Raw genomic sequence first — 57,436 nt, forward strand, 5'->3', positions numbered from 1 at the left:
CGTTGTTTTGAGCAGGACCTGGATGATCCTTATGTCCGTGCCGGCTTCCAAAAGGTGGGTGGCGAAGCTGTGGCGAAGGGTGTGCACCGTCACCCGCTTCTCAACGCCCAGGAACTCGCAGGCTGCTCGACAGGCGATCCCCAAGGTCTGTGGATGGATCGGGCCGCGGCCATCGCGCCGGGGAAACAGCCATCGTCCCGGCTTGGTCACCCAATAGACGCGCAAAATCTCCAGCAGCTGCGGCGACAGCATCACATAGCGGTCCTTGCCGCCCTTGCCTTGCTCGATGCGAATGATCATCCGGCTGCTATCGATGTCCGTCACCTGCAGACGCGCCGCCTCCGCGGCGCGTAAGCCCACCGCATAGGTGGTCATCAGAGCGACCCGGTTCCTCGTCCCCTTCACGGCCTGCAGAAAGCCGACCACCTCATCGGCGCTCAGCACGACCGGCAACTTGCGCGGCGTCCGGGCGTAAGCGATCCGCTCAGGCAGATCAGATCGACCCAGCGTCACGCCGTAGAAGAAACGCAAGGCGCAAACGGTCTGGTTCAACGCGCCCCACGAGACCCTTCGGCCCACTAAGTGGGCCTGATAGGCGCGCACCTCTTCGTATCCCAGTTGATCGGGTGATCGTCCAAAAAATCGACTGAACTTCGCCACGTGATGCACGTAGGATCGCTGGGTCTCCGGTGACAAATTGCGGATCGTCAGATCTTCAATCATCCGCTGACGCAGAGGGCTTATCTGGGCCATCTGGGGTTCTCCTGTCTGGAAGGTTGGCTCGACACCAAATCTTCTCAGACAGGGGCCTCCTCAGGCCAGACCCCGCATCAGCTACCGCGGCAGCGGTTTAGTTCAATCATGATTGCCTAGGCGATCATCTCGGTGATTGGCAGCGACACTATGCCACTGGGGAACGGGTCACCCGCGGAGGCAGCGTCGAGATCGGCGATGCGTCACTCGGCCCGGCGCGAGAAGTTTGTAGCCGCAGCCTTGCCTCGTCGTATCGGTCGCTTCCCCGATTGCGGTTCGGATGCCTCCGTGCGATCCGGTGCCGAGACGTTTCCGACGAGCGATGCGAGCTCGGCCTCACTGAGCGTCTCGATTTCGAGCAGTTTGCGCGCCGTCTTTTCCAGCAGATCCCGTCGCTCAGTGAGGAGCCCGACGGTTCGCGCGAAAGCCGAATCGACGATGCTGCGAACCTCCTCGTCGATAGCCTCGGCGGTGGCCTCGCCGTAATCGTGCTCGCGCGGACCGCCGGCGAGTGGGTTGGGGCTCAGGAAGGAGCGCAGGTCCTTTTCCAGCGCCACATGGCCGAGCTTTTCTGACATGCCGTAACGCGTCACCATGGCGCGGGCGATATCGGTCACTTTGGCCAGGTCATCGGCGGCCCCCGTGGACAGATGCCCGAACACGACTTGCTCGGCCGCCCTGCCGCCGAGCAGCACCGCCATCTTGTTCTCCAGTTCCTCGCGCGTCATGAGGAATCGGTCCTCGGTCGGCCGCTGGATCGTGTAGCCCAACGCGCCGACGCCGCGCGGGATGATCGATACTTTGTGCACGGGATCCACTCCGGGCAGCGCCATGGCTACCAGCGCATGGCCCATTTCGTGATAGGCGACGACCTCGCGTTCCCTCGGGTTCAACAGCCGGTTGCGTTTCTCAAGCCCGGCCACTATGCGCTCGACCGCATTGTTGAAATCGTCCATCGTGACGACATCCGCCCTCCGGCGCGTGGCAAGCAGGGTCGCCTCATTGACCAGGTTGGCGAGGTCGGCGCCGGTAAAACCCGGCGTCAGCGCGGCGACTTTTTCGGCATCGACATCCGCCGCCAGCTTGGCCTTCTTCATGTGGACCTGGAGTATCTGGACGCGACCTTGCTTGTCCGGCCGATCGACCAGCACCTGCCGATCGAAACGGCCTGCGCGAAGAAGTGCCGGGTCAAGGATTTCGGGGCGGTTCGTCGCGGCGAGCAGCACGACGCCGATTTTCGGATCGAAACCATCGAGCTCGACCAGGAGTTGATTGAGCGTCTGCTCCTTCTCGTCGTGGCCGCCCATCATCGGGCCCGCACCGCGGGCGCGGCCCAGCGCGTCGAGTTCGTCGATGAAGATGATCGCCGGGGCTTTGGCGCGTGCCTGCTCAAACAGGTCGCGCACCCGGGCGGCGCCGACGCCCACGAACATCTCGACGAATTCTGAGCCCGAGATCGAGAAGAACGGAACTTTTGCCTCGCCTGCAACGGCTTTCGCGAGCAGTGTCTTGCCGGTGCCGGGCGGTCCGACCAGCAGCACGCCCTTGGGCATGCGCCCGCCAAGACGGCCGTATTCCTGCGGGCTTTTCAAGAAATCCACGATCTCCTGCAACTCGGCCTTGGCCTCATCGACACCCGCCACGTCCTCGAATTTGACGCCGGTATTGGCCTCGACATAGACCCTGGCCTTGCTCCTGCCGATTTGCATCAAACCGCCCATGCCACCACCCATTCGTCTCATCAGCAGCATCCACAAGCCAAAGAAGACGACGATCGGGACGATCCAGGAGAGCAGGTCGCTCAGGAAAGTGCTTTCGATCTGGCCAGTGACGGTGACGCCGTGCTCCTGCAGCTGCCGCGCCAGATTCGGCTCGACGCGCGTGGTAATGAATAGCGGCTTCCCGTCCTGCGGCTCCTTGAAGCGGCCCTGGATGAAGCGATCGGAAACCTGCACGTCGGCGATCTTGCCGTCGCGTAGCAGGGTCTCAAACTGACTATAGGGAATCTGCGCGACGTGCTGCGTGGCGGTGTAGACATATTGGAAAATCATCAGCACCGCGAAGGCGGCGATCCAGTACCAGATATTGAACTGCGTCTTCCTGTTGCTCATGTCCATGGCGTGTCCTCCAGCGTCATATCGATGTAGGTCGCCGAACCGCCACGGCATCCGGGTCAATGAGGCCGAAGCACAAAAAAGCCGGTCCGGGGACATCCGACGGGCCAGTTGAGATCGGATCGCCCGGCCTGCCGTTCCCGGAGACGGGTCATTCTCGCATGCCGGGTTGTAGATCAGTAAATCCGTCTAGTGCTCCGCCGGATACACGCCCTTTAGCACATCGTTGAAATGGTGGCTGACGGCGGCGTTGCACTCGCAAGCCAGCGATCGCAGCCTATCCACTTTGCGAATGGAAATCTGGCCGCGCCGCGCAGACCTATAGAGGGCCGGGCCGACCGCCGTACAATTCCTAATCGATGCGTGGTCGCTGCTTGCCACGGCGGGCCAGAAGATTGGCGACGACGAGCAGCACGATCGACAGTGCCATCATCAACGTCGCGGCGGCGGTGATTGCCGGGCTCAGCTTCTCGCGTAGGCCAATGAACATTTCGAGCGGCATGGTGCGCTGATTGGCGCTGGCCAGGAACTGCGCCACTACGACCTCGTCGAACGACGTAACGAAGGCGAAGGCGGCCCCTGACAGCACGCCGGGCAAGATCAGCGGCAGCATCACCCTGAAGAATGATGTAATGGGCCTTGCTCCGGAGATGGCGGCGGCGCGCATCAGATTGCGGTCGAAGCCGGTGAGGCTCGCTCCCACCGTGACAACGACAAACGGACTGGCGAGCGCGGTATGCGCCAGGATGATGCCGGCATAGCTGCTGGCGAGGCCGACACGGGCGTAGAACAGATACGAGCCGACGGCGGTGATCACCACCGGCACGATCAGTGGCGATAGCAGCAGCGGCATGACAATGCGGCGGCCGGGAAACTTTTCGTCGGAAAGCGCAATAGCCGTCAATGTGCCGAGTATCGTTGCGATCAGCGTCGTCCCGAACGCAACGATCAGGCTGTTGCCGATTGCTGCTTGCCAGCGCTGGGTTCCAAGCACGACCTCGTACCAGCGCGTCGAAATTCCCTCCAGCGGAAAGATGAAGAAGGCGCCGCTGTTGAACGACAAGGGAACGGGAATGAGGATCGGCACGAGGAGGAACAGGATCACCAACCCGCACCACAGCCAGAGCAGGGTGATGCGGATTCTTTCGCCTGTCGTCGGATAGGGAGACAGCAACATGGCTACACCAGCTTGAGGCGGTCGAGGCCGAGGATGCGGGCGAAGATGCCGAACAGCGCCAGGGTGAAGACGAGCAGGATGAAGCTGAGCGCCGCCGCCATCTCCCAGTTGAGTTCTACATTGACATAGCTGGCGATGAAATTGCTGATCAGCTGGTCGCTGGCGCCGCCGATCAGCGCCGGCGTGATGTAATAGCCGAGGCAGAGGATGAAGGTGAGCAGACAGCCGGCCATCACGCCCGGAAAGACCTGTGGAAGGTAGACGCGGCGGAACGCGGTAAAAGGTTTTGCGCCGAGCGAATAGGCTGCCTTCATCTGCGAAGGCTGGATGGTGCGCATGACGCTGTAAATCGGCAGCAGCGTGAACGGCAGCTGGATGTGGGTCATCGCGATGATCAGTCCGATGCGGCTGTACATCAGGTCGAGTCGGTCGTCGGCGGCGCCGAGCCACAGCAGCAGGTCGTTGACCAGGCCGAATTTCTGCAGGAGCACCGTCCAGGCCGCAGTTCGCACTAGGATCGACGTCCAGAACGGCAACAGCACCGCGACGATGAGGACGGCGGCGAGGCCCTTGGGCACGGAGGCGATGAGATAAGCGAGGGGGAAGCCCAGTACCAGCGTGGCCAGCATCACCGCTGCGGCGACGAAGAATGTGCGCATGAACACCTGTACGAAGATCGCCTGTTCGGGTGGCACCCTTTCGATGCCGCCATCGGCATTCCAGCGCAGATCAAGCGCGCTCAGCAGGTAGAACGACGTCACGCTATGGGTGCCGCTCTCGATGACCGGCCATGTGCCCGGCGCCGACCAGAACGGCACCGCTTTCATCACCTCTAGCGGTGGCCTGTCGGCGGCCTCCAGTTGGCGCACCGTCTTGAGCATTTGGCTGCGTGCACCGGGCAGGCGGGCGTTCAGGCTCTTGGCGAGTTCGTAGGCGGTGCCCTTGGCCTGATTGCTCCGGAGGTCGGCGGCAAGGGCCAGGAACGCAGCATCGTCGGGCAGTCCCGTGCCGTTCCAGCCGCGCAATGCCTGGCTGGTCTGCGGTAAGGCGTTGGCAATCGTCGGATCATAGACGGCGCGCGACAGAAGCAGGACGATCGGGATGCCGAAGCTCAGCGCCAGGAGCACAAGCAAAGGTGCCGCCAGCGCCAGCGATCGCAGGCGGTCGCCGAGATCGGCGCGGCGAAGCGCTGCCGCGACCGACTTTGCTGTGCCGGTGTCGGCGGCCGACCAGTCGCGGCTTGGCCGCGGCTGGTCCAGTTTCGTGGGCTCAAGCGCCGACATTTTCCCTACTGCGCGAGCCAGGCGTTGAAACGCTTGACCAGATCCTCGCCATAGTCGCCCCAGAATTCGGTGTCAGCGACCAGATAAGCGGTCAGGTGGTCAGGTGCGTTCGGCAATTTCGGCAGGGCGTCCGGCGCGACGAAGGAAGCCGCATCGATGCGCACCGGCCCGTAGGTGATGTAGCTGGCGAGCCTGGCGTTGATTTCCGGCTGGCTGATATAGGCAAGGTACTTGTAGGCCAAATCCGGGCTCTTGGCGCCCTTCGGAATGGCGATCATGTCATATTCGAGGATCTGGTTGTTCCAGACGATCTTGAACGGCGCCCCGTCCTTGTCGATGGCGTTCTGGATACGGCCGTTCCAGGCGGTGGTCATCACCACTTCCTTGGATGCGAGGAGCTGCGGCGGCTGTGCGCCGGCATCCCACCAGACGATATCTTTCTTGATCGTGTCGAGCTTCTTGAAAGCGCGGTCGACGCCTTCGGGTGTTGCCAGCACCTCGTAAACATCGGCCGGCGCGACACCATCGGCCATCAGCGCCCATTCCAAATTCTGCGCCGGGAACTTGCGCATCGCGCGCTTGCCCGGAAACTTGGTCGTGTCGAAGATGTCGAGCACCGAGGTTGGCGCCCCCTTCAGCACGTTGGGATCATAGGCAAGGATGTCGCCATAGGCGTCGAGGCCGACGCCACAGTCGAGTGCCGAGCCTTCGATGAATTTTTCGCGAGGGGCGATCTTGGAATAGTCGAGCCGCTCGAGAATGCCCGCGTCGCAACCCTGCAGCACGGTCGCGGTCTCGACCGTCACCAGATCGATCGGCACGTTGCCGGTGTCGACCATCGCTTTGACCTTGCCGAGATCGCCAAGATATTCCTGCTCAACGATCTTGATCCCGGTCTCCTTGCTGAACGGCTCGAACCATGCCTTGCGCTGGGCATCCTGCCAGGCGCCGCCGCTGGCCATGATCGAAAGTTCGTCGGCGAAGGCGGCATTTCCCATGGTGATGAATGCTGTGGCTGCCGCGAAAGCGAACAGCCGGGCTTTTGTGATTTTCATTGTTCTTATTCCCCTGTTTTCGAGATGGAACCGCCCGTTCCGGCATCGGCCGGAAAGGCACGGCAGTCGTTGGGCGCGCAGGAAACCGTGACCGCTTCCCCATTGCCCATAGTCGCTTCGGGGCCGACCTTGACGGTCAGCACTTGTCCGTTTTCAAGCTTGGTCAGAAGACGCTGGTGGTCGCCGAGGTAGATGCGGCCGTCGACCGTGGCGGGTAGCGCATTTGCTCCGTTCGAAGCGGGCGCAAGCTTCAGCCGCTCCGGGCGGATGGCAACATGGCAGGCCGCGCCCTCCGTGACCCCGACAGCCAGCGCGGTTACCGAACCGCCGCCGTCCAGCGCGACGCGGCACTCCTTGCCGGAGATGCGCTCGACCTTGCCTTCCAGCGTGTTGTTCTCACCGATGAAGCTTGCGACGAACGAGCTCTCCGGCATGTTGTAGAGATCATCAGGCGAACCGAGCTGGGCAATCCCGCCATTGTTGAACACGGCAACGCGGTCCGACATGGTCAGCGCCTCGCTCTGGTCGTGCGTCACATAGACGATGGTGACGCCGAGCATCGTGTGCAGCTGCTTGATCTCGATCTGCATATGCTCGCGCAGCTTCTTGTCGAGCGCGCCGAGCGGCTCGTCCATCAGCACCAGGCTCGGCTCGAACACCAGCGCGCGGGCAAGCGCGACACGCTGCTGCTGGCCGCCGGAAAGCTGTGCCGGCCGCCGGTCGCCGAACTGCCGCAGCCGCACCATGTCGAGCGCGCGGCCGACGCGGGATGCAACGTCCACCTTGGTGATCTTGCGGACCGAGAGCGGGAAGGCGACGTTCTCCTCGACGCTCATGTGCGGAAACAGCGCGTAGTTCTGGAACACCATGCCGATGTTGCGTTCGTAGGGCGGCAGCCTGTCGACCGACCGGCCTTCAAGCGTAATGACGCCGCTGGTCGGCCGTTCGAACCCGGCAAGCATGTTGAGCGTCGTCGTCTTGCCCGAGCCGGAAGGCCCGAGAAGCGTCAGGAACTCGCCGCGCGCGACATCGAGGTTCAGCCGTGTCACCGCGAACGTGCGGCCGTCATAGGATTTCTCGACATCGACGAACTCGACAAACCCTTGGCCGCCGGCATCGGCGCCCGGTGTTGGAGTGGCACTGCCGGCCGACAGGGCTGCCGCTTCGGCGATCACCGGCGGGAATCCGTCGAGCGGTCGCGGAGGCCGCTTGTAGAAACGAGGGGGTGCTTGCCGTTCATGTGTCGGTCCGCATGACGCTGGCCGCGCAAGGGCGGCAAACCAAACTTGTATGCTCACACAATCAGTCGCTAAAGAACCATAGATGCAGACAAGTTTGCCCGTCAAGCGGCTTTCTTCGGGATTGTGTGAGATTTTTAGCCGGATTTTGAAAACATGTCCCGGACAAGTGCTATTGTCCGGAGCATTGTCTTATGCTAGATGCGCCGGTAGCCAGAGCGTCAACACCGAAACCGCCAATCCGCATGCTTCAGGACCTGCAACTCGCCTCGGATGAAGGCCCGGTCTACCGGCGCCTTGCTGACGCTATTGCCGAACGGATTACGGCCGGCACGCTTGCAGTTGGAGACCGGCTGCCGCCGCAGCGCGAGATTGCCCGCGCACTTGGCATCAATGTCACCACGGTGACGCGCGCGCTGTCGACGCTGCAGCAGCGCGGACTGCTCGAAGCGCGGCCTGGACGCGGCACCACGGTCGCTGCCCGCGACGCCGGCGACAGGCCGGGTTTCGTGTCGGCGCCGAGCGACGACACCGGCGTCATCGACCTTTCCGTCAACCGGCCCGCAACCTCGGCCTATCTCGATGCCCTGGCGCTGCTGTTGCCGCGCCTGGCCAAGGACCGGCACTACACCGCGCTTCAGGACTATCACCCACCCGAGGGGCCGCTGTGGGCGAGAGAAGCAATCGCCGAATGGATGCGGCCGGTGGCCGGCGATGGCGATCCCGGCCGGGTGGTGCTGGCGGCCGGCGCCCAGCATGGGCTGGATTGTGTGCTTGGCGCGGTGACCAGACAGGGCGAGGTCATGCTCGCCGACGAAGTGACCTATCAGGGCATCAATGCACTGTGCCGGGTGCATGGGTTAGATCTCAGAGGCGTGGCAATGGACCGTGGCGGCATGCGGGCCGACGCGTTCGAGGCGGCCTGCGCGCAGCTCCGCCCGCGCGCGGTCTTCCTGGTGCCGACCCTGCACAACCCGACCACCATCACACTGGGCGAGGAGCGCCGGCACGAGCTGGTGACTGTCGCCCGTCGCCACAACGTCCTCATCATCGAGGACGACGTCTACCGGCCGCTGGCGGACAATCCGCCGCCGTCGCTTGCTAGCCTCGAGCCCGAATTGACGGTTCACATCGGCGCCCTGTCGAAATGCCTTGCCCCAGGACTGCGCCTCGGTTTTGTGATCGCGCCACGCGCCATAGCCGGCCAGGTCGCCGCGGCTTTGCGCATCAACTGCTGGAGCATCAGTCCTTTGACGGCGCTGATCGGCGCGCGGCTGATAGAGGAGGGCGCGGCGGCGCGTATCATCGAAGCCCAGAAGCAGGAGCTGCGCCAGCGCCAGGCGGTGCTGAGCGAGATCCTCGGCCGCTACGATGTCCAGAGCCATGCCACCTCGACCCATGCCTGGCTGCGCCTTCCCGAGCCGTGGCGGGGCGCGGGTTTCGCCCGCACCTGCCTGGAACGTGGCGTTGCCGTCCTCCCCGGCGATGCCTTCGCGGTTGGGCGCGAGCCGGTGCAGCACGGCGTGCGCATCAATGTCGGCGCCGCGCGCTCGCTCGACGATCTGCGCACGGCCCTGAACACAATGGCTGAACTGCTCGCGGCCGGGCATCTGCAATTGCCTGGCTTTGTCTAGACCGTGATCTCGAAAAGTGGGAACCAGTTTTCGGAAAAGATCATGGTCAAACAAGAAGATACGGCGGTGGCAATATCTGAAACGACCGAAATCGCCATAGTCGGCGCTGGCATTGTCGGTTTGGCAACGGCACTCCGGCTTGCGGCCGAGGGGCGCGAGGTGCTGCTCATCGACCCCAACGAGCCCGGCTCCGGCGCCTCGTTCGGCAACGCCGGAACGCTCGCCGAATATGCCTGCATGCCGGTTGGCAATCCGGCCCTGCTGCGCCAGCTGCCAAAACTGCTTTTCGATCCTGCCAGCCCTTTCGCCTTGCGCTGGACAGCGTTTTTCCAGCTTGCGCCCTGGCTGGTCCGCTTCGTGCGGCAATCGCTTCCGGCGGCCACCCGTGCCAATGCGCTGGCGCTCGCCGGCCTTCTGGCCGAGGCCCTGCCGGCCTGGGAGGAGATGGTGAAGGAGGCCGATGTGGCCGACCTGCTGCGCCGCAACGGCTGTCTCTACCTGTATCGTCGCGAAAGCGATTTTGCCAAGGCCGCTGGGGGCAGGGCGCTGCGCGCGGGATTTGGCGTCCATCAAGACGTTCTGACGCCGGAAGAGGTGGCAGCGCTGGAGACCGCCTTGCCTCCGATCGGGGCCAGCGGTTTGTATTTCCCGGACTCCATGAATGTCACCGATCCCAAGACACTGATGCGGCGGCTGCTCGATGCCGCGACCGCTCGCGGCGTGTCGGTGGCGCAGGCTGCTGTAACCAGGCTGCGGGTCGAGGCGGACGGTGTCAGGCTCAGCGGTTCCGGCCTTCGCGTCAAGGCAAACACGGTGGTGATCGCCGCGGGCGCGCAATCGCGGGTGTTGGCCATGCAGGCCGGCGACAGGATCCCGCTCGAAACCGAGCGCGGTTATCATCTCGAATTCCCGACCGAAACGCCTTTGCTCAGTCGTCCGGTCTGCCCTGTCGATCTCGGATTCTATATGACGCCGATGACCGGCCGGCTGCGTGTCGCAGGAACAGTCGAGCTCGGCGGGCTTGCAGCGCCGGCAAATCCGCGCCGGCTGGCGCTGCTTGATCGCGGCGTCAGGCAGTTCTTTCCCCAACTCGGTCGGCCTTCATCCGAATGGCTCGGGTTCCGGCCGTCGCTGCCCGATTCTCGGCCGGTCATCGGTCGATCGCGTGGCAGCCATAGGGTGATCCATGCCTTCGGTCATGGGCATCTCGGCCTCACTCTGGCGCCGATCACGGCCCGCATGGTCGCCGACCTGATTGCCGGACGCGGCGATCCTGACTGCCTCGCGCCCTTTGCGGCGGACCGCTTCAGTGCTTGACGGTACGTCGGCTCCGCCGCGGTGATGCATGTTCGCGCAAAAGTGTGCAGCGGTTTTGCGATAACGACGACATGCATAAACAACACCTAAAGCGCGTCGCATGAGGCCGGTCAAACGCGACGCGCTTTAGCGCAGCGCGTGAGTATTGGATAGGCATTCGGCACCATTCAAGCAAAAACCCGCCCCGGTCTCCGGAGCGGGTCTGTTGCCTGAGGCGGAACTCAACACATGTCCGCAGCCGCAAGGTCGCCTCGAGGTGCTGAAGATCTGGTTAACCGGTCATATTTGATTCAAATCCAGCTGTGGATGTTCGCCTTTGGGTAAATCGAATTGGGCCATGCTTGTCGAACGGCGGGCAGAAGGAGAATCCATGACTAGCGACTTTGCCGCAGCCCACCTCCATCTTGAACGAGCCTGCCACTATTTGCGCGGCGATGACGAGACGAGCAGCGCGGCTCGCGCCGCCCTGGACATCCTGATCGATGCAATTGTCGCAGCCCAGTACAAGCGTCCGCCCGCGGACGTGGTGGAATTTCCCAGAACGGCAAGACAGCGACAGTGAGCGAACTCCTAAAGCGCGGCGCCATGCAGTCGCGGGCGAAACAAATGGAGGGGGAATGGCCAGTTCAATTTAAACGCATTCCGCGCCGGGTCCGCCGTACCCTCTCCCAATGGCTGATGCTCGGTAGGCGGAGCTACCGACAACGCCGGATTGACTCCTATCTGCGCCCGTGCTGATGTTGCAGTGCAACATAGAGCAGCGGTTCCGAAGGCGGCAAGCCGTCCCCAGTTGGACGCCAAAAGAACCTGCAGGGGAACTTGAGGGGGCTTAACTGGTGTTTATTGGGCAGCCGCAGTACTCAAGCGCGACGCCGTTATGGAACGTTGGTCGCGGCAAAATCACGAAAGTCAGCGGTCGGGACGATACATTTGACGGGTTGACCGCATTTACCCCTTTCTGGGCAATGGCGGCGATCTTCAGTATCGCCGGTGACATCTACGCGATGCTTGGCTACAAAGGGCCGCTTTTTGCCGCTCTGAGCTGGTCGGTCGTCCTGTTCAGCCTGCTACTTCTGCTGTACCCGAGGCGAACCGAGTTTTTGATCGGGCTCGTGATGGTATCGCTTGTGCTGTACGCACTGCGCATGCCGGTCGCTTCGAACAACAAGACGATCACGGCGGTGATGAACGGGGCGATCCTGCTCAGCGCAGCAGTGCTCTATCTGCGGGCCGCCGGCCGCGGCGACGCACTGGCCCGGATGGACCTTTATCAGCAGATCCGGATCGTCGCCCGGTCGCTGCTCGCCATCATGTATTTCTACGGCATCTTCCACAAGATCAATACTGATTTCCTCGATCCTTCCGTGAGTTGCGCGGTGGGCCTCTACGCTCCGCTGGCTCGACCGTTCGGCCTCGATGACAATCTGTTTGGCCGGTATCTTGCGATCTTCGCCACCTTCGTCATTGAGGCGATCGCGATCGTGTCTCTCTACTGGAAGCGCTATTTCGCCGTGGGGTTCATCCTCGCACTCGTCTTCCATTACGTGATCCCGATCTCGGCCTATTCCTGGTACATGGACTTTTCCAGCCTGGTGTTCGCGCTGTATGTGCTGAGCATCCCCACGCCCGCCAGCGAGGCGCTCTATCGCACCTCGCTGGAGTTTACCAATCCGCTGCGCGAGATGTTCGGGCGGGTCGGGATCTTGCTGCCGGGCGCGGCCGTGATGCTGTTCGCCATCACTCTCGTCATTCTGCTCACCTATGCTTTTCCCGGGCGCTCCTTCGACATGATGGTCCACTCCGTCTGGATCCTCATTTGGGCGGTAGTGGGCGGCGCGGCGATGGTCGTGCTGGCCCATGTGGCTCTGCAGAACCTGCCTTGCAAGACCGCTTCCTCGCCGCGCCAGCCGCTCTGGGTCTATTTGGTGCCGGGCTTGTTCTTCCTCTCCTGCCTGTCACCCTATGTCGGGCTCAAGACGGAGAGTTCCATCAACATGTTCAGCAATCTGCACACGGAAGCCGGCCAGACCAACCATCTGCTCTTTCCCAAACCACCATACCTGTTCAACTATCAGAACGAGGTGGTGAAGATCGTTGATTCCTCGGAGCCTCATCTCGTGCGGCAGTCGCGGGCGGGCAATTACCACGTCCTCCTCGATCTCAAGAAACAACTGCGCCGGAAGCCGGAGGCTTGGGTGACCTACGTGAAGGATGGCGAGACGATTACCCGCGCCACGGCGGCGACCTTGGCGGGCGAAATGCCCAACCTTCTCGAACGCAAATTGCTTATGTTCAAGTTGGTGGATTTCGAGCGGCCGAAGGCCTGCACCCACTGAGCGCCGCTCTCGCGAATGAAACGGATAGATTTCGCCGGGCAGTCGACTTAAGCCATCCATTTCGCCGGGAAATGTCCAAGCGCGTCGCTCGTCGTTATCGCGAAACCGCTGCGCGGCCTCGGGCCAGGCCCGAGGGCATGCTTTTGGGCGACGTGCTTTAGCGCCGTTCGAGGTCGGCAGGGATGAGCGAGCGGCCGCGAAGCCTCAGGGTGGCCCGGCGTCCGAGCTTGAGCGCCGGATAGATCAGGCGCGCCGCCGTCCTGTTTGAGAGAATCCTGCGGTTGAGCCAGCCGAAAAGCGTCGAAGAGGAACTGAGGATCGCCAGGAGATTGATAGCTTCCTCGCCGTGGTAGACGCGGTCCTCGAAAACGAAGAGCATGCCCTCGTTGAGGTCGAGGCCCTGGCGCTGAAACCCGACAACGCGCGGGTCGCCGGAGCGCGCGTCGAGCAACTCGACAGGACCGACCGCGTCGCGCAGCCGGGCAAAGCGGACATAGCTCTGGCAGAAGATGCAGTCGCCGTCATAGACGATGAGCGCCGTTTTGCCGGGTGGCTTCATTGCACCGTCGGATCCTGACTGTGCTCGATCGGTGCTTCTACGGAGCCATCGATCGCGCAATTGCCGTAGAACGCGCAGCCGGAGATGACGGGCAGGTTGCTGAAGGCGTCGAGGATGGCGACGAGCACCAGCCCGACAATGCCGAGCATCAACATTTTCTTGTAGGCGGACAAGTCGCGAAGCATCCTGGTCCTTTGCTGCTTGAATCGGACCTGGTCTATCCGACGTCAAACCCGATATTGTGCAGCGCAACAATGGGTGAAGATCGGCGGAAAATCAAGCGAAATGCTGAATTTCGCCGACTGTATGTGCCATTGCGTCGGCGGCAATTTCGATCGGCGATCCGGGATCTCCGAGCCAATTCGCACTTGCCACAAAGTATGATGCGATGCACAATCGCCATCGAAACCGAAGGACCGGGCCGGCCAATAGGCCGTATCCAGGAAACGCTGAAGTTGAACCTGCCCCTACGTGAGACCTGGCTGGATACCGCCAAGGGCTTGGGAATCACCCTCGTCGTCATGGCCCACGTCCTCGACCACAGCACCTGGCGATGGGCGCACCCGATTTACTTTGCGACATCGCTCTTCTTCATGCCGTTCTTCTTCATCATATCCGGCTACCTTTTTGCCGTCACGGAGAGGAAGGCGCTTTTCGGGAAGCGCGCCCAGGGCCTGCTCATCCCTTATGTGATGTTTCTTGGCGCGATCATGGCGAGCGTGCTCGTTGTGGACTTGTTGCGCGGCGACACCCCGGCGCCCTGGCAGATCAGGGAACTCATCACCGACGCCCTGCTGGGCGGACGGCACCTGACGCGCGAACTCGGCGTGTTCTGGTTCGTCACCTGCCTTGTCGCCACGCAACTTGTCTACAACGAGGTCGCGATCAGGACCAGCGGGCCGACCGATCCCGGCATGCTGATCTTCGTCGGCGCATCCGTCGGCCTCGCCTATTCAATCCAGACCTATTGGCAGGAGGTGCGCGCGCCGCTAGCTCTGACGAACGTGCCGCTCGCCATCGGCGCGTTCTGGTTCGGACATTTCCTGCGCGAACGCGGCATGAGCGCGCTGTGGTCGGCGGTGTTTGTCGTGGCGGTTGCCGGGGTCGCGCTCGCGGCGGCGCGGACGGGGTCCGACTTTACCTTCAGCATGAAGAACGCCATCTTCGGCCCCCCACTTCTCGGCCTGCTCGTTGCACTGGCGATCTCGACCTTTATCCTCGGCCTCATCCGCTTCATGGCGATGCCGAGCTTGCGCATCGCTCCGTTGGCGGAAATCGGCGCGGCCTCCCTGGTGATCATGTTCGTCCATCAGTTCGTTCATTTCACGCTGCGTGACTTCGGAATGTCTTCCGAGTTGGCGCTGATCGCCCTGTCGCTGGGACTTCCCTATCTGCTCTATCGCGGCCTGAGATCGTCCCGGATACTGTCTCCCTGGTTCATCGGAAGCGGAGACCTTTCGCTCAGCATCCAACTGATGAGGCGGAGCCTCGCCTTCCGGGCAGGCTGAGCACGAACGCGTCCGGGTGACGGCAGCAGCGGTTTCCTTCCGGATCGGAGACGTCCAGCGCCCGGCTTGTCTGCTTTACCGGCCCGTTTCGGGCGAGCGTGTCGGCATCCGAGTACGATTCCGGGCAGGACACCTTCCTGGCCCCCTGTTCCCGCGAGGGCGGCGGGCGTATTCTCGCGGTCCGACGGGGGAGAGATTGCGATGGCTGAGGCAACGCGCCACGACGCCTGGCAGGCCGGGGATAGCTACGACCTCTATATGGGGCGATGGAGCCGTCAGATCGCTCCACCCTTCCTGAATTGGCTCGATCCGCCGGAGGGCCTGGACTGGCTGGAGGTGGGTTGCGGAACCGGGGCGCTCTCGGCAGCCATCCTGGCGCGCCGCAACCCCAGGAGCCTGATGGCCATAGATCCATCTGAGGGTTTTCTCGCCAAGGCGCGTGCAAACGTGCCGGACAAGCGTGTCGAGTTTCTTGCAGGCGACGCGCAGGCCTTGGCAGTCGAATCGGGCAGCAAGGACATGGTCGTGTCGGCGCTTGTTCTCAACTTCGTGCCCGACAAGCAAAAGGCGCTTGCCGAGATGCGGCGAGTGGCCCGCCCTGGAGCGACGATTGGATTCTATGTGTGGGATTATCCTGGCGGCGGCGTGGAATTCATGCGGGCCTTCTGGACCGCTGCGACGGCGCTTGACCCCGGTGCCATCGACCTTACCGAGGACAGGCGTTTTCCATTTTGCACACAAGATGGACTGACCGATCTTGCGGAGAAGGCGGGCCTTGTTTCCATCGAGTCCACCAGGGTTGAGATGCCCGCTGTGTTCAAGGACTTTGAAGACTATTGGCATCCCTTCACCCTGGGTGCGGGGCCGGCGCCCGGCTATTGCATGAGTCTCGAACCCGCAGCTCGCCAGAGATTGATGGAGACGCTCCGCGACAGTCTGCCGCGCGGCGAGGGCGGGTCCATTCCCCTGAAAACGAGAGCCTGGGCAGTCAAGGCGAAGGTGGGCTGATGACTGGCATGCCATGTCGCGCCAGACCGGCAGGCCGCAAACTGTGCTGTTCGGCTAAGAGCTGTCCGGCGCAAAGTTCGGGTTGACCGGCCTTGTGCGCGAAGCGACTATTCGTCTGGATAGCCGAGATGCAGATTGCGCGAGGAGATTACGATGGACGAGCCCGATCGGTGGCGTCACATGTCGAGCGCGCCAAGGGATGGCAGCCGAATCCTTGTCACGGTTCGGCCGTCGGAACAGGGGCCGGCGGAAGTCGACCTGGCTTACTGGTCTCGAGCCGACCAGTTCGGCAGCGAAGGCTGGCGCGCTTCCGACTCGTCGCCCGGACGCGTGGTTGAATACGCCGAACCCGAGCTGAAATGCTGGATGCCGCTGCCGACAGCCAATCTGAGCAAGGGTTCAATGCCGAGCCCCTGGGACGAAGAAGATGTTCCGCTGCTCGATGGATCGGGGATATGAGGCTGAGCGGGAAGGGGAGCTTTTCACCGTAAGAAAGGCATTGGGATCGAGCCGAACCCCGCTGTCGTGCTCACCGACGCCAGAACGAGTTGGCGATCTCCGCCTCGACTTGCGCCAGCGTCAACCCAATGTCCTCAATCAGTTCGGGTGCATCTTTCGCACGCGCCCCAGTTTCCAGCGAAATCGAGCAAGCTTGTCCCAGGCGACAAAACTGATCATCGGCGCGGCTGGTCGATTTGACCGGCGGTCCATACCGCCGGATAGAAGTCCAATACGTTGGTCGGAACGTTGCTCAGACGCTCCGGTGGAAGGGACGCCAGAGCTGAAAAAGCCGTGCGCGATATACACTACCAGCCTGCCATAGGTTGATCGCGGTGGTCCGGAGATCAAATCCGCGGACCGTTGATGCCCGGCAGGCCCGCTGTTTCTCAAGATAGCGCGCGAGCGTAATATCGTGGCGTAACGGCCCGCCGCGCGGCTGCTCACTCTGACTGGGATCGTCATGCCAGGTGGGCCATTCGATCGGGCTCGGGCGTAGCACAGTGTCCTCCTGAGGTACTCGTGCCGACACTATCTCCCGCCGCCGTGAGAAACGCGTTGGAGCCAGCGTGAAGGATTCGTGAAAACGCCAGACCAAACAAAATGACGGTTGAAATAGGGGCAAGTACAGGAAAGGATCGCAAAGAAGTTGCGGCTGTGGCGGATCCGATGGCGCACCCTCATCTCTGTCTGCTAGGCGGTTTCGGCTTTGCCGGAGGCGCAGCGACGGCCCCGGCTTTCAGCCGCAAGGCGCGCGCCATGGTGGCCTATCTCGCCCTGCAATCCGGACACTCCCAGTCTCGCGAGAAGCTCGCCGCGCTTTTGTGGGGCGGCAATAGCGAGGCCCAGGCGCGGATGAACCTTCGACAGGCCCTATCCGCCATAAAGAAAGCGATGGACGCATCCGACGGCGGCAGGTTCCTGACGGACGGCGATAGCATCACTCTCAATCTCGATAATCTCGATTTCGATGTCGCGCGGTTCCAGGCGCTGGCCGCCAACTCGGCGCCTGAAGATCTCGAACAGGCGCTTGTCGTCTATCGCGGCGACCTGCTCGACGGCTTCGGCCTGAAGGAGGAGCCGTTCGAGGATTGGCTGCGGGTCGAGCGCGAGCGCCTGAGGGCGATGGCCGTCGCGGCACTGGACAAGCTCGTCGCGCATTACTGCACTACGAACGATCCTGCCTCATGCGTGCGCGCGGCAACGCGCCTGCTCGCCATGGAGCCGCTGAGGGAGGATATCCACCGCGCCCTGATGCGAGCCTATGCGGTCCAGGGCCGGCTCAATCTCGCGCTGAGGCAATATGAAAATTGCCGCGCTGCGCTGCAGCGGGAACTCAACCTGCAGCCCGAGCCGGAAACCCGACATCTCTATGAAGACCTGCGGACGCGGCGCATGACGCCGCAAGCCGCCTCCCGGATAGCCGCCTCGGCGTCGCCTTCCCAGACACCGCCACCGTCGCCAGCCCGAACCGGCGAGCGGCCTGCGTTCCGGGCCGAGCCGATGCGCCCCGCGACCCATTATGTCAAATCGGCCGGAGGCAACATAGCCTATCAGGTGACCGGCGATGGCCCGGTTGACATGATCTATGTGCCTGGATGGGTCTCCAACCTCGACTTTGCCTGGTCATCGCCGCGGCTGGCGCATGTGCTCCAGCGTCTCGGCTCCTTTTCCCGTCTGATCCGTATGGACAAGCGAGGGACCGGACTGTCCGATCGCAATGTCGGTCTCCCGACACTTGAAGAGCGTATGGAAGACGTGCGAGCCGTTTTGGATGCGGTTGGATCAAAGCGCACGGTTCTGTTCGGCAGCTCCGAAGGCGGACCCATGTGCATGCTGTTCGCGGCGACCTATCCCGAGCGGACAGCGGCCCTTGTGCTCAACGGAGCCTACGCCAGCGGCAGATGGTCGAAGGATTACCCTTGGGCGAAAACAAGCGAGCAGGTGGAAGAAGATCTGGCCGTCCTCGAGAGAGAGTGGGGAGAGCCGGCGGACATGAGCAATGCCGCCCCCAGCCTGATGAATGACAGTTTCGAGAGGGAATGGTTCGCCGCATATCTGAGAAATTCGGCCTCGCCTGCCGACGCGATCGCGCTCTGGCGCTGGGGCACCGAAATCGATGTTCACGCCCTTCTCCCGGCCATTCATGTCCCGACACTGATCGTGCAGACGGCGGGCGACCGCTGGGTAAAGCCGGAAGAGGGGCGCTATCTGGCAACGCATATCGAAGGCGCCAAATACATCGAGCTTGCCGGCCGTGATCACGTAATCTGGGGCGAGAATTCCGATCGCCTCGTCGACGAGATCCAGACCTTCGTTACCGGCGCCTTGCCGGCAGCGCCGGGCGAAGGGATTCTGGTGTCGGTGCTGTCCCTGGAGATAGCCGGCCCCCCTTCTGGTGTCGGCGCAGATCTGATCGAGCGATACGCCGAAGAGATCCGCGGCGAACTGCTCGCTGCCGAAGGCAGACAGATCAGGCGCTCCGCAAGCGGATTTTTCGCCGTGTTCCAACGGCCGACGCGGTCGATCCAGTGTGCGATCGCGATCCGTCATCGCCTGAGGCATTCCGGTCTCGATGTCCGCTCGGCAGTCCATACCGGCGAATGCCAGGAGCGCGGCGATGACTTCACTGGCATCGCGATCGAGCTGTCATCGCGGCTGCTCGATCACGCGCGGCCGGGCGAGATCATCGCGTCGCGGACGGTGCGCGATCTCGTAGTCGGCTCCGGCCTGATATTCGAAGAGCATGGCGAGCTGGAAGCGAGCGGGCTGCCCGGCAGCCTGCAGCTTTTTTCCGTTAGTAAACCCGGTGTCTGACGTTGGTCGACAAAAATCGCGGCGTGCAGGTTTCGGCAGTCGGGTAGCCAGCCGTTGCGAGGCTGGCTACCCTTACGCCATCCGCCTTCGCTGATCTGGGCGAGTCCGTCGCTCGTCAGAACAGGAACGCTGCCGTGGTGGGGTTCGGCCCGGTGCGACCGTCGGATGAATCCATGCCTCGGACAGTCTTGAGGTCTTCCGCGTCCAACTCGAAATCGAAGACATCGAAATTTGCGGCGATGCGGTTCTGGTGGATCGACTTTGGAATGACGATCAGCCCTTCCTGAAGGTGCCATCTGATGATCACCTGCGCCACGGATTTGCGATGCTTTCCCGCGATCTTTTCAAGGGTCGGGTCGCTCAACAGCCGGCCGCTGCCCAGCGGGCTCCAGCTTTCGATGCGGATGTTGTGCGTGCCATGAAATTCCCTGATGTGGCGCTGTTGAAACCGGGGATGGAGTTCGATCTGGTTGACTGAGGGCATGACTCCGGTCTCGCCGATGATCCGCTCCAGATGGTCCTGGTTGAAATTCGAAACCCCGATCGACCTGATCCGGCCGCCATTCCTGGGTTCGATCAGCGTCTTCCACGCCTCGACATATTTGCCCTGGCTGGGCACTGGCCAGTGGATCAGGAACAGGTCGATCATGATCGATGCCGAGCTTGTTCATCGTCTCGCCGAAAGCCCGGAGGGCGGTGTCACGCTGATGCGCGCCGTTGCGCAGCTTCGAGGTGATGAACAGCTCGCTTCTCGGCACGCCAGCCGTGCGGATCGCTCGCCCGACGCCTTCCTCGTTCTGGTAGCCTTCGGCGGTGTCGATCAACCTGTAGCCGGCCTCGATCCCCAACTCACCACCTGGCTCGTGATGGCTGGATCGACCTGCCACACGCCAAGGCCGATCTGGGGAATGGCTGAGCCATCATTCAATGTGATCTGTTCAGGCTTATTCAGGGTAATCTGTTCAGGCATGCTCAGGTCCTTCTGCATCGCTTCGCCCCAGCGCAGTGCTTGTCTAGGCTCGGTGTCCGCCAAGGCGAGTCGACAGGTGGAGAAAGTGGAAGTACGCCGTGAAGCCGGATGAGATCCGGTTCGAACCGGCCAGTAAATAGTTTCCAAACACGATTCCAGAGATCAATAAATTGGACCGGGGGATGGCACGCCAATCCGGATCGATCTCGAAAAGTCTGGCGAAAGGCCCGACGCCCGCGCACGGCCGTCAATGTGGGCTGCCTCCCTCAAAACCGACATCGGCAAGCTGACATCGAGTGCACCCCGTGCATACGCATATTCGGGAAGATAGCCGTTAACGATGAGGCGCCAGTCAAGGGGGACCACGTCACCGACGGCTCGCATCATCTTGACGATCGTGGTCGTGCAGTTCGTCGTGATGGAATTATAGAATTCTGGAGTCGTGGAAAGTGCATTTGCATCCAAGACGTATTCCAGCAGGAGCGCCCGGGCCGCTTCCGGTGACACTTTTAGCCGATAGATTTGGACATCCTCCCGGCGAACGTTTGACCTGACGCCGACGACGTCTCGCTCGTCAGCCGCAATAATGACCAGGGGATTGCTCTTGAACAGGTCTGCCATGGGAGAAAACTTGCCGCCTCCCTGGCGTCGCACCTCAATCGACCAGGCAAGATAGTCACCTCCTGCAAAGCCGAAGCTTATGATGACATGGGCGATTTTGGTCCCGGACCAATAAGACATGAAGAGGTCGACCGTCTGAAGGTTGGAGAGGTCGTAGGTCCGCGTTGTCCAGCGTTCGGTGAAATCAGTAGCGCTACGCCATTCGAAGTCGCGCACATCAGTCAGCGTCAACAGGTTCCCGTCGCGGGTGCCGGTCACCTGACGGGCGACGTCGGGCGCCCAGTCCGCGTGATCGAAAGGCCTGATGGTGCTCCACCAAACCAGAACCACAGCAAACGCAGCTGCAAACAGGACAAGCGCCCTGATGCGAAACCGGCTGAAGAGTGCGATGATAGTGGCGAGGCCGAACAAGATGAAAAGGACGCCGGCCAGAGCCCGTCCAAGCTCAGCCACAGGCAGGCGATACCACATGGCAAGTCCGGCCCAGGCAGTCAGGATTGCGACGGCTAGCGAAAGGATGATGGCAAGCGAGATCCGAGCGATGCGACGCATTTATCCCCTCTGGCGGTCTGCTCTCCAGCGGCCTGTCACTGCCTGGATGCCATTTCTCACCGGACGTTCGAAAAGCAACTCTACATGCCCATATTGGAGCACCAATCGGTCCGATACCACTTTGCGCTGATATCGATGACCCTGTCCGCCGCCTGGCTACGTCACCGAGCGATCACGGGTTCCATCCGCCGCTGCCGTACTGACGGGTAATGATTTCGAGAAGATGACCGTTCGGGTCCTCGAAATAAACGCCGCGGCCGCCGTCGTGGTGATTGATCTCGCCCGGCTGCGTCCGGCCAGGGTCAGCCCAGTACGGGAGATCCCGTTCACGAATCCTACCGAAGATCTCGTCGAACTCGGCTTCGCTGACCAGGAAGGCGTAATGCTGCGGCCTGATTTCGCCGCCAGTATCCATGTAGTCGAGGTTGGCACCGTTTTCGGTCGTGACCATCTGGAAAGGCCCCCAGCGCCTCGGGGCTGGAAGGCCAAGCATTTCCGCCAGGAACTTTGCCGACGCCGCGCTGTCGCGGGCCGGCAGTATTGTGTGGTTGAAATCGATAGCCATGCGACCACTCCCTTTTCTCCTCACACGTCGTTGTCCACGACTGAAGCGATGCTGCACGAGATGAGGCCATGATGCTCAAGCCGGCGTGGCAACATGCCCGATGACCTGCACAGGGTCAGCCTGATGAATACGGGCGATGATCATTTCGCCGCTGTCCGGCACCTCGCCGGTCAAGCCTGTGATGTTGACCTGATGCGTGACAAGCACCACAGGTCCGCCGAAACGCTGCCCGCGAAGCCAGGCCAGAAGAGCAGCGGTGCGCACCTCTGCGGCCGAGCTGTCGCCAAAGAACGAATTGAGCAGCTCAAGAGGCACGACGTCGCCGATCCCGAGCAGGCGAGCGGTGTCGAGGCAGCGACACCACTGGCTCGAATAGACGGCTGCCGACGAGATGCCATTCGCACGGAACAGGTCGCCGATCGCTCGGGACTGCGCACGACCTTCTTCCGACAGGTTGCGCTGGGTTCTGCAATCACCGAGCCTGAAGCCAGGCGGATCGCCGGAGCCAGGGGCCGCGGCATGGCGCAGCACGGCAATGGCTTCTCCGGATCGCAGGGCCGCCCAGAGTGGCTCGGAGGCGCGTGCCCTGCCGAAGGCAGCCGCCCCGAGCGACAGGATGAGAAATTGCCGACGTCCAATTCGCATCTTGCTTCTCACCTTTCCAATAGCGGCCTTGGCGAGCACCGGCAAACTACTGCAGCTCGCGAGCCTCGTCGAGCCATGCCGGGTCCCAGCGCTCGACGGGTTTGCCGTCCACGATCCGCCAACGAGCCGGTCCGACTTAGGCGTCCTCGCACTCGGGCGCCGTCGCGCTCTTAAGTCCAGGCACTCACAGGCATCATGCCGGACGCTGTCGAATGGGGAAGGCTTTTCGATAGAAGCCCGGTCATCCGGGGATGTCGGCCGAACCGGAACAATGGTATTCTGCGGGGAGCATTCGGGGAAGGCGACTGCATTGACCGAGAGCTTGGAAGCCGAAGAGGCGAGAGGTTGGTCGAATCTGCTGCTTGCGGCAGAAAGCGGCGATGCGGAGGCCGTTCGAGCGGAATTGGCGGCCGGCGCCAACATCAACGAGGCGGACGGCGGCGGCTGGTCAGCCCTTCATCTGGCAGCCCTCAATGCCCGCACGGCGGCCGTCGAGGCGTTGATCGAACATCCAGCAATCGATGTGAATACCAGAAACAAATGGAAAAGCACGCCTTTGAGCCTTGCTTCGGCCAGGGGCCACTACGCCTCTATTTTAGCCCTCGTGAAACATCCCGAAATAGAGATCAATGCAAGAGCCGACTACTACGGCAGAACGGCACTGATCGAAGCCGCAAAGAACGGGCATCTGGACGTCGTCAAGTTGCTTGTCGAGAATGGTGCCGACGTGAATCTGAGTGACAAGACCGGAAGAAACAACGCGCTTATCGAGGCTATCAAGGGACGGCACTACGAGGTCGCAGGATACCTGCTTGATTCCCGGAAAATGAACTTTCTCAACAAGGATAGGAGACTGAACGCCCTGATCTGGGCTGGAAGCTGCCATAACCCTCAGCTCATCGAAAAGCTGGAAGCCTCGATTCATACTTTCTTCGAAGGCAAGTGAAGGTCTCGTTTCCGGTTTCAGTTGCCATTTGTGGTTACTTGACGAAGAAACAGGTAATCCTCCAATCCGGAAGGCTCGTCAGCCCTTCGCGATAAGCGCGCTGCTACTCACGATGTCCGGGCAGGGCGCCGACCAGGCCGGCCTCATATGCTGCAAATGCTTTGGCGACGCCGGCAATGAAGTGTTCAATATCGCTCGCATGTTCGAACGCTATCCTGGATAGCGCAAACTCCAGTGGCGAATAGTCAGGCGCTATCCGCTTAACCTCTGCGATAATGCTCTGGGCTTCCTTGAGATCGCCAAGTTGCGCATGGCACGCCGCGAGCCTTGTCAGCCGCCAGGGTGTCTTCAATGGGAGCTTCGACATGCTAAGGAGCGCGGCCTTGTAGTCTCCTGAAGAGTAAAGCGCGATAGAGCGATCATAGTGGTACCAATCAGGATGGATCGGGTTGATCCGTATCGCACTGTCAAGCGCCGCGAGTGCTTCAAGAGGCCTGCCTCTCATCGTGAGCAAGTATCCCATTTGAGCAATCGTATCGGCGTCATTTGGATTGAGGTCGAGCGCGCGTTGAAGGTGATGTTCGGCCGCTTCGAACCGACGGGCTGAGAGGAAAGCCAGGGCGAGTACGCGATGGCAGCGTGGCTCTTCCGGCGCCAAGGTCACCGCACACTCTGCCCGGTCGATCACTGAACCAAGCAACGCTGGGGATGCCTCAGCATAGCCACCGATAATGAGATCGGCGAGCGCGATGTAGGAATGCGCCAAGGCATAGGTCGGGTCCTTCTCGACCGCCGCCTGGAAAAGACTGCGCGCAGCCTCATTGTCGTCATCACCATAGCCGCGCAGCCGGGCCAGTCCACGCAGGAGAAGTTCGTATGCGGCCAAGCTGTCCGTAGGCTTTGGGGTTGCTTGTTTAATCCCTGCATCGTCGAGCCGAGCGACCAGCCGGTTCACCACACGGCGAGCGATTTCTTCCTGCATATCGAAGATCTGGCCGCCAGACGCAGAAAAATTATCGCTCCAGAGAACTCCACCCGTCGAGGCGGTAATGAGGCTGACGGTGACCCGCATGCCGTCTGCGCGAGTCGTCGCCCTGCCACGGACCAAATAGGTTGCGCCAAGGCTGTCGCCAATGGCACGCCAATCGGAAGCGGAATCCGAGACAAATGCAAATCCGGAATTGCGCGCCAGCACAATGACCGTTCCAAAGCGAGCCAACGCATTGACAATGTCCTCGGCGAAGCCGTCAACCAGAGGGGTGTCTTCCGGCGCACCTTCATTGCTGAAGCGCAGTACCGCAACGCTCGGCTGTCCAGAGCGCTCTGGCTTTGGCGCATCGAGAAGAGAGAGGACGTAGCCGCGTTTGGCGACCGTGCGGATAATGGTTTGGCTTTCGTCCTGCAGCGCCTTTCGCAACTCCCTGACGGCTTGCGTCAGTGAGTCCTCGGTCACGAAGACATCAGGCCACACCGCTGATATCAGTTCTGATTTGGTCGCGACACGTCCAACATTCCTGCTGAGATAGGTTAACAGATCAAACGCCTTGGAGCGGAGGGCAACAGGTTTCCCGTCGCGGAGAAGGAGGCCGCGCGCAAGATCAAGCTCGCAACTGCCAAGTGCCAGAAGGTGCTCTGGATTTTCTTGCGACATCGATTGCCGACCTGATCAGCCTGACTAGACGCTGCCTGATTGGGGTCTCAATTCGCTCAGACGTCAAGGGATCAAAGGAATTTGATTCGCTTTCACTTTGGCTGGAAGCCATCCGCCTCTCCATGGCGATGATCTCGAGCATTTCGAACATCGTTCCAGGCATGGGCGCACAAGGCGACGCAGCCATAACGCAAGATACATATTCGAGGAGTTCTTGCCGGGCGGCTTGGCGCATGTTCTCATTCAGTGACATGGTCGACCTCATCCGGTTCTTTCTTTCTTGAAAACAATGAAGCCAAAGAACGGGCGCGTACCGGAAGATTTCTGAAATTCTGCTGAATCTGAGCAGGGTTTTCCCACAATCATTCAACCAATCGGTTGACAATTCGAAAGCGTGTCTCTATGTTCAACTACATGGTTGAATTAGAGACACCCCAGATCGACGCGGTTTTTCACGCGCTTGGCGACGCCACCCGCCGGCACATGCTTCGCGACCTCGCCGGCGGCGAGCGAACGGTAAGCCAGCTGGCGGAACCGTTCGCCATGTCATTGGCGGCCGCCTCCAAGCACATCAAGGCGCTGGAGAATGCAGGGCTTATTCGTCGCGAGGTGAGGGGCCGCACGCATCTCTGCCGCCTCGAACCCGGACCGCTGGCCAGCGCCCACCAATGGCTCGGCTTCTACGAGCGCTTCTGGACCAGCCGTCTCGACGTCCTCGAGCGTCTGCTTCGCGAGAAGGACGCACGCAAAGCCCCGGGCGATTCCAGGTCCCAGGATGATTCCAGGAAACCGCCCACCTCAAAAGAAGGAGACGACCAATGAACCAGATGAAAGCCATCGAAGCCTATGGCGAAATGACCGAGCCCGCGACGTTCACCATCCAGCGGCTTTTGCCCGGCCCCATCGAGCGGGTCTGGGCCTATCTCACCGAGAGTGACCTGCGCCGGCAGTGGATGGCTGCGGGCCAGATGGAAATGAAGGCCGGCACCTCGTTCGAGTTCGTCTGGCGTAACGACGAGCTGACCGATCCGCCCGGCCAGCGCCCCGCGGGCTTTCCCGAAGAGCATCGGATGGAGGGGCGGATCACCGAGCTCGATCAACCTTACAAGCTCGCCATCACCTGGGGAAACACCGGCGGGGTTTCCTTCTTGCTGGAGCCGAAGGGCAATGATGTGCTGCTCACCGTCATCCATCGCCGGCTGCCGGAACGCGCAATCCAGCTCAACGTCACCGCCGGCTGGCACATGCACCTCGACATGCTGGCCGCCCGCCTCGCCGGCAAGACGCCGACCTCGTTCTGGGACGGCTGGAGCCGCCTGCGGGAAGAGTACGACCGCCGCCTGCCGGCCTGACACGATCGCGTCGGCTGAAGTCACCGCCCAGCCTCCACCGGCATTCGCCCATGGAGGCTCGCACACCAGCAACGATGAAACGATGAAACGTGCTTGCATTGGGCAAGCCTGATGGAGGAAGTCATGCGCAAATTGATCGCCGGAATGAAGATTTCCGTCGACGGCAAGATGGAGGCGCCCGAGGGTTATGCCGCTTGGATCGACGCGTGGTCGGAGGACTATGGGCTGACGCCGCAAATCGATGCCTGCCTGCTCGGGAGCGTCATGTACGCCGGCTACGAGCGCTACTGGAGCGCGATCCAGAACGAGCCGGACCAGCCGCTGCCGATGACCGGCAAATTGCCGACGCCTGCCGAGCTCGAATGGGCCCGCTTTGCCGAACAGACGCCGCATTATGTGCTGTCGAACACGATGACTTCGGCGCTTTGGCCAAAGACGCGCTTCGTGCGGAGCCTCGAAGACATCGCTGGCCTCAAGCAGCAGCCCGGCAAGGACATCTATCTCATGGGCGGTGCGCGAATGACCGCGAGCCTAATCGATGCCGGGCTGGTGGATGAACTGCGGCTGATCGTCTACCCGCTGCTCGTCGGCGAAGGGAAGGCGCTGTTCGGAGCAACGCAAAATCGTCGCGGGCTCGAACTGCGGAAGGTTCAGCAGCTCACGGATGGGCGCGTGAGCCTGACCTATGGGATTGGCTAACTTAGCCGGTCTTCGCAGACTTCGCAGCGCTGCCCGGCTGAATTTTTTTCCTGAAAGGCACTTCGCAGGTCAGAGGGAGACCGATAGCCCACCGTCAACGGCCAGTACATGTCCGTTGACGTAGGCGGCAGCGTCGGACGCGAGAAACACCACGGCTCCACCGAGCTCCTCAGGCTGGGCCCAGCGGCCCGCCGGGGTTCGTGTCTCGACCCATTTGGTGAAGGCCTCATCGCTTATAAGTGCGGTATTGAGTTCGGTGGCGAAATAGCCGGGGGCGATCGCGTTGACGGTGATGCCGTGACGGCCCAGTTCAGCGGCGGTGGAGCGTGTCAGCCCGTGCAGGCCCGCCTTTGCCGCCACGTAGGCGTGAATAGTGGGACGGCCAAGGATCGCCGCAACCGATCCGGTGTTTATTATGCGCCCGAACTTGTTTGGCAGCATCAGGCGCACCGCGTCGCGCATCATGCGGAAGCAAGCCGAAAGATTGACCGCAATCACATGGTCGAAATCCTCGTCCTGCCATTCGACCAACGGACTTCGATGCTGGATGCCTGCGTTGTTGACTAGAATATCGAGGCGGCCGTGGCGTTCGACAACCCCTTCGAGCGACGCCCTCGAGATCGCCGCTTCGTTGACATCGAACGGCAGCGCTTCGGCACCGATCCTTTCGGCCGCCGCCGACAGCGCGGCCGGATCGCGGGCATTGACGATCACCGTCGCGCCGTTTTCCGCAAGCGCCTTGGCCATGGCGAAGCCGAGACCGCGCGAAGCGCCGGTGACCAGCGCGACACGGCCGTTGAGCGAGAACAATTCCGACATTGATATCCCCTGGGAAAAGGGCGGGAGTTTCCTCCCGCCCAACGGCGCTGTTTGGAGCGCTATTTGGCGATGCAGGTATCCGCTGTCTCCGGGGTGCAAATGTCAAGGCCGGTATAGGTCGGGTCGGCCGGCGGTGCCTTGCCGTCCTTCATGTCCTTCAGCGCCATCATCGTCTTGTAGCCCATTTCGAACGGCCGCTGGCCGACCTGGCCAAGCGAGAACCCTTCCTTCATCTGGTCGATCTGCACGGGAAGCGTGTCGGCGACGACCAGCGCCAAGGCCTTCGAGGCGATCTTGTCCTTGTACGGCGCGACCGCGGCGCGATTGGCATCGGGGATGAACTGCGGGAAGCCGCCGGTTGGGATGAACGCATCGAGGTTCGGGTTTTTCGCCATGATGTCCTCGAACTGCTGCACCGAGCGCGGGAAGTCGTCGTCGGTGTAGAGTGGGCAGCCCTCGATTTCGGTCCAGCCGTTCTGTCCGGTTAGGCGATCGCCGGGTGAGGCAGCCGATTTGGTCCCCGAAAGCGTGTCGCGAATGCCCTGCATGCGCTCATTGTGGTTGGCCGCCGCCGCGCCGCCCGACTGGATGCAGATCGTGCCGCCTTTGGGCTTGATCTGCATGGCGAGCTTGGCGAGGTTCGTACCGATCTCATAATTGTGCGTGCCGATATAGGCGACGCGCAGATCCTTGTTCTCGGGCAGCAGATCGGAGTCCCAGGTGAGGACCGGAATACCGGCGTCCTTGGCGGCCTGCAGCGCAACCGCCATCGCCGCAGCGTTCGATGGCGACACGGCGATGCCGTCCACCCTCTTGGCCACGAGATCCTGCACGATCTGTACCTGCTCGTCGCCACCGCCGTGCTCGCCGGGGCCAATATACATGCACTCCAGGGCACCATTCGATTCGGCTTCGGCCTTCTTGCAGCCGTCGCGTGCCTGATCGAAGAAAGGATTGTTCATATTCTTCGGCACCAGGGCGAAGGTGTATTTCGCGTCGGCACCGGAAACGGCGAGCACCATGGCGCCAAGCGTGACAGCCGCCGTCAGCAGATGTTTTTTCATGTGAAGTTCTCCTCCTTGCTGTGATGTCCCGCAGGGCCTCCCGCCGGCGGGTTTCTAGCGGTGCTTTTTGGGCATCAGGACTGCCAGCGACGCGGCGAGGATCGACTTGCCGCCGGTTTGCATGCCCAAAAGAACCGCAAGAACGATGAAGGCGCCGACGAAGGCACCCTGCCAGTTTGAATCGATGCCGGCCATCAGCAGCGCATTCCTGATCACTTCGAGGAACGCCGAACCGATGACCGCACCGAAGGCCGTGCCGGCGCCGCCCATGAGGCTGGCGCCGCCAATGACTGTCGCCGCAATGACGCGCAGCTCATAGCCTTGGCCCATGGCATTGATGGCCGAGCCGTTGTATCCGAGCAGCAGGAGCGAGGCGATCGAGGCGGTGAAGGCCGAGAAAACGTAGGCCTGGAATTTAATCCAGTCGACCGGAACGCCGGTGAGCCGCGCCGCCTCCTCATTGCCGCCGATGGCGAATAGATGCCGGGCCCAGGCAGTGAAATTGAACACGAAGCCGACAATCAGCGCCAGGACCACCATGGTCCAGAATTGCGACGACAGTTCTGGTATCCAGTGCGGCGCCCAGTCCTCGGGTCCATGCCGCGGCCATTTCGCCTGGCCGATCGCCTTCACGATCGGAGCATCGGGCCCGAACTGGTAAAGCATCTGGTTGGCCGAGAATACCACTGCCAGCGAGCGGGCGACGGACAGCATGCCGAGGGTGACCACAAAGGACGGCATTCCGACATAGGCGACAAAAAATCCGTTGACCGCGCCGCAGGCCAGGCCGGAAAAGAGGCCCATGGCGAAGGCGATGTACCAGGGATAATGCCAGGTGAGGAACAGGCCGGCGACGATGACCACGAGGCCCATGATCGAGCCGACCGACAGATCGATGCCACCGGTGATGATGACGACCGTCATGCCGAGCGCCATGATGCCAAAAGGCGCGAAATTGCGCGTCACATTGGCGACGTTTTCGGAGGTGCCGAAGCTCGGCTCCATCGCCGTCATCAAGATGACCAGCGCGATCAGCGCGATCGTCACCCAGAACGGCTGACTTGAAATCACGCGTTGGAAAGCTGTCTGTTCCTTGGTCGGGACGAAGTCCGACATGGCCGGCTGGCCGGCTCTCTCGGCTGACTCCTGAGCGCCAATCGACTCCTGAACACTATTCGCCACGGATGGCCCCCGTTATCAGTCCTGTTATTTCCTCGGGCGATGTGTTGCCGGTGTCCTTGTCGGCAACCTTCGAACCCCGCCTGAGCACGATGATGCGATCCGCGACGGCAAAAACGTCAGGCATGCGGTGGCTGATCAGCATGACGCCGACGCCTTGCGCCTTGAGGCGCCGGATCAATTCGAGCACTTCGGCCACCTGGCGCACCGAGATGGCGGCGGTCGGCTCGTCCATCAACACCAGCTTGGCGTTTGAAAGTCGGGTTCGCGCAATGGCTACCGCCTGGCGCTGCCCACCGGACATCTTCTTGACCAGGTCGCGCGGCCTGGTTTCCGATTTGAGTTCCCTGAACAGCGCTGCCGAGCGGTCGATCATCGCCTGCTTGTCAAGCACCCTGATCGGCCAGAAACCTTTCTTGATCTCGCGGCCGAGGAAGACGTTCTGCGCGGCCGTCAGATTATCGGCGAGCGCCAGGTCCTGATAAACGACTTCGATCCCCTTGGCGCGGGCCTGGACGGGTTTGTGGAAATGGCAAACCTCGCCGTCCACGACAATTTCGCCGTCGCTTGGCGGGAAGTTGCCAGCCACGGTCTTGACCACGGTGGACTTGCCGGCGCCGTTGTCCCCCATCAGACCCACAACCTCGCCTCGCTCCACCTGGAAGCTGACGTCGCTCAGGGCCTGAATGGCCCCGAAATTCTTGGAAACGTGGCGAACCTCAAGCACCGGCATCGCGGTCCTCCCCGGACAACATTTGCCAATCTTGTCCCGGACTTATACAAGACAGCTAATCAGCGAAATGTATTCGACACAATCCTTATTCGAAGGAGCCCCCTTATTCGAAGAAGACGGGTATCCATTGTTAGAGGGGGCAGGTGGACCGGAGCAGATCGCCACTGCGCCGGCTTCGATTGGGGACGAGGCTCGGTTCTATTCAAGGTCAACAGCAGAGACGTCTTCTTGACCGACCGGCTTTTGAGGAGGCGAAGGATCTGGAATCGGGTCCAGGCCGATGAAGAACATGTTCCAAGCGGCCACATTAAACACCGGCTCCGGCGGGGTAGGCGGATTTCGGCGCCGAAGCGATGATGGCCCACCAGGACGAAAGGAACTTGCGCAGTTGTAGGATGACCGTATGATCGGACCCCATGCAGCGCGAGCGGCAGATTCATACGGCGATCGATCAAGGCAGCCTTCGATCCGGCAGGCCTGTTCAATCCGACATGTCTCATGCCTGATCCGGGCGATTTGTAGGGGAAAGCCGCATGAAGCAGCGTTCGTCCATCATCGGCAGCGTGGAGGCGCTTCCACATCGCGTCGCGTCGCATCTGAGCCGCGAGATCGAGGGCGGCGACATCATCCCGGGAGCCCGGCTTCCCACCGAAAGCCAGCTCGCCGACAAGTTCGGCGTCAGCCGCAATGTTGTCAGGGAAGCGATTGCCCAGCTTCGCGCCGATGGCATGATCGAGGCGCGGCAGGGCATAGGCGCATTCGTCATGGCGCCGGAACAGCGGACAGCCATCCGGATCGACCGTGAAGCGCTAAAAGACCAGCGCAACATGGAGCAGCTGTTCGAGCTGCGCAGCATACTGGAGACCGAATCCGCCACGCTCGCCGCAGCGCGCTGCGCATCCGACGACCTTGACGCCATCAATGCTGCGCTGGACCGCATGGGTGGTGAGGAGCGCTGGGAGGATGGCAGCATCGAGGCCGATCTGCTTTTCCATCGGGCGATCGCCCGGGCCACCGGCAATAGTTACATCTACACCTTCATTTCGTTCGTCTGCGAGCAGATCCGCCAGTCGATCCACTATGCCCGCCTGACCAACCCGCTCCACGACCTGGTCGAGGTCAACGTCGCCGAGCACGTGCGGATTTACGACGAGCTCGCCGCGCATGATCCGCAGGCTGCCGGCGAGGCGATGCGCCGGCACATCGAGGGCGCCGCAGCGCGCGTCGGCGTCGAACTCACCGCGAAGCTCAATCGGGGCAAATGACCATGTCGCTCGGCCAGACCAAGGCAATCACCGATATCTGCCTTCTTGTCGAGGATATCGACCGCACCATCGACTTCTACACGCAGAAGCTCGGCTACCGGATCAGACGCCGCGCCGAGGGCTTTGTCGATTTTCATTCCGAGCGCGTGACGCTCGCCGCATGGGAACTGGATCACATCAATCGCCACTGCGGCGTCTCGAATGTCCGCTCACCGAAGCAGGCGCACAAGGCATGTGTCGCCATGGAACTCGAAAGCGCCGGCGAGGTCGACCGGCTTTACGCCGAACTGTCGGACAAGGGCGTGCCGTTCGTCGGGCCGCCCGGCGACTATGTCTGGAACGCGCGCTGCGCCTACTTCCACGATCCGGACGGGACGCTGTGGGAACTCTACGCCTGGACCGGCGCGGGACCGGGCGACTATCACGACACGCAAGTATGATTGGATCGCGACGGCCTCGCAAGAAAGGGCCGCGCCGGGTAGTGTCTCAGTTTGAAATATGCCGAAACGCCTATCTCGTTTGATCGACAAGGCGAAAGCGCCTATATGCTTAGCGGAAAGCATATGGAGGCCAGCGTGCATTTCCTAGTCGTTCCTGTGAATAGGCAACCGGATATGGGGTTCTGGCTTCAAGCCGATAGTCCGGAGGAGGCTAGGCGTTTAGTATCGCTGAACGTCCCTCAAATGGAATATGCGACCAATGAGGGTTACGCGACCTGCGAACAGGATCAGACCCATTCCCCGCCGTACGGCGTGATCGTGGAAGGGTCAGGCCGCACCTTCACAATCAAGAAGCGGTATTGATCATGCCAACCGGACCAAAAGGCCAGAAGCGCCCCGCCGACGTGATCGGCAATGCCGTCCGCGTTATGCGCATTGCGACCGGCGAGGAAGCCGACGACGTGATTGACGACGGCAAAGACCCTGCCGCGAAAGCACTTGGCGCGAAAGGCGGAAAGAAGCGCGCCGAGAACATGACGCCAGAGCGGCGCGCCGAAATCGCCAAGAAGGCGGCAGAGAAACGATGGGCTAATCGCTAGGTACTGCTTTGTTGAGCTTGCTTCAGTGCTTCGAGCTTGGTGGGATCAAAGAAAATAGTGGTCCCAGACACTTGTTCATAGTGATCAATCGTTTGTTGTATCACTTGGCCAAGCAATTTCAGCGTCTTGTGAGACATCACAATAGATACTTGCTCGTAAATTTTGCTGTCGCTGCTCTCATCCTCCACCCCGAATGTTATGATTGAGTCATTGTCGCTGAACCGGATACCGATTGAGCTCGCGGGTATGAATTTAAAATCTGGCGCCCTGGTAGGCAACGGTCATCTCCTTAACGTGTGTTGAGGTTTTTTGCATCGGCGCGCTTATTTCGCTGCGACTAGTAGTCGCCTCATATTTAGCCAAAAAATCATGCGTTCGATTGTTGGATTGCTCAGCCCCGATCTTCTCGAACCTTATCTTGGGCACATACCCAAGGGACAATGCGATGTCAGAGATTGTGTCTGACTCCAGATTACAGGGGGCAGAGAGCCACCGCGTTATCTGCTCTGGCCGCTTGTCGAGCTTTCTTGCAATATCGGCTTTGGTGATGTCACTTTCCTGAAAGGCTTCAAGTAGCTGATCATTGATCTCACCACGAAAATTTTCCCTAAAGTAACCTACCCAGTATTTTGCAATTTTAGGCTCTTTGATTGCGCTCATCAACCGCGTTAGTGAGATAGTCATCCAAATTACCTCCTGATACTGGGCCATATGTTACAAACAAAGATCGCCAGACCGCCTTGCATCGCCTTATCTCTTCACGCCACACGGGCCATCTAATATATCCATCTGTCACCCACTGGAGGCTGAAAAGGTCGCTTGATGTACGTATGTTTGTTGCAATGAACACATCCTTCATGGCGAAGCGGCCAAATATTCTCGTGCTCGGTCTATCTCTCTTTCTGAGTTCCCAAACTTCGTCATCGAGAGGGTTAAGGATCTTGATATCGACTTGTCGATTGTTGTCGCTTCCCACCGTAACCCTTCTGCCTTTTGTGAAGCCATCAATCCAAGCACGCAGTTGGCCAGCATTTTCCTCATCAACGCTATATGCGGTATCCGGGTCCAATTCCTTCAGGACATCAGGCGGCGCATACACGACCCTTAGCCGATGCCCCGATATGATCGAGCGGACCTCCATAAGGCGGCCGTCACCAAGACACTGCGCTAGTATGGGGTCTATTGACATTAAAATCAATACAGGTTCTTAAAATTGAACGTCAGGCTGACACGGAGGCGAGTCGCACACAACCCAAATTATTTGCTTGACGCTAAGCATAAAAGTTCAGATATTATGGGCATGAACAAGCTGCCCCTGAAAACCCGCGTCCAAATCCTCACCATGCTTTGCGAGGGATCGTCTATGCGGTCGATCTCTCGCGTTGCCGACGTTTCGATCAATACCGTTTCGAAGCTGCTGGTCGATGCCGGCAAGTTCTGCGCCGATCTGCACGACCGCGAAGTCCGCAACGTGAAGGCCAAGCGCGTGCAGTGTGACGAAATCTGGTCATTTGTCGGCGCGAAGGCGAAGAACGTTTCGGCCATGAAGCAGCCGGTTGACGGCGCTGGCGACGTGTGGACTTGGACCGCTCTCGACAGCGACAGCAAGCTTATAATCTCGTGGCTGGTCGGCGGCCGTGACGGCGAATATGCGCTGGCATTCATGGACGACGTGAAGGACCGTCTTGCGAATCGCGTCCAGCTCACGACGGACGGCCATCGTGCCTATCTGAACGCGGTCGAGGAGGCCTTTGGAGCGGACATCGACTATGCGATGCTGATCAAGCAGTACGGCGAACCGGAAGGCAAGAAGGCCTCGCCAGAGCGCCGCTATAGCCCCGCCGTATGCACTGGCGCGACCAAGACGCGGATCGAAGGCAATCCAGACCCGGTGCATGTCAGCACATCGCATATCGAACGCGCCAATCTGACGATGCGCATGGCAAACCGCCGCTTCACGCGCCTTACCAATGCGTTCTCAAAGAAGTTTGAAAACCACGTCCACATGGTCGCGATCTACACGGTTTGGTACAACTTCATCAAAATGCACAAGACGCTGAAAATGACGCCGGCAATGGCCGCTGGCGTGTCGCAGACGCTTTGGTCGATGGACGATCTTTGCGAGAAGATGGACGCCGTTGCGCCGAAGCCCGGCAAGCGCGGTCCTTACAAAAAGTCAGTCGCCGAAATTTCAAACTGAGACACTACCCCGCGCCGCATGCAAACAGTCCAACAAAGGAGCAAGAAGATGAGTGGGAACGCATCGCAGTGGAATCGCAGATCGATCCTGAAGGCTGGCGCCGCCGGCCTGGCGGCTTTTGGGCCGGGACTTCAGCTGTTTGGCGCCAGCGCCTCGGCAGCCGCCAAGCTCGTCGTCCAGTATGACTGGCTGATGTCAAACGGCCAGATCGGCGACGTCGCAGCCGTCGCCAATGGCTATTTTGGCGAAGCCGGGCTCGAAGTCGAGTTCAGCCCCGGCGGACCGAACGCCGCCACCGTGCCGCCGGTGGTGTCCGGCGCCGCCCAACTCGGCCAATTCTCCGAATCGCCTCAGCTCTATGCCGCGCGGGCGAGCGGCGTTCCGATAAAGATCATCGCCTGCGGCTATCGCACCGGACCCTATGCGCTGACGTCGAAACCGGCGAAGCCGATCCGGTCGGTGGCGGACCTGAAGGGGATGCGGATCGGCACGCAGCCGACCGCGCGCTTCGCCATCGACGCGATGCTCGCCAAGAACAAGATCGACCCTTCCGAGGTCACCATCGTCAATGTCGGGTTCGATAAGGCGCCGCTCGTTCGTGGCGACGTCGATGCGATCGGCGGCTGGATCACCAACACGCAGGCGCTCAGCGTCGTCGGTGATGATCGGATCGATCTGCTGCTGTCGGAGCTCGGCCTGGCGTCCTACGCCAATGTCTATTTCGCGACCGACAGCGCCATCGAATCCGATTCCGAGACCTTGGCAAAATTCATCGGCGCGGTCGCCAAGGGGTGGGGCTGGGTCCACGCCAATCCCGAGCAGGCGGTCGACAAGCTTGTCGCGGCCTATCCCGAGATCGACGCGGGCTGGGAAAAGAAGACGATCCCCCTGGTGCTGAAACTGTCGTTCGACGACAACACGAAAAAGGATGGATGGGGCACCTTCGATCCTGCCTCGATTGAGAGCCAGATCGCGCTGCTTGACCAGATTGGCCAGTATCCGAACGGCAGGCCGAAGGCCGAGGACGCCTATACGACTGAGGTTCTCGAACTCAGTGCGGCTGAACGGCCGAAGCTCGGCGCGCCCGCCTCTTGATGGCCGCGCCGGCTATCGAAACCTCCGGGCTCGACGTCGGCTATCCCGGCCGGCGCTCGGCCGTGACGGTGATCTCCGGTCTCCACCTGACAGTCGAGGCCGGAACGTTCCTGTCGATCCTCGGGCCTTCGGGCTGCGGAAAGTCGACGTTTCTGCGGGTTGTGGCCGACCTGCTGGCGCCACTTGCGGGCACGATACGCGTGATGGGCGAAACGCCCTCGGCGGTGCGCTCCGGCCGCGGCGTGGGTTTTGTCTTCCAGGACTCGACCTTGCTGCCGTGGCGCACGGCGCGCGAGAATGTGCGGCTGCCGATCCAGGTCGGCCGCCGCAGCCTGTCGCGCATGATAGACGACCGGGCCGACGAGCTGCTCGAGCTCGTCGGGCTGTCGGCGCTCAGTGAGCGCCTGCCGCATCAGCTTTCCGGTGGACAGCGCCAAAGGCTGGCGATCGCCCGGGCGCTGCTTGGCGAGCCACGTCTGCTGCTGATGGACGAACCGTTTGGGGCGCTTGACGAGATCACCCGCGATCGCCTCAACGACGAACTGCTGAACCTTTGGCGGCGGACCGGAACGACCGTGCTGTTCGTCACGCATTCCATTGCCGAAGCCGTCTATCTCGGGCAGCGCGTGATCGTGCTTGCCGCCCATCCCGGACGGATCGTCGCCGACCACGATCTTCGTCCGCTGAAGGGGCCGGACAACAGCTGCTCGCGCGAGGATCCGGCGATCGTCGCGGCAATGGCCAGGATGCGCTCCGCCCTTGGAGCGGCGTCGTGAACCAGGGCGCGCTTTCGCCGTTCGCACAGACTGCGCTGCCGATCCTCGGCGCCGGCTCGCTTATTCTCGCATGGCAATTCCTGCTGCCGCTCGCCGGCGTGCCGGCATACATCGTTCCAACGCCGACCGCGATAGCGGGCGTCTTTTCCCGGAACGGATCGCTTCTCCTGTCGAACCTCTGGCCGACGGCCATCGAGGCGTTTTCCGGCTTCGTGCTCGGGAACCTCGCCGCAGTGCTGCTGGCGGTGGTCTTCGTGCACAGCCGTACACTGCAGGCGGCCTATTTTCCGGTCGTGCTGTTCTTCAATACGATCCCGGTGCTGGCGCTGGCCCCGGTCGTCATCCTCATCTTCGGCCTCGGCATGCTGCCCAAGATCGTGATCGCGGCGGTGATCTGTTTCTTCCCGACGCTCATCAACATGATCCGGGGTCTGGAATCGGCGAGCCCCAGCGAGCACGAGCTGTTCCGCGTGCTGTCGGCGACGCGCTGGGAAATATTCTGGCGCCTGCGCCTGCCTCGCGCGCTGCCAATGCTTTTCGCGTCGCTGCGGATCGCCTCGGCGACCGCGGTGATCGGCGCGATCGTCGGCGAATGGATCGGCTCCGACAAAGGCCTCGGCGCGCTGATCATCCAGGCGACCTTCAACTACCAGTCCGACCGGCTCTACGCCGCCATCGTGCTCTCATCGCTGTTGTCGATCGGGTTCTTCATGACCGTCGTCGCTGCCGAGCGGTGGTCGGTTCGATACCGTTGACCGGTTGGCTCCCAGGGGTGGCCGCTTGGCGTCGCACAGCAGACTTCGCTTCAACGCGCAGGCGAGGATTGGCCTTTCCTGTGTCGGCCTGTACTATGACCAGTGCTTACAGGGGACAGGGGGGAGCTCAAGCGTGGGCCTGGGTCGGAATTTCCGCCGTTGGGGGATGCGGGCGTTCATCGCTGTCATGGTGCTTTCGCCGCAGGCGGCGTCGGCCGACAGCCTTACGCCCGAGCGGATCACTGCCGCCTTGTCGAAGCTCGAACTGCTCGCCGAAGGCGTCGTCGCGGATGGCGGGGTGCCTGGTCTCGCCATCGGCGTCGTTTATGAGGACAAGGTGGTCTTCCTCAAGGGTTTCGGGCATCGCGAGGCCGGTAAGCCGGAGGCCGTCGACGCCGATACGGTGTTCCAGATAGCTTCCCTCTCCAAGCCGGTCTCCGCAACGATAGTGGCGGCGCTGGTCAGCGAGGGCATCGTTTCCTGGGATGCGAAAATTGTCGATCTCGATCCGGCTTTCCGGCTGTCCGAGCCCTATCCGACCAGTGAACTCACGGTCCGCGACCTGTTTTCGCACCGCAGCGGACTTCCCGGCACTGCCGGTGACGATCTTGAGAGCATCGGCTATGACCGCGCCGAGATCCTGCATCGGCTGCGCTTCGTGCCGCCATTGTCGAGCTTTCGCGCCGGCTATTCCTACAGCAATTTCGGACTGACCGAGGGTGCGACCGCAGCCGCGAAGCCGACCGGCAAGCCCTGGGAGGAGATCGCCGAGGAGAAGCTCTACCGACCGCTTGGAATGACCTCGACCGGTTCGCGTTATTCGGATTTCATCAAGCACGCCAATCGCGCCGCGCTCCACGTCAAGGTCGACGGCGTCTGGGCCGCGAAGGTAAAGCGCAACCCGGATGCGCAGGCGCCCGCAGGCGGCGTCAGCTCCACGGCACGCGATCTCTCGCAATGGGTGCGCCTCGTGCTCGGCAATGGGGTTTTTGCCGGCGAGACACTCATTAAAGCCGACGCGCTGGACCAGACGCATGTTCCGCTGATGGCGCGCGGCAAGAACCCCGTCTCCGGCGGCGAGTCCTTCTACGGCCTCGGCTGGAACATCGAATTCGGCCGGCACGGTCTAAGCTGGGGTCATGCCGGCGCGTTCAGCGTCGGCGCCCGCACCCTGGTGACACTTTTTCCGGAGGAGAAGCTTGGCATCGTCATCGTCGCTAACGCCTTTTCGACAGGCGTGCCGGAAGGGTTGTCCGAGAGCTTCGCTGATCTCGCCTTTGACGGAACGGTCGAGAAGGACGGGATCAAGGCATGGGACGACACCTATGCGGGCCTGTTCGGCCCGGCAATCGCGGCGGCCAAGGCCACCTATGCCGCGCCGCCGTCTCCGGCAAGGCCGGCCGGGCTGAACAGTGCCTATGCAGGCCGTTACTCCAACGACTTCATCGGAGATGCGGTCGTGTCGAGCGCGGGGGACGCTCTTGTGCTTAAGGTCGGGCCGGCCGGCGCCCGGTCCTATTCATTGAAGCATTTCGACGGCGACCTGTTCCTTACCTTCCCGGACGCCGAGACGCCGGACGTGCCGTCTGGCGTAAGCTTCGTCATCGGTCCCGACGGCAAGGCGTCGGCTATGACGATAGAATTTCTCGACGGCAATCATCTGGGCACGCTGGCGCGCGTGGGTGACTAGGGTCAAACCACGCTTGTCCAATCATCCCCCTGCAAGACGCGGCATCAACGCTGCCTCGACAAGCTCGACCTTCCATGCTTCGGGTCTGCCGGACGCCATAATCATCGAAGGAGAGCACTGAGGTGAACGAAGACGCCGCCAGTCCAAGGCCGGTTTCGGAAATTGCCAGCTATCACGCGCATATCTACTATGACGGGCAGGCCGAGCGGCAGCATGCCGAATGGCTGCGCCTGCGCATCGGCGAACGTTTCCGCGTGCGCCTGGGCAACTGGCGCGAACAGCCGGTCGGCCCGCACGCGCAAGCCATGTACCAGGTCTCGTTCGCGAGCGAGATTTTCGCCACCCTCGTTCCATGGCTGATGCTGAACCATGGCGGACTGAGTATCCTCGTCCACCCGAACACCACCAACCCCAAGCGCGACCATCTGGTTGACCCGATCTGGATCGGGCGAGCGCTGGCGGTGCACGGCGAGGTGCTTGGCGAGGATGATGAGGCGGAAGAGGCGCTGGAGGTGAATACGGAGCCGACGCTGGGGGTGTAGGGGCGAGGGCGCCGTTCGGCATGTGAGGCTCGGCGTCGGAAATCGCGTGTGCGTGCAGTGCAGTTTAGACGGGCATGACCGGCCGCTTTGCGCCGCAAGTCGGCCGCTCGGGTGTAGTTTCTACTTTCCTCAAAGCGGACGTTGAAGATATGCGGACTTCGGTCCGCGGTTGACCGATTGTGTTGAAAAATCAGCCGTATCGACACTCGGCTCTGAAAGTTCTGAGACACTAAGTTTGGTGACTCGTCTCTCGTGATTGCCATTGGCTAACTTTACTGGACCCGATGCTGGAAGAACTGCAAAAACAGTTCCCGCTCCGTGGTGATGTCGAGCTTTTCGTAGATGCGCCGGCGATGGTTCTTGACGGTGCCGACGGTAATGCCGAGACGCTCGGCGATGTTCGCCGTCGGGTGACCGGCCAGGATCAGCTGGACAAGTTCCCGCTCGCGGAGAGACAGCTCTGGCCACAGGCTCGCCGGGATGGTCGGCTCCTGCCGAGGCGAGGCGCCGGGACCTGTCGGCGCCGACGTGCGGGAGAACTCGGCCGCGTGCGCCTTGATGTCGAGTGCGTGCAACGCCTCGAACACCGGTAGCCGCTCATCCAGCAAGGCGATCTCGCTGTCCTTGAACGACATCGTCGAGCGGTCGAGGAAGATACCGAGGCACCAGTCGCCGCCATCCGCCAGCATGATGCCGACCTCGTCGCAGATTTCCGACTGCGCCAGGAAGCCGGCTATGTATTGGCCGCGCTTGGCCTCGTCGTCGGCAAGCCGCTTCAGCGGCATGATGCCCAGCCTTCGCTCGCGCCGCCACGAGGCATAGAACGGATCGAAGACATAATAGCTGGCGAGGTAGCGCTGGACCATCTCGTCCGAGAAGCGCCGGTGCTTGACGAATTCCGGCGTCCGGGTCGCCGAATAGCGCGTCACGGTGACGAGGTCGTGGTCGATGTCCGCCCCGATCAGGTCGATCAGGCAGTCGACATGGCTGTCCGTGCCGGTGGCGGCGATCGCTTTTGCGAGCGGCGCCCAGATATTGCCCATGCGCATGCCCTTTTCTCGGTTATGTCGGCCAGCCGTCATTGTGTCTTTAGGCATATGGCGCGATGCCGCCCGTCGAATCTAGCCTAGCGTCAACTTAGACCAAATCCCGAGGCGACCGTGACCCAACCCAACTTCACCGGCCCCATTGTTGGTAACCCGCCAATCATTGGCAATCCGATCGTCATCGGTATAGACGCCGGCGGCACCATGACCGACACGATCCTTGTCGATCAGGACGGCCACTTCAAGATCGGCAAGTCGGCAACCACTCCGAAGAACGAAGCCGAGGGTTTTCTGGCCTCGGCCGAGGACGCGGCAGACGCCTGGGGCATATCGCTGGAATCGCTGTTTTCCGGCGTCAATGTCGTGCTCTATTCCGGCACCGGCATGCTCAACACGCTGTTGTCGCGCACCGGCCGCCGGCTCGGGCTGATCACCACCAAGGGCCTCGAGGATATGATCCTGATGGGCCGCGGCCTGCAGGCCTGGGCCGACTATTCCTATGCCGACCGGCTGCACGCGGTCACCCATCATCATCCCGATCCGCTGGTGCCGCGCCGCCGCACCCACGGTGTCACCGAGCGCATCGATCAGTTTGGCGACATCGTGCTACCGCTCTACGAGCATGAGGTTTCGGCCGCCGCCAAGAGGCTGATCGCCGACAAGGTCGAAGCGATCTGCATCATGACCATCTTCTCGCACGTCAATCCGGTGCACGAGAAGCGCATCGCCGAGATCTGCCGCGAGGAGGTCGAGAAGGCCGGCGCCGACATCATCGTCTACACCAGCCACGAGGTCCGCCCGGTCATTCGCGAACAGTCGCGGCTGAATTCGGTGCTGATCGAGGCCTACGCGACCTCGCGCGGCCGCAAGCAGCTCAAGGGGATCGAGGACGTCTCGAAGAAATACGGCTTCAAATATGGGGTCCAGACGCTGCTCTCCTTCGGTGGCCTGACCTCGATCAACCACCCGCGCCTGCATGAAACCATGATCTCCGGCCCGATCGGCGGCATCCTCGGTGCTGCCTATGTCGGCAAGCTGATCGGCAACGACTCGCTGATCTGTTCGGATATGGGCGGCACCTCCTTCGACATGGGCGTCATCACGCGCGGCCAGACGCGGATCGAGAACGAGCCGTTGATGGACCGTTTCAAGCTCAACGTGCCGACGCTGCATCTCGACACCATCGGCGCCGGCGCCGGCATGATCCTCAAGCTCGATCCGTTGACCAAGAAGGTCAGCCTCGGGCCGGAAAGCGCCGGCTCCGACCCTGGCCCGATCTGCTTCGATCGCGGCGGCACCGAGCCCACCATCGCCGACTGCGACGCCATCCTCGGTCGCCTCAACCCACACTATTTTCTGGGCGGCAAGGTTGTGCTGCAGGTCGAAAAGGCCCGCCGCGCCTTCCAGGAGAAATGCTCCGACATATTGGGCGTCGGGCTGGAGGAAGCCGCCGAAGGCATGATCGACATGCTGGAGTCCGACGCCAACAACGCGCTGCGCCGCGTCATCTCGGGCCAAGGCATCCATCCGTCGGAGTTCACGCTGCTCTCCTATGGTGGCTCCGGTCCGCTGCATCTGGCCGGCTGCTCCAGAGGCATCGGCTTCAAGGATATCATCACCTTCCAGTTCGCAGCCGCCTTCTCCGCCTTCGGCTGCACCACGGCCGATTTCATGCGCCGTCATTCGGTGTCGACGCAGCACGACATCCCGTCACGCGCCGATGAAGCCACACTTGCCGCCTTCGGTGCCAAGGTCACCACGGTCTGGAACGACCTGACCAAGGCCGCGGTCGACGAAATGATCGCCGACGGTCACGCGCGCGAGAAGATCAGGACCGTGCCCTTCCTGATGATGCGCTACACCGGCCAGCTCGAGGATGTCGAAGTCATGGCGCCGCTGGCCGAGATCAATTCGGCCGACGACATGCGCAAAGTCATCGACGAGTTCGAGGCGGTCTATGCCAAGGTCAACCATCGCGTGTCGCGCTATGGCGAAGCCGGCTTCACCATCACCGAACTCGGGCTGATCGCCACCGCCGACAAGGTCAAGCCGGTACTGCTCAAACGTCCGCTCGGCGCCTCCAATCCGGCAGCCGCCCACAAGGGCGGGCGCGAGGCCTATATTGGCGGGCGCTGGCACAAGGCCAATCTCTACGAGATGGATCTCTTGCAGCCCGGCCACGAAGTGATCGGCCCGGCCATCATCGAACATCCCGCCACCACGCTCGTCGTTCATCCGCAGGACCGCGTCTTTGTCGATGAATGGACGCTGCTGCACTACACCCACGCTTGAGAGGGCGAAAGCCATGTTGGACAAACCTGCCTCGGCCCTGCGCCTTCGCGAAAGACTGCTCGATTCCGAGCGGCTGATGGAGGAGACCGGCTGCTACGACGGCATCACCGAACTCACGCTGCGCAACCAGGATCCGCTGAAATTCGAGACGCTGCACACCAAGCTGCGCGCCTATTGCGTCTCGGCACGTGAGATGGCCCGCCGCATCTCGGCCTCGCCCGGCGTGCGCGAGGTCGGCGAAATGGTGGTCGCCATCTACACCCCCGAAGGCGACGCCATCGCGCTCTCCAACGGCATCATGGTGCATGTCCATACGATGAGCCGCTTCATCAAGTGGATGATCAAGAACAACTACGAGGAAAATCCGCGCATCCGCGAAGGCGATATCTTTGCCAACAACGATGCTTTCATCGGCACCGTGCAGGTGCCCGACGTCATGGACGTGGTGCCGATCTTCCATGAAGGGACGCTGGTCGGCTGGGCGGGTGCCGTCTGCCACGAGCTGGAAGCCGGCGGCATCACCCCGGGTGGCGACGTCTGTCTCGCGCAAGAGCGCTTCACCGAAGGCCTGTTCGTCTGCGCCGAGAAGATCGGCGAGAACGACGAGATCCGCCGTGACTACGTCATCCGCTGTGAGCGCAATCTGCGCATGCCGATCTACTGGGTGCTCGACGAAAAGGCCAAGGTCGCCTCCTGCATCGACATGCGCGAAAGCGTCAAGCAGCTGATCTCCGAGATCGGCCTCGACTACTGGATGAAGGTGTCGAAGGAGTTCATCGAGGAAGGCCGGCGCGCCCAGCTCGCCCGCACCCGCCAGCTCACCGTTCCGGGTATCTATCGCGGCCACACTTTTTATGGCCACGTCACCGCCGGCAAGCCAGGTTTCCAGCTGCTTGGCGATCCGGATTGGCTCTACAACATCCCGATCGAGATGGAGATCACCACTGACGGCAAGATCACCATGGACTTCGAGGGCACCCAGCCTTGGGGCTATCATTCGATGAACTGCACACCGGCCGGCATGGATGGCGGCATGTTCGTGACGCTGACCCAGCACATGAATTTCGAAGGCCTGGTCAATGACGGTGCCTGGATGGCGACTGAACTGAAACTGCCGCATGGCACCTGGACCAACCCCGACAACGAAATGGTGGCCACCGCCACCTCGTGGGCCTTGCTGCTGCCGGCCTACGGCGTTTTCCAGCGGCTTTTGTCGCGCAGCTTCCTGGCGCGGGGCTTCGTCGAGGAGGCGTTCGTCGGCCAGGTCAACAGCCCGATGATCGAGATGGGCGGCGAAAGCCAGTATGGCACGCCGTTCGGCATGGCGCATTTCGAATGCGCCGCCGCCGGTTCCGGCGCGCTCGCCATCAAGGATGGTCTCGACACCGCCTATGTCGGCTGGAATCCGGAATCCGACATGGGCAACATCGAGGTCTGGGAACAGTCGATGCCGATGGTCTATATCGGCCGCTCGATCGTGCCCAACTCGGGTGGTGCCGGTAAATATCGCGGCGGCTGTTCGTTCATCTCGACCTGGCTGATCAACAAGACCTCGCATCTCAGGTTGCACACGTCGGAGCACTCATCGCGGGTGTTCGACAATGTCGGTATGTGCGGCGGCTATCCGGCGCCGACCTGCCAGAAGCATCGCGCGGTGCGCAATTCCAACATTCATGAACTGGCCGCCAGGGGTGAACCTCTGGCGCACTCGCCCGGCATCGACCCGCACGTCTCGGATTACGAGAAGAACATCGGTGGCGACCATGTCGTGGTCGAGGGCCCCTACATCACGTCGCCGCACAAGTCCGGCGACATCTTCAGCCATTCCTACAATGGCGGCGGCGGTTACGGCGACGTGCTGGAGCGCGATCCGATCAAGACGGCATGGGATGTCGAGAATGGTTTTCTCACCCGCGAAGCGGCGGACCAGGTTTTCGGCATTGTGCTGAAGGACGATGAAGACGGTTATCCCATCGCCGATATCGACGCCACGGTCGAACGCCGCGCCGCCATGCGCAAGCAACGTCTGGCCAAGGCAATCCCGGTGGCGGACTGGATCGCCGCCGAGCGCGGTCGGGTCGAAAAGGCCGACTTCGCGCCCGAAGTGAAGAAAATGTACGCCAGTGCGATCAAGCTGTCGTCGCGCTTCACCAAGGATTTCAGCGATTTCTGGAACGTCGATGCCAGATCGATCTTTATGCCGGGAGCAAAGCCATGACCTCGTACAGCAAGGAAGTCATCCGCGATCTGGCTAGCGGCCAACTGCCGTGGCCGCAGACAAGGCGCATCATGAGCGCCTACAAGGACGATGACCGCTTCTTCAAGATGGTCGCCGTCTATCAGGACCGCGTCGCCTGGAAAGACCCGATCCTGCTGCCGGTCTCGGACCATCTGTTCATCTGCCAGAGCGGCGACGAGCGGATAACCCGCTGTGAGTGCGGCCATTCCTTCGGCGATTACCGCAAGAACTGGAAGCTCAACGCCGCTATTCATGTGCGCAACACCGAGGAGGCGCTGCGCGAGATCTACCCAAACAGCGATCTGCCCGATCCCCAATGGATGGAGATCCGCGAGTTCATCTGCCCGCAATGCGGCACGCTGCACGAGGTCGAGGCAGCAGCGCCGGGCTATCCGATCGTGCATGATTTCGAGCCCGATCTCGAAGGCTTCTATCGCGAATGGCTGGGCAAGCCGCTCAAGGGAAGTTGATGCCATGAACCGCGTCGCAGGCAAGATAGCGCTCGTCACCGGGGCCGGCATGGGTCTCGGGCGGGCATCGTCGTTGTTGCTCGCCGCCGAAGGCGCCAAGGTCGTCGTCACCGATATCGATGAGACGGCCGCTCGCCAGACCGCCGAGTTGATCGCTGAGAACGGCGGCGAAAGCCTTTCATTTAGCCACGACGTTTCCAACCTCGAAGACTGGCCGTCCGTGATGTCGGCGGTGGCGAAACGGTTTGGGCGGCTCGATGTACTGGTCAACAATGCCGGCATCGCCACTGCCAAGAACATCGAGGACACTTCGCTGCCGGAATGGCGGCGCACCATGGCCGTCAATCTCGACGGCGTCTTTTTCGGCTGCCAGCAGGGCATTGCCCTGATGAAGCAATCGAGCGGCGGCTCGATCATCAATCTGTCGTCCATCGACGGTATCATCGGTGAGGCCGAACTCGCCGCCTATTGCGCCTCCAAGGGCGGCGTGCGCACGCTGACCAAGGCGGTCGCCGTGCACTGCGCCGAAAGGCGCTACGGCATCCGCTGCAACTCCATCCACCCCGGCTACATCTGGACGCCGCAGACCGAAAACTATCTGCGCGATCTCGGCACGCTCGATCAGGAGAAGGCCAAGGCGCTCGCCCGCCACCCGATCGGCTTTCTCGGTGAGCCCAACGACATCGCCTACATGGTGCTCTACCTCGCTTCCGATGAATCGAAATTCGTCACCGGCTCCGAAATGGTCGTCGATGGAGGTTATCTTGCTGTGTGATCGAGAACCCCCGTCCGGCCTGCTTGCCTGCCCCAAACCGTTTGGAGACAACAGCTGATGCCAAGCCTTTGCGGCCGCAGCGCGATCGTAACCGGTGGGTTTTCGGGCATGGGCCTTGCCATTGCGACAGCGCTTGCCGAGGCCGGCGCCAATGTCGCCGTCGGCTCCTACATCGCGCCCGCCGGCGCTGACACATCCGATGCCGCCTACTATCCGGGTGGGGATGAAATCGAGCGCGTACGAACCGCTCTTGCTGCACAGGGAACCAAGGTCCACGCCGCCCATCTCGACGTGCGCGATAGCGACATCACCAACCGTTTCGCGGCGGAAGCCGAGGCGGCCATCGGCCCCATCGACATTCTGGTCAACGCCGCCGGCACCACCGCAGAGCAGCCGGTCTGCGGTCATTCCGACGCGCTGTGGGACAAGATCGTCGACACCAATCTGACCGGCGCTTTCCGTGTCACGCGTGCCGTGTTGCCTGGCATGATCGGGCGCGGCTGGGGCCGCATCGTCAACATCGGCTCGACGGCGGCTTCCGTCGGCTGGAAGGACAATCCGGCCTACTGCGCCTCGAAGGCTGGCCTTCTCGGCCTGACCCGCTGCGTGGCGCTGGAAGGCGCTGCCTATGGCGTCACCTGCGTCATGATCAGCCCGACGTGGGTCGAGACCGAATTGATGCGCCGCAACGTGGCGCAGGTCGTCGAGCGCGAAGGCAGGGGACGGACCGCGCAGGAAGCGATGGCCGAGATCGCCCGGGGCAACCCGCAACAGCGCATGCTGCAGCCGCAGGAGATCGCAGCTTTGGCCGTCTTCCTGTGCTCGGACATGGCCAGGGGCATCACCATGGAAAACATACAGATCACCGGCGGAGCACTGTGGTAGCGCTCTCGCGGGATGGGTGCGGCCTTCATAGGAGAAGGCCGGCATTAGGTAAGGAAAGTCCAACCGACAGGGGAACTGATATGAAAGGGACCAATGTCTTGAAAGGCGCCGGCATCGGGCTGGCGCTCCTGCTTGCAGCGAACACTCAAGCACGAACCGCCGAACTTGGGGCCAAGGATGAGCCGATCAAGCTTGCCATGCTCGAATGGACCGGCGCTCACGTCTCCACCCGCATCGCCGGCCAGTTGCTCGAAAAGATCGGCTACAAGGTCGAATACGTCACCGCCGGCAATTTTCCGCAATTCTCCGGCCTTGCCGACGGCTCGCTGAGCGCCTCCGTGGAGATCTGGCTGAACAATGTCGGCGACATCTATCCCAAGGTACTGGCCGAGAAGAAGATCGAGGACATCGGCAAGCTCGATCTCGAAACGCGCGAAGGCTGGATCTATCCGAAGTTCATGGAGAAGGTCTGCCCGGGCCTGCCCGACTGGACGGCGCTGACCAAGCCCGAATGCGTGCAGGCGCTGTCGACGCCCGAGACGGCGCCCAATGGCCGCTTCCTTGACTATCCGGCTGATTGGGGCTCGCGCGCAGCGACCATCCTGGCCGACAATAACATGCCCTACACTGCCGTGCCGGCGGGGTCGGAGGGCGCGCTGGTCGCCGAGCTTGAATCCGCCGAGGCAGCCAAGTCACCGCTGGTCATGATGTTCTGGGGTCCGCACTATGCGCTCGCCGAAAACGATGTCGGCTGGATCAAGATGCCGCCCTGCAAGGAACAGGGCAACGAGCACTGCATCACGCCGCCCGACGTCGACAAGATCGTCTGGTCCGGCTTTGGCGCCAAATGGCCCGCCGCCTACGCTTTCCTCAAGGCCTTCAAGATGGATGCCACCGAACAGCAGAAGATGATGCTGGCCGTCGACAAGGACGGCAAGGATCTCGACGCCGTCGTCAAGGAATGGGTCGACAAGAACGAGCCCGCCTGGAAGCCCTGGGTCGATGCGGCTAAGGGATAGAGGCTCGATGTCTCGCCGCTTGAGCGGCGGTCGATTTGCCAACCTGGCTTTGCATCAAGCGAGGCCGGGTTTCGGTCGCGCGAGGGCCTGAGCGAATGAACACTGCCGCCCCGCGAATCAAGCTTGCCTGCCGCAATGTGTGGAAGGTCTACGGGCGGCGTCCTGCCTATTATTTCGATTCACGCGGCTACATCATCGAGCCGGACGCACTGGCCGAGCGGCTGCGCTCGGAAGCGCATCTGCCCGCCGTGGTCGATGCCACGTTCGAGGTGGCGACCGGCGAGATCTTCGTCATCATGGGGCTCTCCGGCTCTGGCAAGTCGACGCTGGTGCGCTGCCTGTCGCGGCTGGTCGAGCCGAGCGCAGGCGAAATTCTCCTCGATGGCCGGGATCTGCTGAAAGCCACCGGCAAGGAACTCATCGAACTGCGCCGCCATGCCATGGGCATGGTGTTCCAGAATTTCGGCCTGCTGCCGCACCTTACCATTCTGGGCAATGTGGCGTTCCCACTGAAGATCCAGGGCAAGCCGGTCAAGGAGCGCGAAGCCCGCGCCCGCGAAATGATTGCGCTGGTCGGCCTCGAAGGCCGTGAGACCTCGTTTCCGCATCAGCTCTCAGGCGGGCAGCAGCAGCGCGTCGGCATCGCCCGCTCGCTCGCAGTCGGCCCGGAACTGTGGTTCCTCGACGAGCCGTTCTCGGCGCTCGATCCGCTCATCCGAAGGCAGATGCAAGACGAATTCCTGCGTCTGCAGCGGATGCTGAAGAAGACCATCGTCTTCATCACCCACGACATGGCCGAAGCCTTTAGGCTGGCCGACCGGCTCGCCATCATGCGGGCCGGCAAGATCGTCCAGATCGGCCGTCCGGCCGATATCGTGCTCAACCCGGTCGACGACTATGTCGCCCAGTTCACCGAGGACATGCCGCTGCTGCGCGTCATCAGGGCAGGTGATCTCGCAGCACCGCTGAACGGAGCGGCGGTGCCTGATGAAAGCATCGCCGCCGATGCCAGCCTGGAGGATCTTATTCCACGTCTGGCTTCGGGCGTTTGTGAATTCAGCGTGAAGGGCGAGGGCGCCGGCCCGCCGGCGCTGCTGACCGCTGGCGCCGTGCTTGCCGTGCTGGAGCGGGAACAGACAAGGCGAACACGGTCGTGACGGCGCCAGCCACATCGTTCCGACCCCCGCCAAGGGTCGCAATGGAGCCGGCCCTGCTTCCCTGGTGCTCGTTAATCGTGCTGACAGCGCTGTGTCTCATCCTGAAAGCCGATTTGCCCTGGCTGGTGACATTTCCCAAGGAATGGACCCTGCCGCTCGCGGCAGGCGTGAACGCGGTCACGGACACCGTCGTGACCGTCGTTCAGCCGGCGTTCCGAGCCCTTTCCGCAGCGCTCGAAGCGCCGATGCGCGGCGCTCGTCTCGTCCTGGTCTGGCTGCCATGGCCGGCGGTTATGCTGGCGGTGGCGGCATTGGCGCTGAAATCGAGCGGCGTCCGGCTGGCGGTTTTCGCCGTGCTTGCGCTCGGCTACATCCTGGTTGCCGGCTATTGGCCGCAAAGCATGAGCACGCTGTCCTTGGTACTGCTTGCCGTACCGATCTCCACCGTGCTCGGCTTCGCGCTTGGCGTGCTTGGACATATCAGGCCCGGCAAGTGCCCGGTGTTGTTGGGCGCGCTCGACTTGATGCAGACCGTGCCGGCCTTCGCCTATCTCATCCCGCTGCTTCTGCTGTTCGGCTTCGGCCCGGTGGTCGGGCTGATCGCCAGCGCCATCTATGCGACGCCGCCGATGGTGCGCAACACCATGCTTGGCCTCGATCGCATGCCCCCCGATATCAGCGAAGCCGGATTGATGAGCGGCTGCACGCGCCGCCAGCAATTCTGGCATGTAGAGGTGCCGACCGCGCTGCCGCAGATTCTGGTCGGCTTTAACCAGACGACGATGGCTGCATTGTCGATGGTGATCGTCGCCGCCATCATCGGCGGCTTCGAGGACATTGGCTGGGAGGTGCTTTCGTCGATGCGCAAGGCCGAGTTCGGCCAGAGCATTCTGTCGGGCCTGGTGATCGCACTGCTCGCGATCCTCATCGACCGGCTGACGATCGGCTTTGCCAGGAAACGCTCGACCGGACCGACAGCGGCCATGACCTGGATGACAAATCGCAAGCTGGTGATGTGCTTGTTGCTAGCAGTCGCATTGGCAATCGCCATCCGTGTCTTACTGCCGGATGAAACGCTGTTGCCGGCCAGTGGGCTGCGCATGCAGGTCGGCGGCGTCAATCAATGGCTGCTCGGCCTCGTGCGCGACTATGCCTGGTTCTTCAACGGCCTGCGCAACGGCGTTCTCTATTGCCTGTTGCTGCCGCTCAGGATCGGCATCTCAGGCGCTGCCGTTCCCGCCATCTGGGGGGTTGCGTTCTCGCCGATGGCGAACGTGATCTATGCTGTCGCCGCTCTGCTCGCCTCCGCATTGCTGCTGCATCGCTTCAACTGGCGGCCCGCGCTGGCGCTGCTGGTCGCCGGCACCTTACTCTATACCGGCTTTCTCGGTTTCCCCTGGCCCGTCTTCATTCTCGGCATTGCCTTGCTTGCCTTTCAGGTTGCCGGCTTGCCGCTCGCGCTCTTTGCCGCGGCAGGCTTTCTGCTGATCCTCGTCAACGGCTTGTGGGGCGCGCTGGTCCAGTCTCTCTATCTCTGTACGCTGGCGGTGCTGCTTGGCCTGGTGATCGGCGGGGCGCTCGGCGTCTGGGCCGCTTATAGCGAGCGGGTTTCGCGCATCCTGAAGCCGGTCTGCGATACGCTGCAGACGATGCCGCAATTCGTCTTCCTCATTCCGGCGTTGATGTTCTTCAAGGTCGGCGAGTTCACCGCGCTGATCGCAATCATGCTCTACGCCATCGTGCCGCCGATCCGCTATGTCGAGCATGGCTTGCGCCATGTACGGGCCGATGTTGTCGAGGCGGTCGAACAGATGGGCGCGACACCGGCGCAGACACTATTCCAGGCGAAGCTGCCGCTGGCGCTGCCGGTGGTCATGCTTGGGCTCAACCAGACCATCATGGCGGCACTATCCATGCTTGCTATTGCCGCCCTGGTCGGCACGCGCGATCTCGGACAGGCGGTCTATGTTGCGCTCGGCAAGGCCGATGCCGGTATGGGCCTGATCGCCGGCCTGTCGATTGCGTTCCTGGCCATCTTAGCTGATCGGCTGATCCAAGCCGCCGTGGCAGGCAATACATCGACCATTTGAAAAAAGACACGTTTGACAACGACGACAATGGTCAGATGTGCTGCTAACCGCCTCTTCCTGAACGACTGCTCTCGCCCAAAACGTCGACATTACGTTCGAAGAGGTCGGCTTTCTGGCCCAATTATCCCGAAAGCGGACGTTCCGCTTTCGGCCCACCATCAACGACGTTCGAGACCTTGATGCTAGGCGAGGGTGGAGGCAGGTCCCCCATCACCCCCCAGCCAGCCTCGGCAGCAGAAAAATCTCCGCCCCCTGCGGCAATTCCTTCGACCAGGTGTCGCGATAGATAACCCCGTCTATGGCGACTGCGATGCCGCGGTCGATGTAAGGCTCGAAGCCGGGATACTGTTCAGCTAGCTTCCTGAACAGCTCCCGAATATCCTTCGCCTCAATCTCGACTTTGCTCTTGCCTCCGGCGATTGCGCCGAGCGATCCCCAGAGCGTTACTTCGACCATTCCCGTTCCGCCTCGATCGCCGCGAGAATCCGCGGCGGCGACATCGGGATATGCGTCATCCGCACGCCCGCGGCGTTCGACACCGCATTGGCGATGGCCGCCAGCGGCGGCACGATCGAGGTCTCGCCGACGCCACGCACCCCGTAAGGATGGTTGGGATTGGGGATCTCGAGGATCTGCGTGTCGATCATCGGCAGGTCGGAGCAGACCGGGATGCGGTAGTCGAGGAAGCCGGGGTTCTGCAGCCGCCCGTCCTTGCCGTAGACGTACTCTTCGTTGAGCGCCCAGCCGATGCCTTGCGCAGCACCCCCCTGGTATTGCCCCTCGACATAGGTCGGGTGCACCGCCTTGCCGGCATCCTGCACGACTGTGTAGCGCAGCACCCTCGTGGCGCCGGTCTCCGGATCGACCTCGATATCGCAGATATGGGTGGCGAAGGAGACGCCGGCGCCGTCGGCGACGAGCTCGCTGTGGCCGGCGATCGGCCCGCCCGTCTTTCCTGACCCGGCCGCGATCTCCTTCAGGGACAGCGCCGCAAGGTTGCCGTACTTCTCGCCTTTGGCGATGGCGTGGCCGTTTTCCCAGACCACGTCGTCGACGGGAACATCCCACATCTGCGCGGCGCGTTCCCGCAGGATCTTGATGGCGTTGCGGGCGGCCGAGATCGTCGCCATCGAGGAGGAGAAGGTGCCGCGGCTGCCGTCCGTCATGTCGTTGTAGCCGAGGCTGGAGGTGTCGGCGACCACCGCCTTGACCTGCTCATAGGCGATGCCGAGTTCCTCCGCCGCCACCAGCGACAGCGACGCGCGGGAACCACCCACATCGACCGTGCCGACGGCAAGCGAGACCGAGCCGTCCATGCCGATGTTGAGGTCGGTGCAGGTCTGGCCGCCGAAGTTGAACCAGAAGCCGCAAGCCATGCCGCGGCCCTGGTTCTTGCCCAGCGGTGCCTTCATGTGCGGATGGTTCTTCGCCGCTTCCAGCGTCGGGCCGATGCCGATCGGGCCGTATACCGGGCCGTAGGACGATCTGGTGCCTTCCTGCGCGGCGTTCCTGATCCGGAACTCCACCGGATCCATGCCGATCTCCTTGGCCAGCTCGTCGACGGCGCTTTCCACCGCAAACGCCGCCATCGGCGCCGACGGCGCGCGATAGGCCGCCGTCTTCGGCCGGTTGACCAGCACTTCGTAGCCGACTGTCCTGACGTTCTCGAGCCGATAGCAGGCGAACGCGGTCATGGCGCCGAGCTCGGCCCACATGCCGGCATAGGGGCCGCAGGAATAGCGCAGCGTCGCCTCGGCCGCCGTGATCGTGCCGTCCTTGCGGGCGCCGATCCTGACGTCGATCGAGGTGGCACTGGTCGGCCCGGAGGCGCGGAACACCTCGTCGCGCGTCATCACCAGCTTGACCGGCCGGCCGGCCTTGCGCGACAGCGCCAGCGCCACCGGCTCGGCCCAGACATGGGTCTTGCCCCCGAAACCGCCGCCGATCTCCGACGAGGTGACGCGCAGCTTGGAAGCTTCCATGCCAAGCAGCTGGGCGCAGTGCTGGCGGTAGACGAAATGGCCTTGTGTGCAGACCCAAAGGTCGGCGGTGCCGTCGGAGCTGACGCTCGCCACGCAAGCATGCGGCTCGATATAGCCCTGGTGCGTCTGCTCGGTCTTGAAGGAGCGTTCGACGACGAAGTCGGCCCGGCCAAATCCCTCATGGATGTCGCCATGGCCGTACTGGCTGCGCTTGGTGACGTTGGAAGACTTGACGGGCTTTTGCTCAAGGCCTTCGGTGAAGATGGTGTCGTCGAGCACGGGCGCCGAGTGCTTCATCGCCTCGTCGACATCGGTCACATGCGGCAGCACTTCATAGTCGACCTCGATCAGCTTCAGCGCCTGCCTTGCCGTGCGGGCGTCGACCGCGGCGACCGCGGCCACCGCATGGCCGTCATAGAGCGCCTTCTTGCGCGCCATGCAGTTGTCGAGGATGTCGTACAGGGCGGCATCGCCGTCGGTGAGGTCGGGCAGGTCGGCCGCGGTGATCACCGCCTTCACCCCGTTGAGCTTCTCCGCCTTCGAGGTGTCGATCTTCCTGATCGTGGCGTGGGCGTGCGGGCTTCTCAGAACACGCCCGACCAACTGGCCGGTCATGTTGAAGTCCGCGCCATAGCGCGCGCGGCCCGTCACCTTGTCGACGCCGTCGGGGCGGATGGGACGCGTGCCGACGGAGGCGAAATTGCGTCCGGAATAGCGCGGATCGAAATTCATCGTCAGGCTCCCTTCATTACGCTTGCCGCGTCCTGGACGGCGCGCACGATCTTGTCATAGCCGGTGCAGCGGCAGAGGTTCCCGGCGAGGCCGAAGCGGATTTCCTCCTCGGTCGGGTCGGGGTTCTTGGCCAACAGGTCTTTCGCCGCGATCAGGAAGCCCGGCGTGCAGACGCCACATTGCAGCGCTGCGTGCTCGAGGAACTTCTGCTGCAGCGGATGCAGCCTGTCGCCATGCGCCATGCCCTCGATGGTCTCGACGCGCCGGCCTTCGGCCTCCGCGCCAAGCACCAGGCACGAGCACACCAGCCGGTCGTCGAGGATGATGCTGCAGGCGCCGCAGTCGCCGGTGCCGCAGCCTTCCTTGGCGCCGGTCAGCCCGAGGCGGTCGCGCAGCACGTCGAGCAGCGTCTCGTCCGGTTGGCAAAGGTACTCGACATTGTCGCCGTTGATTGTCGTTGAAACTGCTACACCAGCCATCATTTGCCTCCTGCACGCGCATAGGCGGTCGTGGCGGCCCGCCCGGCCAGCACACCCGCAACTTTTCTTCTGAACTCGACGGTGCCCCGCTTGTCGTCGATGGGACGGCAGGTCCCCGAGCAGACCTTGGCGAGCCGCTCCAGCGCTGCTTCGTCCAGCTTCCTGCCGATCAGGGCCTCGGCCGCCTCTTCCACCAGCAGCACCGTCGGCGCCACGGCGCCCAGTGCCACGCGGGCCGATTTGACGACACCTTGTTCATCGAGTGTCAGCTTCACCCCGGCGCTGACCACGGCGATGTCCATCTCCGTGCGTGGAATGAAACGCAGATAGGCATCGCCGGAGCGCGGCGCGCGCCTGTCGAGCAGGATCGCCTCGATGATTTCTCCCTTGGCGAGCGACGTCTTGCCAGGCCCGGTCGGCACTGCCTCTACCGCGACCGTGCGCCTGCCTCCTGGCCCGATGATCAATGCCCTGGCGCCGGCGGCCACCAGCGCCGGCACGCTGTCGGCGGCCGGCGAGGCGTTGCAAAGATTGCCGACGATTGTGCAGCGACCCTGCACCTGTTTCGAGCCAATCAGTTTGGCCGCTTCGACGACGCCCGGCCATTCCCTCTTCAAGGCCGCGCTCTCTCCCATCAGGGCGCAGGAGACCGCCGCACCAATGCTGAAGCCATCCGCCGTTTCCCTGATCTCGCCCAGTCCGTCGATCGACTTGATGTCGACGATCAGGTCGGGCTCGATAAAGCCGCCTTTCATTCTCACCAGGAGGTCGCTGCCTCCGGCGAGAATGGCGGCGGTGCCAGGCGAACCGGCCAACTGGCCAACGGCATCTTCCATTGAATGCGGACGTATGTAGCGCATCGTCTCCCCTTGATCATCGCAATTCTGTCGGCCTGTTATAGAGCCTTGGATCGCAATGGTCATCCGGTTCTGCATGAGCACCGATTAGGCCAGGCGCCGCAAGACAAATGGCAACATTCCACCGCCATATCGGCCATCGTCGGTAGCCAACTGCTGAGTCTGAGACCTGGAGCGGCGGGCGGCGGGCTTTTGCCGGCGCGTTCTCAACTCAGGACGCCGGGTTGAACTGAAGCAATTTGAAGCAATCGCCGCTTCCCGACTTCAACTGCGTCAGGAAACGTTTCGACCGGTCGATCCATTCCTGGTGCGATCTGGCCCCGGACTCGATCTCGTCGACCGGTCCAAGCTTGACGAAGCTGCGCCCCTTGCTGAAAAGCCAGCACGCACGGCCGAGAAGTCTTCGGCTGCGCTGGCGCAAGAGGTCGGCATCATAAAAGATGTCGAGCACCTCCTGCTTGATCTTCCGCTGCTTTTCAGGGTTTGCGATCGCAGCCTCGATCGGCTCGCCGCCGATCGCATCCTGCAGGTCCTTGTAGTCGAGGGCGAGCTGAGTGGTGGCATATTTGATCTCGCTCTCATCCTGGACAATGTTGAACCACAGCGTGGGATCGAGTTCGTTGACGACAAACGATGCTTCGAAATCGCGCGACAGGTTCAGGATCTCGAACGCTTGAACTTCAACGTCGCGCTCGACCAAAAGGATCTCGGCGACCTGCTTGCCGAGTTCCGCCCCGTGCGCGCTGATCGCGGCGTTAGTCCCGCCGAGTTCCGGACTGATATAGGGTCCGCCATCATCCAACAGCGCATCGAATTCGCCCAGGTATTCGACGACGGCGGCGCCGCGAGCAATGCGCGCGGCCAGTTTGGCGAGAACCAGCTGCAGCTCCGTTTCGCGCTTGCGCTGGTCCTGATAATTCTGCTGAAAAAAGAAGATGAACAGAGAAACGCCTATTCC

The 57,436-nt window shown here is 62.0% G+C and carries 52 protein-coding genes and 1 pseudogene (1 of these 53 cut by a window edge); 29 read left to right on the forward strand and 24 right to left on the reverse strand.

Annotated features, from left to right (window positions below; genetic code table 11):
• The 6 genes from NMG80_RS05740 to NMG80_RS05765 form a co-directional block, all read right to left on the reverse strand.
• The coding region (locus NMG80_RS05740; RefSeq protein WP_254017247.1) for a site-specific integrase at positions 1-753 on the reverse strand (753 nt) is incomplete at its 3' end.
• Positions 754-956: 203 nt separating this feature from the next.
• Positions 957-2,870, reverse strand: coding sequence for an ATP-dependent zinc metalloprotease FtsH (gene ftsH, locus NMG80_RS05745; protein ID WP_254017248.1), 1,914 nt, complete (start codon positions 2,868-2,870; stop codon positions 957-959).
• Positions 2,871-3,219: 349 nt separating this feature from the next.
• A complete protein-coding gene (locus NMG80_RS05750) occupies positions 3,220-4,044 on the reverse strand; it encodes an ABC transporter permease (RefSeq protein ID WP_254017249.1) in 825 nt (274 codons plus the stop codon).
• Between the two features lie 2 nt (positions 4,045-4,046).
• Positions 4,047-5,327 carry an ABC transporter permease gene (locus NMG80_RS05755; RefSeq protein WP_254017250.1) on the reverse strand — a complete coding sequence of 427 codons (1,281 nt, stop codon included), beginning with the start codon at positions 5,325-5,327 and terminating at the stop codon, positions 4,047-4,049.
• Positions 5,328-5,332: 5 nt separating this feature from the next.
• Positions 5,333-6,382, reverse strand: a complete 1,050-nt coding sequence (locus NMG80_RS05760; protein WP_254017251.1) for an ABC transporter substrate-binding protein — start codon at positions 6,380-6,382, stop codon at positions 5,333-5,335.
• Positions 6,383-6,387: 5 nt separating this feature from the next.
• Positions 6,388-7,557, reverse strand: a complete 1,170-nt coding sequence (locus NMG80_RS05765) for an ABC transporter ATP-binding protein (protein ID WP_436798550.1) — start codon at positions 7,555-7,557, stop codon at positions 6,388-6,390.
• Positions 7,558-7,865: 308 nt separating this feature from the next.
• Between NMG80_RS05765 and NMG80_RS05770 the strand changes: the two genes are divergently transcribed.
• From NMG80_RS05770 to NMG80_RS05785, 4 genes are all read left to right on the forward strand, one after another.
• Positions 7,866-9,254, forward strand: coding sequence for an aminotransferase-like domain-containing protein (locus tag NMG80_RS05770; protein ID WP_254017252.1), 1,389 nt, complete (start codon positions 7,866-7,868; stop codon positions 9,252-9,254).
• A gap of 42 nt (positions 9,255-9,296) precedes the next feature.
• Positions 9,297-10,571, forward strand: coding sequence for an NAD(P)/FAD-dependent oxidoreductase (locus tag NMG80_RS05775; protein ID WP_254017253.1), 1,275 nt, complete (start codon positions 9,297-9,299; stop codon positions 10,569-10,571).
• Positions 10,572-10,941: 370 nt separating this feature from the next.
• Entirely contained in the window at positions 10,942-11,133 is a 192-nt protein-coding gene (locus NMG80_RS05780; RefSeq protein ID WP_254017254.1) for a hypothetical protein, read from the forward strand.
• A gap of 274 nt (positions 11,134-11,407) precedes the next feature.
• Positions 11,408-12,907 carry an HTTM domain-containing protein gene (locus NMG80_RS05785; RefSeq protein WP_254017255.1) on the forward strand — a complete coding sequence of 500 codons (1,500 nt, stop codon included), beginning with the start codon at positions 11,408-11,410 and terminating at the stop codon, positions 12,905-12,907.
• A 157-nt stretch (positions 12,908-13,064) separates the two neighbouring features.
• Here NMG80_RS05785 and NMG80_RS05790 read toward each other — a convergent pair whose 3' ends face one another.
• Positions 13,065-13,466, reverse strand: a complete 402-nt coding sequence (locus tag NMG80_RS05790; protein WP_254017256.1) for a DCC1-like thiol-disulfide oxidoreductase family protein — start codon at positions 13,464-13,466, stop codon at positions 13,065-13,067.
• Positions 13,463-13,615, reverse strand: coding sequence for a hypothetical protein (locus NMG80_RS05795; protein ID WP_254017257.1), 153 nt, complete (start codon positions 13,613-13,615; stop codon positions 13,463-13,465). The genes NMG80_RS05790 and NMG80_RS05795 overlap by 4 nt, the downstream gene beginning before the upstream one ends.
• Before the next feature lie 306 nt (positions 13,616-13,921).
• Here NMG80_RS05795 and NMG80_RS05800 point away from each other — a divergent pair, with 306 nt between their 5' ends.
• From NMG80_RS05800 to NMG80_RS05815, 4 genes are all read left to right on the forward strand, one after another.
• Entirely contained in the window at positions 13,922-14,974 is a 1,053-nt protein-coding gene (locus NMG80_RS05800; protein WP_254017258.1) for an acyltransferase family protein, read from the forward strand.
• Positions 14,975-15,175: 201 nt separating this feature from the next.
• The gene (locus tag NMG80_RS05805; protein ID WP_254017259.1) at positions 15,176-15,982 is read left to right on the forward strand and encodes a class I SAM-dependent methyltransferase; all 807 of its coding nucleotides are present in this window, start codon (positions 15,176-15,178) and stop codon (positions 15,980-15,982) included.
• A 153-nt stretch (positions 15,983-16,135) separates the two neighbouring features.
• Entirely contained in the window at positions 16,136-16,441 is a 306-nt protein-coding gene (locus tag NMG80_RS05810) for a hypothetical protein (RefSeq protein ID WP_095496525.1), read from the forward strand.
• A 708-nt stretch (positions 16,442-17,149) separates the two neighbouring features.
• The gene (locus NMG80_RS05815) at positions 17,150-19,297 is read left to right on the forward strand and encodes an alpha/beta fold hydrolase (RefSeq protein WP_254017260.1); all 2,148 of its coding nucleotides are present in this window, start codon (positions 17,150-17,152) and stop codon (positions 19,295-19,297) included.
• A gap of 115 nt (positions 19,298-19,412) precedes the next feature.
• On the opposite strand, the pseudogene NMG80_RS05820 reads toward NMG80_RS05815, so the two are convergent.
• The 4 genes and pseudogenes from NMG80_RS05820 to NMG80_RS05835 all read right to left on the reverse strand — a co-directional run bounded on the left by NMG80_RS05820 (position 19,413) and on the right by NMG80_RS05835 (position 22,650).
• Positions 19,413-20,267, reverse strand: a pseudogene (locus NMG80_RS05820) (aldo/keto reductase).
• 162 nt (positions 20,268-20,429) lie between these two features.
• A complete protein-coding gene (locus NMG80_RS05825) occupies positions 20,430-21,440 on the reverse strand; it encodes an Lnb N-terminal periplasmic domain-containing protein (RefSeq protein WP_254017261.1) in 1,011 nt (336 codons plus the stop codon).
• Positions 21,441-21,612: 172 nt separating this feature from the next.
• Positions 21,613-22,005 carry a VOC family protein gene (locus NMG80_RS05830; RefSeq protein WP_254017262.1) on the reverse strand — a complete coding sequence of 131 codons (393 nt, stop codon included), beginning with the start codon at positions 22,003-22,005 and terminating at the stop codon, positions 21,613-21,615.
• Between the two features lie 75 nt (positions 22,006-22,080).
• Positions 22,081-22,650 (reverse strand): histidine phosphatase family protein, encoded by a 570-nt coding sequence (locus NMG80_RS05835; RefSeq protein ID WP_254017263.1) that lies wholly within the window; start codon positions 22,648-22,650, stop codon positions 22,081-22,083.
• A 310-nt stretch (positions 22,651-22,960) separates the two neighbouring features.
• Between NMG80_RS05835 and NMG80_RS05840 the strand changes: the two genes are divergently transcribed.
• Positions 22,961-23,596, forward strand: a complete 636-nt coding sequence (locus NMG80_RS05840; protein ID WP_254017264.1) for an ankyrin repeat domain-containing protein — start codon at positions 22,961-22,963, stop codon at positions 23,594-23,596.
• A 103-nt stretch (positions 23,597-23,699) separates the two neighbouring features.
• On the opposite strand, the gene NMG80_RS05845 is transcribed toward NMG80_RS05840, so the two are convergent.
• A complete protein-coding gene (locus NMG80_RS05845; RefSeq protein ID WP_254017265.1) occupies positions 23,700-25,247 on the reverse strand; it encodes a winged helix-turn-helix domain-containing tetratricopeptide repeat protein in 1,548 nt (515 codons plus the stop codon).
• Between the two features lie 414 nt (positions 25,248-25,661).
• Between NMG80_RS05845 and NMG80_RS05850 the strand changes: the two genes are divergently transcribed.
• The 3 genes from NMG80_RS05850 (at position 25,662) to NMG80_RS05860 (ending at position 27,298) form a co-directional block, all read left to right on the forward strand.
• Positions 25,662-26,069 carry an ArsR/SmtB family transcription factor gene (locus tag NMG80_RS05850; protein ID WP_254017266.1) on the forward strand — a complete coding sequence of 136 codons (408 nt, stop codon included), beginning with the start codon at positions 25,662-25,664 and terminating at the stop codon, positions 26,067-26,069.
• Complete coding sequence (locus NMG80_RS05855; protein ID WP_254017267.1) at positions 26,066-26,599, forward strand: SRPBCC family protein; 534 nt, start codon at positions 26,066-26,068, stop codon at positions 26,597-26,599. Before NMG80_RS05850 ends, NMG80_RS05855 begins: the two co-directional genes overlap by 4 nt.
• A 123-nt stretch (positions 26,600-26,722) precedes the next feature.
• Complete coding sequence (locus NMG80_RS05860; protein WP_254017268.1) at positions 26,723-27,298, forward strand: dihydrofolate reductase family protein; 576 nt, start codon at positions 26,723-26,725, stop codon at positions 27,296-27,298.
• Between the two features lie 69 nt (positions 27,299-27,367).
• Here NMG80_RS05860 and NMG80_RS05865 read toward each other — a convergent pair whose 3' ends face one another.
• The 4 genes from NMG80_RS05865 to NMG80_RS05880 are packed head-to-tail and all read right to left on the reverse strand — an operon-like array spanning position 27,368 to position 31,093.
• Positions 27,368-28,117, reverse strand: coding sequence for a glucose 1-dehydrogenase (locus NMG80_RS05865; protein ID WP_254017269.1), 750 nt, complete (start codon positions 28,115-28,117; stop codon positions 27,368-27,370).
• Positions 28,118-28,176: 59 nt separating this feature from the next.
• Positions 28,177-29,181 (reverse strand): sugar-binding protein, encoded by a 1,005-nt coding sequence (locus NMG80_RS05870; RefSeq protein WP_254017270.1) that lies wholly within the window; start codon positions 29,179-29,181, stop codon positions 28,177-28,179.
• 54 nt (positions 29,182-29,235) lie between these two features.
• Positions 29,236-30,297: an ABC transporter permease gene (locus tag NMG80_RS05875; protein ID WP_254017271.1), complete on the reverse strand. Its 1,062-nt coding sequence runs from the start codon at positions 30,295-30,297 to the stop codon at positions 29,236-29,238.
• A gap of 55 nt (positions 30,298-30,352) precedes the next feature.
• Entirely contained in the window at positions 30,353-31,093 is a 741-nt protein-coding gene (locus NMG80_RS05880; protein ID WP_023799117.1) for an ATP-binding cassette domain-containing protein, read from the reverse strand.
• 533 nt (positions 31,094-31,626) lie between these two features.
• Here NMG80_RS05880 and NMG80_RS05885 point away from each other — a divergent pair.
• The 3 genes from NMG80_RS05885 (at position 31,627) to NMG80_RS05895 (ending at position 33,397) form a co-directional block, all read left to right on the forward strand.
• A complete protein-coding gene (locus tag NMG80_RS05885; protein ID WP_254017272.1) occupies positions 31,627-32,358 on the forward strand; it encodes a FadR/GntR family transcriptional regulator in 732 nt (243 codons plus the stop codon).
• A gap of 2 nt (positions 32,359-32,360) precedes the next feature.
• Positions 32,361-32,798 carry a VOC family protein gene (locus NMG80_RS05890; protein ID WP_370463434.1) on the forward strand — a complete coding sequence of 146 codons (438 nt, stop codon included), beginning with the start codon at positions 32,361-32,363 and terminating at the stop codon, positions 32,796-32,798.
• 365 nt (positions 32,799-33,163) lie between these two features.
• The gene (locus NMG80_RS05895; protein WP_254017273.1) at positions 33,164-33,397 is read left to right on the forward strand and encodes an RNA-binding protein; all 234 of its coding nucleotides are present in this window, start codon (positions 33,164-33,166) and stop codon (positions 33,395-33,397) included.
• Positions 33,398-33,649: 252 nt separating this feature from the next.
• On the opposite strand, the gene NMG80_RS05900 is transcribed toward NMG80_RS05895, so the two are convergent.
• The gene (locus tag NMG80_RS05900) at positions 33,650-34,081 is read right to left on the reverse strand and encodes a hypothetical protein (protein ID WP_254017274.1); all 432 of its coding nucleotides are present in this window, start codon (positions 34,079-34,081) and stop codon (positions 33,650-33,652) included.
• Positions 34,082-34,697: 616 nt separating this feature from the next.
• On the opposite strand from NMG80_RS05900, the gene NMG80_RS05905 reads away from it, so the two are divergent.
• The 6 genes from NMG80_RS05905 to NMG80_RS05930 all read left to right on the forward strand — a co-directional run bounded on the left by NMG80_RS05905 (position 34,698) and on the right by NMG80_RS05930 (position 40,455).
• A complete protein-coding gene (locus tag NMG80_RS05905; protein WP_254017275.1) occupies positions 34,698-35,597 on the forward strand; it encodes an IS1 family transposase in 900 nt (299 codons plus the stop codon).
• A 48-nt stretch (positions 35,598-35,645) separates the two neighbouring features.
• A complete protein-coding gene (locus NMG80_RS05910) occupies positions 35,646-36,692 on the forward strand; it encodes an ABC transporter substrate-binding protein (RefSeq protein WP_254017276.1) in 1,047 nt (348 codons plus the stop codon).
• Positions 36,692-37,468, forward strand: coding sequence for an ABC transporter ATP-binding protein (locus NMG80_RS05915; RefSeq protein ID WP_436798551.1), 777 nt, complete (start codon positions 36,692-36,694; stop codon positions 37,466-37,468). Before NMG80_RS05910 ends, NMG80_RS05915 begins: the two co-directional genes overlap by 1 nt.
• The gene (locus tag NMG80_RS05920) at positions 37,465-38,223 is read left to right on the forward strand and encodes an ABC transporter permease (RefSeq protein ID WP_254017278.1); all 759 of its coding nucleotides are present in this window, start codon (positions 37,465-37,467) and stop codon (positions 38,221-38,223) included. Before NMG80_RS05915 ends, NMG80_RS05920 begins: the two co-directional genes overlap by 4 nt.
• Positions 38,224-38,356: 133 nt before the next feature.
• On the forward strand, positions 38,357-39,913 hold the full coding sequence (locus tag NMG80_RS05925) for a serine hydrolase (protein ID WP_436798552.1): 1,557 nt from the start codon (positions 38,357-38,359) through the stop codon (positions 39,911-39,913).
• 122 nt (positions 39,914-40,035) lie between these two features.
• On the forward strand, positions 40,036-40,455 hold the full coding sequence (locus NMG80_RS05930; protein ID WP_254017279.1) for a DOPA 4,5-dioxygenase family protein: 420 nt from the start codon (positions 40,036-40,038) through the stop codon (positions 40,453-40,455).
• Positions 40,456-40,727: 272 nt separating this feature from the next.
• On the opposite strand, the gene NMG80_RS05935 is transcribed toward NMG80_RS05930, so the two are convergent.
• On the reverse strand, positions 40,728-41,504 hold the full coding sequence (locus NMG80_RS05935) for a helix-turn-helix transcriptional regulator (RefSeq protein WP_254017280.1): 777 nt from the start codon (positions 41,502-41,504) through the stop codon (positions 40,728-40,730).
• A gap of 159 nt (positions 41,505-41,663) precedes the next feature.
• Here NMG80_RS05935 and NMG80_RS05940 point away from each other — a divergent pair, with 159 nt between their 5' ends.
• The 8 genes from NMG80_RS05940 to NMG80_RS05975 all read left to right on the forward strand — a co-directional run bounded on the left by NMG80_RS05940 (position 41,664) and on the right by NMG80_RS05975 (position 52,428).
• Entirely contained in the window at positions 41,664-43,793 is a 2,130-nt protein-coding gene (locus tag NMG80_RS05940) for a hydantoinase/oxoprolinase family protein (RefSeq protein WP_254017360.1), read from the forward strand.
• A gap of 13 nt (positions 43,794-43,806) precedes the next feature.
• Complete coding sequence (locus tag NMG80_RS05945) at positions 43,807-46,011, forward strand: hydantoinase B/oxoprolinase family protein (protein WP_254017281.1); 2,205 nt, start codon at positions 43,807-43,809, stop codon at positions 46,009-46,011.
• Positions 46,008-46,502, forward strand: a complete 495-nt coding sequence (locus NMG80_RS05950) for an acetone carboxylase subunit gamma (RefSeq protein ID WP_254017282.1) — start codon at positions 46,008-46,010, stop codon at positions 46,500-46,502. The genes NMG80_RS05945 and NMG80_RS05950 overlap by 4 nt, the downstream gene beginning before the upstream one ends.
• Before the next feature lie 4 nt (positions 46,503-46,506).
• On the forward strand, positions 46,507-47,277 hold the full coding sequence (locus tag NMG80_RS05955; RefSeq protein ID WP_254017283.1) for a glucose 1-dehydrogenase: 771 nt from the start codon (positions 46,507-46,509) through the stop codon (positions 47,275-47,277).
• A gap of 57 nt (positions 47,278-47,334) precedes the next feature.
• Entirely contained in the window at positions 47,335-48,162 is an 828-nt protein-coding gene (locus tag NMG80_RS05960) for an SDR family NAD(P)-dependent oxidoreductase (protein WP_254017284.1), read from the forward strand.
• An 80-nt stretch (positions 48,163-48,242) separates the two neighbouring features.
• Complete coding sequence (locus NMG80_RS05965) at positions 48,243-49,181, forward strand: ABC transporter substrate-binding protein (protein WP_254017285.1); 939 nt, start codon at positions 48,243-48,245, stop codon at positions 49,179-49,181.
• A 95-nt stretch (positions 49,182-49,276) separates the two neighbouring features.
• Entirely contained in the window at positions 49,277-50,338 is a 1,062-nt protein-coding gene (locus tag NMG80_RS05970; protein ID WP_254017286.1) for a quaternary amine ABC transporter ATP-binding protein, read from the forward strand.
• Positions 50,339-50,379: 41 nt separating this feature from the next.
• Positions 50,380-52,428, forward strand: a complete 2,049-nt coding sequence (locus tag NMG80_RS05975) for an ABC transporter permease (protein WP_254017287.1) — start codon at positions 50,380-50,382, stop codon at positions 52,426-52,428.
• A 210-nt stretch (positions 52,429-52,638) separates the two neighbouring features.
• On the opposite strand, the gene NMG80_RS05980 is transcribed toward NMG80_RS05975, so the two are convergent.
• The 5 genes from NMG80_RS05980 to NMG80_RS06000 form a co-directional block, all read right to left on the reverse strand.
• On the reverse strand, positions 52,639-52,884 hold the full coding sequence (locus tag NMG80_RS05980) for a MoaD/ThiS family protein (RefSeq protein ID WP_023799104.1): 246 nt from the start codon (positions 52,882-52,884) through the stop codon (positions 52,639-52,641).
• A complete protein-coding gene (locus NMG80_RS05985; RefSeq protein ID WP_254017288.1) occupies positions 52,872-55,142 on the reverse strand; it encodes a xanthine dehydrogenase family protein molybdopterin-binding subunit in 2,271 nt (756 codons plus the stop codon). The genes NMG80_RS05980 and NMG80_RS05985 overlap by 13 nt, the downstream gene beginning before the upstream one ends.
• 2 nt (positions 55,143-55,144) lie before the next feature.
• Positions 55,145-55,621 carry a (2Fe-2S)-binding protein gene (locus NMG80_RS05990; RefSeq protein WP_254017289.1) on the reverse strand — a complete coding sequence of 159 codons (477 nt, stop codon included), beginning with the start codon at positions 55,619-55,621 and terminating at the stop codon, positions 55,145-55,147.
• Positions 55,621-56,481, reverse strand: coding sequence for an FAD binding domain-containing protein (locus tag NMG80_RS05995; protein ID WP_254017290.1), 861 nt, complete (start codon positions 56,479-56,481; stop codon positions 55,621-55,623). Before NMG80_RS05995 ends, NMG80_RS05990 begins: the two co-directional genes overlap by 1 nt.
• A 208-nt stretch (positions 56,482-56,689) precedes the next feature.
• On the reverse strand, positions 56,690-57,436 hold the 3' portion of the coding sequence (locus tag NMG80_RS06000) for a hypothetical protein (RefSeq protein WP_254017291.1). It continues 189 nt past the right edge of the window; only the last 747 of its 936 coding nucleotides appear in the window; its start codon lies off the right edge, out of view — the gene reads right to left on this strand; the stop codon is at positions 56,690-56,692.

The sequence above is a fragment of the Mesorhizobium escarrei genome (assembly GCF_935825525.1).
Lineage (GTDB): Bacteria > Pseudomonadota > Alphaproteobacteria > Rhizobiales > Rhizobiaceae > Mesorhizobium > Mesorhizobium escarrei.

Bases quoted from the DNA above. Each gene is read 5' to 3' on its own strand.
- NMG80_RS05990 (WP_254017289.1), bottom strand. From the start codon at position 55,621: ATGGCTGGTGTAGCAGTTTCAACGACAATCAACGGCGACAATGTCGAG.
- NMG80_RS05985 (WP_254017288.1), bottom strand. From the start codon at position 55,142: ATGAATTTCGATCCGCGCTATTCCGGACGCAATTTCGCCTCCGTCGGC.
- NMG80_RS05935 (WP_254017280.1), bottom strand. From the start codon at position 41,504: ATGCGCATGGGCAATATCTGGGCGCCGCTCGCAAAAGCGATCGCCGCC.
- NMG80_RS05810 (WP_095496525.1), top strand. From the start codon at position 16,136: ATGGACGAGCCCGATCGGTGGCGTCACATGTCGAGCGCGCCAAGGGAT.
- NMG80_RS05885 (WP_254017272.1), top strand. From the start codon at position 31,627: ATGAAGCAGCGTTCGTCCATCATCGGCAGCGTGGAGGCGCTTCCACAT.
- NMG80_RS05955 (WP_254017283.1), top strand. From the start codon at position 46,507: ATGAACCGCGTCGCAGGCAAGATAGCGCTCGTCACCGGGGCCGGCATG.
- NMG80_RS05880 (WP_023799117.1), bottom strand. From the start codon at position 31,093: ATGCCGGTGCTTGAGGTTCGCCACGTTTCCAAGAATTTCGGGGCCATT.
- ftsH (WP_254017248.1), bottom strand. From the start codon at position 2,870: ATGGACATGAGCAACAGGAAGACGCAGTTCAATATCTGGTACTGGATC.
- NMG80_RS05865 (WP_254017269.1), bottom strand. From the start codon at position 28,117: ATGTCGGAATTGTTCTCGCTCAACGGCCGTGTCGCGCTGGTCACCGGC.
- NMG80_RS05825 (WP_254017261.1), bottom strand. From the start codon at position 21,440: ATGCGTCGCATCGCTCGGATCTCGCTTGCCATCATCCTTTCGCTAGCC.
- NMG80_RS05755 (WP_254017250.1), bottom strand. From the start codon at position 5,327: ATGTCGGCGCTTGAGCCCACGAAACTGGACCAGCCGCGGCCAAGCCGC.
- NMG80_RS05890 (WP_370463434.1), top strand. From the start codon at position 32,361: ATGTCGCTCGGCCAGACCAAGGCAATCACCGATATCTGCCTTCTTGTC.
- NMG80_RS05995 (WP_254017290.1), bottom strand. From the start codon at position 56,481: ATGCGCTACATACGTCCGCATTCAATGGAAGATGCCGTTGGCCAGTTG.
- NMG80_RS05915 (WP_436798551.1), top strand. From the start codon at position 36,692: ATGGCCGCGCCGGCTATCGAAACCTCCGGGCTCGACGTCGGCTATCCC.
- NMG80_RS05975 (WP_254017287.1), top strand. From the start codon at position 50,380: ATGGAGCCGGCCCTGCTTCCCTGGTGCTCGTTAATCGTGCTGACAGCG.
- NMG80_RS05815 (WP_254017260.1), top strand. From the start codon at position 17,150: ATGGCGCACCCTCATCTCTGTCTGCTAGGCGGTTTCGGCTTTGCCGGA.
- NMG80_RS05910 (WP_254017276.1), top strand. From the start codon at position 35,646: ATGAGTGGGAACGCATCGCAGTGGAATCGCAGATCGATCCTGAAGGCT.
- NMG80_RS05830 (WP_254017262.1), bottom strand. From the start codon at position 22,005: ATGGCTATCGATTTCAACCACACAATACTGCCGGCCCGCGACAGCGCG.
- NMG80_RS05950 (WP_254017282.1), top strand. From the start codon at position 46,008: ATGACCTCGTACAGCAAGGAAGTCATCCGCGATCTGGCTAGCGGCCAA.
- NMG80_RS05845 (WP_254017265.1), bottom strand. From the start codon at position 25,247: ATGTCGCAAGAAAATCCAGAGCACCTTCTGGCACTTGGCAGTTGCGAG.
- NMG80_RS05960 (WP_254017284.1), top strand. From the start codon at position 47,335: ATGCCAAGCCTTTGCGGCCGCAGCGCGATCGTAACCGGTGGGTTTTCG.
- NMG80_RS05900 (WP_254017274.1), bottom strand. From the start codon at position 34,081: ATGACTATCTCACTAACGCGGTTGATGAGCGCAATCAAAGAGCCTAAA.
- NMG80_RS05855 (WP_254017267.1), top strand. From the start codon at position 26,066: ATGAACCAGATGAAAGCCATCGAAGCCTATGGCGAAATGACCGAGCCC.
- NMG80_RS05750 (WP_254017249.1), bottom strand. From the start codon at position 4,044: ATGTTGCTGTCTCCCTATCCGACGACAGGCGAAAGAATCCGCATCACC.
- NMG80_RS05860 (WP_254017268.1), top strand. From the start codon at position 26,723: ATGCGCAAATTGATCGCCGGAATGAAGATTTCCGTCGACGGCAAGATG.
- NMG80_RS05760 (WP_254017251.1), bottom strand. From the start codon at position 6,382: ATGAAAATCACAAAAGCCCGGCTGTTCGCTTTCGCGGCAGCCACAGCA.
- NMG80_RS05805 (WP_254017259.1), top strand. From the start codon at position 15,176: ATGGCTGAGGCAACGCGCCACGACGCCTGGCAGGCCGGGGATAGCTAC.
- NMG80_RS05875 (WP_254017271.1), bottom strand. From the start codon at position 30,297: ATGTCGGACTTCGTCCCGACCAAGGAACAGACAGCTTTCCAACGCGTG.
- NMG80_RS05775 (WP_254017253.1), top strand. From the start codon at position 9,297: ATGGTCAAACAAGAAGATACGGCGGTGGCAATATCTGAAACGACCGAA.
- NMG80_RS05945 (WP_254017281.1), top strand. From the start codon at position 43,807: ATGTTGGACAAACCTGCCTCGGCCCTGCGCCTTCGCGAAAGACTGCTC.
- NMG80_RS05780 (WP_254017254.1), top strand. From the start codon at position 10,942: ATGACTAGCGACTTTGCCGCAGCCCACCTCCATCTTGAACGAGCCTGC.
- NMG80_RS05795 (WP_254017257.1), bottom strand. From the start codon at position 13,615: ATGCTCGGCATTGTCGGGCTGGTGCTCGTCGCCATCCTCGACGCCTTC.
- NMG80_RS05905 (WP_254017275.1), top strand. From the start codon at position 34,698: ATGAACAAGCTGCCCCTGAAAACCCGCGTCCAAATCCTCACCATGCTT.
- NMG80_RS05835 (WP_254017263.1), bottom strand. From the start codon at position 22,650: ATGCGAATTGGACGTCGGCAATTTCTCATCCTGTCGCTCGGGGCGGCT.
- NMG80_RS05770 (WP_254017252.1), top strand. From the start codon at position 7,866: ATGCTTCAGGACCTGCAACTCGCCTCGGATGAAGGCCCGGTCTACCGG.
- NMG80_RS05895 (WP_254017273.1), top strand. From the start codon at position 33,164: ATGCCAACCGGACCAAAAGGCCAGAAGCGCCCCGCCGACGTGATCGGC.
- NMG80_RS05970 (WP_254017286.1), top strand. From the start codon at position 49,277: ATGAACACTGCCGCCCCGCGAATCAAGCTTGCCTGCCGCAATGTGTGG.
- NMG80_RS05870 (WP_254017270.1), bottom strand. From the start codon at position 29,181: ATGAAAAAACATCTGCTGACGGCGGCTGTCACGCTTGGCGCCATGGTG.
- NMG80_RS05980 (WP_023799104.1), bottom strand. From the start codon at position 52,884: ATGGTCGAAGTAACGCTCTGGGGATCGCTCGGCGCAATCGCCGGAGGC.
- NMG80_RS05850 (WP_254017266.1), top strand. From the start codon at position 25,662: ATGGTTGAATTAGAGACACCCCAGATCGACGCGGTTTTTCACGCGCTT.
- NMG80_RS05965 (WP_254017285.1), top strand. From the start codon at position 48,243: ATGAAAGGGACCAATGTCTTGAAAGGCGCCGGCATCGGGCTGGCGCTC.
- NMG80_RS05790 (WP_254017256.1), bottom strand. From the start codon at position 13,466: ATGAAGCCACCCGGCAAAACGGCGCTCATCGTCTATGACGGCGACTGC.